The organism is Roseomonas sp. BN140053 (assembly GCF_047690175.1).
Taxonomy (GTDB): domain Bacteria; phylum Pseudomonadota; class Alphaproteobacteria; order Acetobacterales; family Acetobacteraceae; genus Roseomonas.
On sequence record NZ_JBLLEB010000003.1, the window covers coordinates 110,024 to 166,454 of the forward strand.

Sequence of the window (56,431 nt, forward strand, 5' to 3'; positions counted from 1 at the left end):
GCGGATGCGCTTGCCGGTGGCGTGGAACACGGCGTTGGCGATGGCCGCCGCGGTGCCGCAGATGCCGATCTCGCCCAGGCCCTTCACGCCGATCGGGCTGACGGTGGGGTCGTGCTCGTCCACGAAGATCACCTCGATGTCGCGCACGTCGGCATTCACCGGCACATGGTATTCCGCGAGGTTGTGGTTCATGAAGCGGCCCAGCGCATGGTCGAGCATGCTCTCTTCTTCCAGCGCCATGCCGATGCCGAACACCACGCCGCCGATGATCTGCGACCGCGCCGTCTTGGGGTTCAGGATGCGCCCCGCCGCCACCGCGTCCACGATGCGGGTGACGCGCACCACGCCCAGCTCCTCGTCCACCCGCACTTCCGCGAAGATGGCGGAGTGGGTGTAGGCGGAATAGCGCGCCTGGGTGATCGTGCTGGGGCTGACGGTTTCCTCGATCTCGATGCGCTTCACGCCGCCGGCGCGCATGGCGTCGGGGATGCTGACGAAGCGCGTCGGATCGGCGGTCAGGGCGATGCCGCCGCGCACGAAGATCACGTGGTCCAGGTCGGCATTGGCGAGCGGCGAGTTCTCCATCCACCGCGCGTAGCCGAACAGCTTCTCCCGCACCGCGTAGCAGGCCGCCTGCACCGCGGAACCCGCCGAGGCCGCCGTCCAGGATCCGCCCTGGATCGGCGAGAAGGGCAGGGTGCTGTCGCCGATCAGCGTCGTGACATCCTCCATCCGCAGGCCCAGCGAGTCCGCCGCGAGCTGCGTCAGGATGGTGTAGGTGCCGGTGCCGATATCGGCGGTGGCGGTGGCCACTTCCAGCTTGCCGTCGGCCGTCAGCACGGCGCGGGCGCTGGTCTTCTGCAGCATGGCTTCCCAGACACCGCTGGCCATGCCCCAGCCGATCAGCTCCCGCCCTTCGCGCATGGAGCGCGGCCGCGGGTCGCGCCGGCTCCAGCCGAAGCGCTCGGCACCCAGCTGGTAGGCGGCGCGCAGCTCCTTGCTGGTGTAGTGCTTGTTCTCGTTCTCGTCCTTCTCGGAATAATTGCGCAGCCGCAGCGCGACCGGGTCCATGTCCAGCGTATAGGCCAGCTCGTCCATCGCCGATTCCAGCGGGAACTGCCCCGTGGGCGCCCCGGGGGCGCGCATGTCGGCGGGGGTATAGGTGTCGATCTTGGCCAGTTCGTAGGTCAGGGCGACGTTGTCGCAGTGGTAGAGCAGCCCGGACCAGTTCACCACGACCTCCTGGTAGTCCTCGAAGGAAGAGGTGCCGGAGATCGCGTCGTGCCGGATCGCCTGCAGCGTGCCGTCCGGGTTGGCGCCCAGGGCGATGCTCTGCAGCACGTCCGGCCGGTAGCCGAAGGTGAACATCTGGTCGCGCGTCAGCACCACGCGCACGGAGCGTTCCAGTTCCAGCGCCGCCATCACCGCGAGGAAGAGCTGGTACTGCGGCCGCAGCCCGGAGCCGAAGCCGCCGCCCACATAGGGCGACACCACCCGCACGTCGTCCTTGGCCAAGCCGAAGACGCTGGTGATATAGCTGTGGGTGTTCAGCACGCCCTGGATCTTGTCGTGCACCAGCAGCTTGCCGCCGCCTTCCCACACCACGGTGGTGGCGTGCGGCTCCATCGGGTTGTGGTGTTCCGCCGCGACGTGGAACTCGCCCTGCGCCTTGAAGGGAGAGCGCGCCAGCGCGGCCGCGGCGTCGCCGCGCGGCGGCGGGGGCGGGGTGATGCCGGAGCGCTTCTTGGGCGGCACGTAGGCCTGCGCCTTGGCGCGGTGCAAGTCGGTCTCATGCGCTGTGGCGTCGTATTCCACCTTGATCAGGGAGGCCGCATGCCGGGCGATGCCGAAGTCCTCGGCCACCACCAGCGCCACGGGCTGGCCGCTGTACAGGATCTCGTCGCTGTAAAGCGCGCGGAAGGGCGTGCCGGGCGGCGCCACCTCATCCTGGTAGCTCGCGTCGCGCCAGGCCGTGCGCGGCCGGTTCTCATGCGTGAAGACCTGGATCACCCCCGGCACTGCCAGCGCACCGGAGGTGTCGATGGAGCGGATGCGGCCCCTGGCGATGCTGCCCGACACGACAAAGCCGTGTGCGAGGTCGTGGGCGGAAAACTCGCCAGCATACTTGGCCGCGCCGGTCACCTTGGCGACCCCGTCGACGCGGCGCTGCGGCGTGCCGACCAGGGGCTGATGGATGTTCATGGGATCGGCCCCCTACTGGATGCGCTTGTCGGTCTGCGACTGCGGCGTGCCGGCGGCCGCCTGCCCCAGCGCCCGGATCACCGCCCGTCGGGCGAGGTCGATCTTGAAGCCGTTGTGCTCGTAGCCGCGCGCGTCGCGCAGGATGTGGTCGGCCACCGCGGCGAAGTTCTCCGCCGTGGCCGGCTGCCCTTCCAGCAGCGCCTCGGCCGCCGTGTCGCGCCACGGCTTGTGCGCCACGCCGCCCAGCGCCACGCGGGCCCGCTTGACGCGATCCCCGTCCATTTCCAGCGCCGCGGCCACGGACACCAGGGCAAAGGCGTAGCTCAGCCGGTCGCGCAGCTTCAGGTAGGTGTAATGTTTCGCGAAGCCCTCGGGCGGCAGTTCCACCGCGGTGACGATCTCGTCGGCCCGCAGCTCCGTGTCGCGCTCTGGCGTGTCGCCGGGCAGGCGGTGGAATTCCGCCATCGGGATCGCCCGGTCGCCACCCGCCCCGGTGACGTGCACCGTGGCTTCCAGCGCCGCCAGCGCCACGCACATGTCGGAGGGATGCGTGGCGATGCAGTGTTCGCTGGTGCCGAGGATGGCGTGGATGCGGTTCAGGCCGCCGATCGCCGGGCAGCCCGTGCCGGGCTCGCGTTTGTTGCAGGGCGTGCCCGTGTCGTAGAAGTAGTAGCACCGCGTCCGCTGCAGCAGGTTGCCGCCGGTGGAAGCGGCGTTGCGCAGCTGCGGCGAGGCGCCGGCCAGAATCGTGGAGGACAGCAGCGGGTAGCGCTCCGCCACGCGCGGGTCGTAGGCCAGGGCGGAATTGCTCACCAGCGCGCCGATGCGCAAACCGCCCTCAGCGGTTTCCTCGATGCGGTCCAGGCCGGGCAGGCGCGACACGTCCACCAGCCGGGTCGGCCGCTCGACGTTGTATTTCATCAGGTCCACGAGGTTGGTGCCGCCGGCGATGAACTTCACCGCGCCGCCGCCCGAAGCCTCGCGCACCGCCTCCGCCACCTCGGTGGGGCGGGTCATGCTGAAGCGGTTCATCGCGCCGTCTCCGCGGCCTGGCCCATCACGTGCTCGATCGCCGCGACGATGTTGGGATAGGCACCGCAGCGGCAGATGTTGCCGCTCATGTGCTCGCGGATCTCCTCCGCCGTGTGCGCGTGTCCCTCGCGGATCAGCCCCACCGCCGAGCAGATCTGCCCGGGCGTGCAGTAGCCGCACTGGAAAGCGTCGTGCTCGATGAAGGCGTCCTGCACGGGGTGCAGCGCGCCGTCGGCGCCGGCTAGGCCTTCCACCGTGGTAATCTCCGCCCCGTCCTTGGTAGCAACCAGCACCAGGCAGGAATTGATCCGCTGCCCGTCCAGCAGCACGGTGCAGGACCCGCACTGGCCGTGGTCGCAGCCCTTCTTGGTGCCGGTGAGGTGCAGTTCCTCGCGCAGCAGGTCCAGCAGCGTGGTCCAGGGCTCCACCTGCAGCTCCCGCTTGCGGCCGTTCACCGTCAGCATCAGGGGCAACTTGTCGGGCAGCAGGGAAGCGGCGGCGCCGTGCGTGTCGGGCATGGGAAACTCTCGCTGAAAGGGCGGCCGCCGAGCCGCGTCGCAGCGATCGGCCACATCCCGGAATGGCGCGTTCTGAACGCTCCGCCCCGCGGTGCCGTTTCGCAACCTTCCCTGCGCAGCACGGCGAAACAATCCACCGGCCGCACCCTTTCGCGTGAACGCGGCGCTGTTGCGACGCAGTCGCACGGCGCTGGTTGCCTCCGCCGTGCGGGGGAGAAGTGCAGCAATCCGGGGGAAGTATCCCCCCGGACCCCCTTCTATTTTCGGGAGTTTTCGGGTGCGCCCGCGGCCACCCAGGCACTTTTACACCTGAAAGAAGGAGGGGGCCTGGGGGAGTTCACTCCCCCAGCCTTCCTTCCTTATCCGTGCTCGCCCGCGGCCAGCGGCACGATCTCGACCATCACCACGCCGCGCTGCCGCATGCCCAGCTGCGACGCCGTGCCCGGGCTGACATCCAGCACCCGGCCGCCCAGGTGCGGGCCGCGGTCCTCGATGGTGACCACGGCGCGGCGGCCATTCTCCAGGTTGGTCACCAGCGCCCGGGTGCCCAGCGGCAGGGTACGGCTGGCGGCGGAGGCGGATTGCCGGTCGAAGCGGCGGCCATTGGCCATGCGGCGCCCGTGGAAGCGGTTGGCGTAGAAGGACGCCTTGCCGCGCTGCGTCCGCAGCACCGGATGCGCCCCTGGCACGGTGCGCGCGACGACGTCCCGGCGCGGCGACCCGGCTTCGGCATGGGGAAGGGAAGCGAGGCCCATGGCCAGGCCGATCGCGGCGAGCGCGGCACGTCTCATGCGGTGGTGGTTCCCTGTGTTGTTGATGGGAAGCGGTTTCGGGCCGACGCAGGGGCCGGCCGGGCGCGGCCGGCAGCGCCCCGGGAAAGTTCCGCGGCGTTCCGGCCCGGGAAAGCCGTGCCGGTGGCACGGTTCCGCGGAAAGGCGCGTCACGGGCCCGTGACGCGGGCCGGTGATGCACCGCCCGGCATTGCCGGGGCAACTGTTCTCGCGCCCCGGTCACGCTAGAATGATCGGGATGCCCATCCCCGCCCGCGCCGGCGCCCCCCGTTCCGCATGACCAGCTTCCGTTTCCTCCATGCGGCCGACCTCCATCTCGACAGTCCCTTGCGCGGTCTGGAGGCCGATGCCGCCGCCCCGGCCCGGCGCATCCGGCAGGCCTCCCAGGTGGCGCTGGCGGCGCTGGTGGACCTCGCGATCCGCGAAGGCGTCGCCTTCGTGGTGCTGGCCGGCGACCTCTACGACGGCGACTGGCAGGACTGGCGCACCGGCCAGGCGCTGGTGGCGGCACTGGGCCGCCTGACGCGGGCCGGCATCCGCGTGGTGGCGATCCGCGGCAACCACGACGCCGAGAGCGTGCTGACCCGCTCCCTCGCCCTGCCGGAGGGCGCCCGGCTGCTGGCGGCCGACCAGCCGGAAAGCCTCGCCCTGCCCGAGCACGGGGTGGTGCTGCACGGGCAGAGCTTCGCCACCCGCGACGTGCGCGACAACCTGGCTCGCGGCTACCCCGCGCCGGTGGCAGGGATGCTCAACATCGGCCTGCTGCACACCGCCGCCACGGGGCGCGACGGCCATGCCGGCTACGCCCCCTGCTCGATCGAGCAGCTGGCCCGGCACGGCTACGGCTACTGGGCGCTGGGCCACGTGCACGAGCGCGAGGAGCTGCTGCGCGACCCCTGGATCGTGTTTCCCGGCAACCTCCAGGGCCGCCACGTGAATGAGGCCGGGGCCAAGGGCGCCACCTTGGTCACGGTGCGCGACGGCCGTGTGGTGGCGGCCGAACACCGCAGCCTGGACGCCGTGCGCTGGGCCCGGCTGGAGGTGGACTGTTCCGGCGCCGCCGACGAGGACGCCGCGCTGGACCGCGTGCGCGCCGCCCTCGGGGAGGCGGTGGACGCGGCCGAAGGGCGGCTGCTGGCCGCCCGGGTGACGCTGCGCGGCCCTTGCGCGGCGCATCTCGCCCTGGCGCGCGACCCCGCCGCCACGCGCGAGAAGGTGCGCGCCGCCGGCCTCGCCGTGGCCGATCCGGAAGCGCTCTGGGTGGAGGCGGTGCGCGTGGCCACCCAGCCCGCGGCCGACCTCGAAGCCCTGCGCGCCCGCACCGACGCGGTGGGCCGCCTGGCCCGCGCCATCGAGGCGCTGGGCGCCGCCCTGCCCGAAGCCCCGGCCGATCCCGCCGCCACCCCGGCCGGCCTCGCGGACGACGCGGCCGCGGCGGCCACGTCGCGCGTGGCGGCCCCCGTGGGCGCCTATGCCGCCGCCATGCTCAACCGCGCCGGCGGCCTGCGCGAAGCCCTGGGCGACGGGCACCCGGCCGTGCTGGCCGCGGGCGGGCAGCTGCCGCCGGAACTGCTGCGCCGCGCCCGCGACCTGCTGCTGGCCGAACTCGCGCGCGGCGACGGCTGAGCCGGCATGCGGCTTTCCGCCCTGTGTCTGCGCCGCTACGGCAATTTCGACGCCGCCGAGCTGGAACTGGACCCCGCCCCCGGCCGCATCAACCTGGTGGTGGCCCCCAACGGCGCCGGCAAGTCGGTGCTGCGGCAGGCCTTCGGCGACCTGCTCTTCGGCATCGGCGGGCAAACGCCGATGGGCTTCCGGCACGGCTACGAGGGGATGCAGCTCCTCGCGCGGGGGATCGGCCCGGACGGCGCGCCCTTCGGCTTCGGCCGGCGCAAGGGCCAGGGCAACACGCTGCTGGCGGCCGACGGCACCCCCGGCGACCCCGCCGCCCTGGCGCAGCTGCTGGGCCGCGCCGACCGCGCCCTGCTGGACCAGCTCTTTGCCCTGGATACGGAACGGCTGCGCCGCGGCGGCGCCGACCTGCTGGAATCCGGCGGCGCCCTGGCCGATGCGCTGCTGGCCGCGGCCGGGGGACTGCGCGAAGCCCAGGGGCTGCGGCGCCGGCTGGAAGAGGAGCGCGACAAGCTCGCCCCGCCGCGCAAGCTGGCGCAGCGGCCCTTCTACGCCGCGCTGGACCGCTGGACCGCGCATCGCCGCACCCTGCGCGACGCCATCCTGCGCCCCGACCGCTGGGCCGAGGGGGAGCGCGAGCTGGACGCCGCGCGGGAAACCCGCCGCACCGCCCAGGCCCTGTTCGAGGCCGCGGCGGAAGCGATCCGCGCCGGCGAGCGGCTGCGCCGCGTCCGCCCGCTGCTGCACCGGCTGGACGCGGCCGAGGGCTGGCTGCGCGACCACCCGGACGCCCCCCACCTGCCGCCCGAGCTGGCCGAAGAACTGCCCGCCGCCCGCGCCGCCCAGGCCGCCGCCGCCGCTGCCTGCGACGCCGCGGCGGCGCAGCACGCCGCCCTGGTAGCGCAGGCGGCGGCGATCCGCCCGGACGCGGCGATCCTGGCGCGGCTGGAGGAGATTGCCGCCCTGGCCGGCGCCGCCGGCGCCGCGGAACGCGCCCGCGAGGAGCTGCCGGAGGTGGAGCGCGCGCAGGCCGCCACCGGCGCGGCGGCCGAGCGGCTGCTGCGCGCCCTCGGCCTGGATCTTTCTCCCGAGCAGGCCCCCGGCGCTGTGCCGCCCCGCGCCACCCTGGCCCGGGCGCGCCGCCTGATCGCCGAGGCCGGCAGCCTGGCCGAGGCCGCCGCCCCGATCCCCGCCCGGCTGGCGGACGCGGAGCGCCGGCTCGCCGCCGCGGCCGCCGCGCTGGAGGCCCTGCCGGAAGCCGCCGACGGCGACGGGCTGGCGGCGCTGCTGCTGGAGATTTCCCGCGACGGCGAGCCCACCCGCCTCGCCGCCGCGGCCCGCCGCGCCCTGGAGGAGGCGGAAGCGGCCCGCCGCCTCGCCCTGGCCGCCCTGCCGCCGGCGCTGCGCGCGGAGGAGCCGCCGGCGCCGCTGCCGGACCCCGACGCGCTGGAACGCCGCGCCGCCGCCCTGGCCGCGGCGGGCGCCGCCGGGCGCGCCGCGGCCGCGGACGCCGCGCGCGAGGCCGAAGCCCTGGCCGCCGCCGCGGCGCAGCTGGACGCCCTGCGAGTCGCCGGGCCGCTGCCGGACGCCGCCGCGGTGGCCGCCGCCCGGGCGCATCGCGACCGCGGCTGGGCGCTGCTGGCGCAGCAGCTGGCCGGCGGTGCCCCGCCCGACCCGGCGGCGGCGGTGCGCTTCGCCGGCCCCGCCCCGCTACCCCTGGCCTTCGAGCGGGCGGTGGCCGCCGCCGACGCCGTGGCCGATCGCCGCGCCGCCGAAACCGAGCGGGTGGCGCAGGCCGCGGCGCTGGAGCACCGGATCGAGGGGCAGCGCGCCGCCCTGGCCCGGGCCGAGGCCGCCGCCGCCGCGGCCGAAGCGGCGCTGGCCGCGGCGCGAACCGGCTGGGCGGCGGCATTGGCGCCACTCGGGCTGGAAGGGGATGCGGAACTGCCGGAAGCCCGCCGGGTGCTGGCCGCGCGCGACGCCGCCCTCGGGGCGATCCGCGCCGAGGCTTCCGCCCGCGCCGCGGCGGCGGAACTGGCGCAGCGGCAGGCGGCCGAGGCCCGCCGGCTGCTGCCGCTGCTGCACCCTGCCCCCCCGGCCACGCACGACCTGCGGGCGCTGCTGGACGCCGCCGAAGCGCGGCAGCGCGCCGCCCAGGCCGCGACGCTGGAGCGCGGCCGCCAGCGCGCCGCGCGCGACGCCGCGGCGGAAGCCCTGGACGCCGCCCGGCGCGACCGCGACGCCCTGGCCGCGCGGCGCACCGCCTGGGCGGCGGAATGGGCGGCGCTGCTGCCGGAGCTGCACCGCCCCGCCGGCGAGCACCCCGAGGACACCGCCGCGGTGCTGGAGCTGCTGGAGGAGCTCACCCCGCCGGCGCGCCGCCTGGCCGAGGCGCGGGCCCGCGCGGCGGAGCTGCGCGCCGAGGGCGAAAGCTTCGCCGCCGCCTGCCGCGCCCTTTGCGCCGCGCTGGCCCCCGATCTCGACCCCGGGGCGCCCTTCGCCGCGGCGCGCGAACTGGACCGCCGCGGCCGCGAACAGGCCGGGCGGCAGCAGAGCCGCGCGCTGCTGCTGGAACAGGCCGCTGCGGCGGCGGCCGCCCTGGACGCGGCGCGCGACGCCCTGGGCCGCGCGGAAGCGGGCCTGCGCGACGTGCTGGCCCGCAGCGGCGCCGCCACCGCGGAGGAGGCCGAGCGCCGCATCGCCCTGGCGGTGGAGCGCGCCCGCCACGCCGCCGCCCGCGACGCCGCCCTGGCGGAACTGTTCGAGGCCGGCGACGGCCTGCCGCCCGAAGCGCTGCGCCGCGCCGCCGCCGAACAGCCGCCTGAGGCCGCCGACGCCGCCCTGGCCGAGGCGCGCGAGGCGCAGGCGCGGCACGGCTTGGCGGCGCAGGAGGCCGCGGCCGCCGCCACGCGGCTGGAAGAGGCCATGAAGCGCCTGGCCGGGGACGACGCCGCCCTGGTGGCTCGCGCCGGCGAGGAGAATGCCAGCGCCGCGATGGGGGCGGCGCTGGACGACGCGCTGCTGCTGCAAACCGCCGCCAGCCTGCTGGACGCCGCCCTGGCCACGGTGGGGGAGGCGGGGGACGACCGGCTGCTGCGCCGGGTCGGCGACAGCTTCGCCGCGCTGACGGAGGACGCCTTTTCCGGCGTCGCCTCGCACGAGGACGGCCGCGGGCAGGCGCGGCTGTTCCTGCGCGGCCCGCACGGCGAGGTGGCGGTGGACGGCCTGTCCGAGGGCACGCGCGACGCGCTGTTCCTGGCGCTGCGGCTGGTGGCGATCGAGGACCACCTGGAGGGCGGGGTGGCGCTGCCCTTCCTGGGCGACGACATCCTGCAAACCTTCGACGACCGCCGCGCCGCCGCCGCCTTCCGCGTGCTGCTGGGCTTCAGCGAGCGGGTGCAGGTGATCCTGCTGACCCACCACCCGCACCTCGCGGAACTCGCCCGCGCCACGCTGCCGCCGGGGACGCTGTTCCTGCGCGAGATCGCCCCGGGCTGAAGCCGCGTCGCGCGCTGGTTCCGGCCCGGTGAAGGCAGCAAGCCGGGGGGAAGTATCCCCCCGGACCCCCTTCTATTTTCGGGAGTTTTTGGGGTGCGCCCGTGGCCACCGGGGCACTTTCACTCCCGAAAAAAGGAGGGGGTCTGGGGGAGTTCACTCCCCCGGTCTTCTCCGTCCCATCGGCCTGACACCATGAACTGCCCGTGCGCTTCACTTGAACCCGGAAGCTTGGCCCCGCTTCTGGCAGGATGGCCCGGGTCGCCCCGGGAAGGGACGGGGAGAAGCGTCGCATGCAGCGGGTCGGGCGGGCGGAACGGGCGCTGGACGCGCTGAGCTTCTTCGTGTCCGACGCGCGCTACGGTCTGGGCGCCTTTCTGGGCGTTTATCTCATGACCGAGCACGGCTGGGACGCCGGCAGCATCGGCGCCGCGCTGTCCATCGGCGGGCTGACCGGGCTGGTGTCGCAGGCGCCGCTGGGCGCGCTGGTGGATGCCGTGCGCAACAAGCGCGCGCTGATCGCGGGGGCGACGCTGGTGGTCACGGCCACCTGCCTCGCGATCCCCTTCGCGCCGCGCTTCTGGCCGGTGGCGCTGGCCGGGCTGGTCGGCGCCCTGGCCGGCGTCACCATCGGGCCGACCCTGGCGGCCATCGGGCTGGGCGTGGTCGGGCCGGAGCGCTTCGCCCGCCGGGCCGGGCGCAACGAATCCCTGTTCCACCTCGGCGACGGCACGCTCAGCCTGATCATCCTGCTCACCGCGCCGTTCTTCGGCAGTTCGGTGCTGTTCGTGTCCATGGTGTTCACCGCCCTGGCCAGCGTGGCCGCCGCCGCGGCAATCCCGGCGGGGGCGATCAACCACGACCTCGCCCGCGGCTTGCTGCCCGACGATGTCAGGCACGCCGCACGGCCTTCCGCTTGGCGCGTGCTGCTGGAATCCCGCCCCCTGCTGATCTTCGCGGGCTGCGGCGCCCTGTTCCACCTGGCCAACGCCTCCATGCTCGGGCTGGTGTCGCAGAAGCTGGCGCTGGCGAATCTGGGGCAGGGCATCACCCTCACCGCGGCTTCCGCCATCGCGGCGCAGTCGGTGATGGTGCCGATGGCGGCGCTGGCCGGGGCGCGCACGGATCGCTGGGGGCGCAAGCCGCTGCTGCTGGCCGCCTTTCTGGCCCTGGCGCTGCGCGGGATGCTCTACACCCTGTCCGACAACACCGCCTGGCTGATCGCGGTGCAGCTGCTGGACGGGGTGGGGGCGGGGCTGATCGGCGCGCTGTTTCCGGTGGTGATCGCTGACCTGACGCGCGGCAGCGGGCATTTCGCGGCCGCCCAGGGCGTGGTGGGCACGGTGCATGGGATCGGCGGCGTGCTCAGCACCGCCATCTCCGGCCAGCTGGTGGTGCAGGCCGGCTACGACGCCACCTTCCTGACCCTGGCCGCAGTGGCGGCCCTGGGGGCGGCGCTGTTCTGGCTGTTCATGCCGGAAACCCGGGGGACGGGGCTGGCCACGGAGGGTCTGGCCGTGCCGCAGCCCGCGGCCTAGGAGTGGTTGCAGGCCGCGTCCGGGCCTTTCGGAAAGGCGGTTCGCCTTAATTTCTTACTTCCTTGCTGCGGGTCGCGCCAGTGAGGTCGTTTTTAGAATATAATCCTAAATTGTCTTTGACAAAGGCGGGCGTTCAGCTAGGTTCCTCCTATGGCGACCGACCTCTCCGATCCGATCTACAACGATGAGACTGCCGCCCGCATGCACCTTGAGGCGCAGCGCTGGCCGAACGGTCTCGTCTGCCCGCATTGCGGAGTGGAAGGCGAGGCGACGCGGCTTTCTGGCGAAGCGCACCGCGCCAGATGCTAGAATGCCGTGCTTGCCGCAAGCAGTTTTCTGTAACGGTCGGAACGGTATTTGAGCGCAGCAATGTTCCTTTACGTAAGTGGGTTTTGGCGGTTCACCTTCTGAGCGCGAGCAAGAAAGGTATTTCTTCGCGCCAGCTTTCCCGGATGCTGGGCGTCACCTACAAAACCGCTTGGTTTATGTCGCACCGTATCCGCAAAGCGATGGCGGGCAAAAACCCTGGCCCGATTGGCGGCAAGGGTAAGGTAATCGAGGCTGACGAGACCTATTAAGGCAAAGCTGAGAACGCCCGTGCCGTGGTTAAGCGCAAGTACCCGCCCACCAAGGGTGGTAAGTCCGGCCCCGGCGGAAAGCGTCCCATCGTGGCCCTGGTGGAACGCGGCGGCGATGTTTGCGCCGTCCATATGCCCAAAGTCTCGGCCAGAATGTCCGCGAAGTGCTGGTGAAAAACGCCGACCAAAAAAGCCGCTTGCACACAGACGAGAGCCGCCTTTGCATCAACGTAGGCGACGAATACTGGGAGCATGAGACGGTACATCACGCTTCCGGCGAATATGCGCGTGGCGACGTGAACACCAGTTCGGTTGAAGGCTTCTTCGGTGTTTAAGTGCGGTATGCGCGGCATCTACCAGCACTGCGGCGAGCAGCACATGCAGCGCTACCTCAACGAGTTCGCCTTCCGCCACAACACCCGCACGAAGCTTGGGTTCACGGACGGGGCGCGCCCTCATGACCCTGCGCGGTGTTGAGGGCAAGCGCCTGACTTATCGGCGGACTGCTTGGAGGAAGCGGCGAGCGAAGATTGGCTAGGGCGTGATTTTGGCTCGACAGGCAGTGCATCTCGCGTCGTATCCTTGGGTGTAGCGAGCATGCGCCGCAGAATTTCGTCACGCTTTTCGTCTTCAGAGCCCGGCATGGACAGCACCTTTGCGATCCCAAGAGATCCTAAACTAGCCTTTTCCGGCGCTCGGGCCAAAGTCGCTCGTGCTCAGAGACACATCTCTGAGCTTCAATGTGTTATCCGAGACTACTTGACGTCGAAATTCTATCGCTTTGTCTGTGAGCCGTACCAAGGAGGGGTGAATTATGTGCTCCGCTACGAGCCTCTCCAGAGGCCCCCCATTGAAATTCCCATGTGTGTGGGTGACGCGGTCCATAATCTGAGAGCCGCACTCGACTTCCTTATGAGTTATGTCATTGCCGGCGCTACAGGCGATGTTACCTACGTGCATTTCCCGCTCCACGACACCCGGAAAAACCTTGAGAATGCCGTCCAGGGCGTCCCGATAAACAAGGCCCCCGAAAAAATCAGAAATCTCATTCTCAACGAGCTGGACCCATGCAAAACTGGGAATTATGCCCTTTGGGCCCTCAACCGCTTGGACCGCATCGACAAACATAACTTTATCCTCCCCATGATCCCTATGGTCGGGATTACATTCTCCGGTCGCCCCCGCGATCCGGGTCGCACCGATGTTGGAGGAAGTTGGTACGCCGATTGCCACCTTAGCATTGTGGCTACAGAGCCGGGCGAGGACTTTGTTATGCCCCAGGCAATCGAATTCGAGGGCGATCCAAAGCCTTCCTTCGCGGTAAAATTTCCAAGAGGGGGGCCTTTTGAAGACGAGCCAGTTCTGGAAACGCTGATCCATCTTGCCCAGAGCGTTTCGAAAGTCATTGACGACTTCGAACGCATCCATGTGGCTAGCGGGACTTGAAGTGATGTCTGAGCCCGAACAAGCCATCTCCCCCTCCCTGCGAAACAAGGGACTTGTAGCCTAGCAGATACCTTCCTCAAAGGGATGATTAAGAAAATGTTCTTATAGCTTTAATGGGCCGGCGGTCAAGCTCGATCTGGGCCGTGGCAAATTCCGCGTTTTCTGACACTTTCGGCGCTTTGCGCCACATTCGGCCGGCGGCCGCTTCGCCCTCGCCTCCAGCACTGTTGCCCAGGCCGGTCGCTGCGGGCCCCCCCGGCTGTCCGGGCCGGTGCGGGAAGCACCTCCTGGCCGGGGGCGCCGGCGCCGGCCGCGCATGTTCACCGCACCGGCAGCTGCCGGTCACGCCGCGCCCGCCGACGGCCGAAGGGCGAGACCAGCGCCTGCGCCAGCAGCGACCCCGTGACCAGCCCTACCAGCCCGTAGATGGCCGCCGCGCTGCTCAGCACCACCTGCGGCGCGTGGGTTTCCACCGCCGTGCGCAGCACCGCGCGCTTGTCGCCCCGCCCGTCGGCCAGGATGTCCAGCACCGCCTCGATCGGCCGCAGCAGGGGCGGGGTGTCCAGCAGCCGCGCCTGGGTGTTGCGCAGCACGGCTTCCCGCTCCACCGATCCGACCAGGCCCTCGGCGTTGGAGGGTTCCACCGGGCGCAGGGCGGCGATCACCGCCTCGTCGGTGCTCTCACCCAGGCGGTAGTATTGCCGGGCGATCTCCTTGCGCCGCTCGATGTCGCGGCGGGCATCCTCGGCGATCTGCTGCAGCGCGGCGGCGTAGGCCGCCGTCACCGCCGGCACCTGCATGAACAGCAGCGCCAGGGCCAGCGCCAGCCCGAGCCGGACGGAATCCGCCAGCCAGCGCCCGATGAAACCTGCCATGCCTTTCCTGCCCCGCGTCGCGCCGCCCGCTGCGTTTCAGCCCACGCGGCGCAGCGTCGGCCGGCGGAACTTCACCACGCCGCTCGCCCCGCCGGGCATGCTGCTGACGAGGTTGATCTGCAGGCTGACGACCTGCCGCTGCGGCCCGGTTCCGGTGGGGGCGAGGAGCTGGTGCGGATCGGTCAGCAGCACGCCGCGCCGCGACCGTGCCGGCCCGACGATGTTGCCGTTGAAGGCGCAGAAGTCGCGGCTTTCGAAGCCCGGGGCGCCCGTGCCGGGCAGATCCCCCCAGCGCAGGCCGGGATCGGCGACGTTCACGGGGTCGAGCAGCTGGAACTCCACGGCCGCCCGCAGGCTCTCGCCCGGCGCGTAGCGCGCTTCGGCGAGCTCGACATGGCTGTTCAGGGAGATGGACTCGTTGGCCCCCTGCCGGCCGGTGATCGTGACCACCTGCCAGTCGCCCAGCCTGTCCGCCGCCGCTTCCTTGCTGCCCTCGACCAGGCCGATATTGCCGGGCTGGCTGGTCAGCAGCACCCAGCGATCCGCCACCTGCCCCGTCGCGCCGCCGATCGCGGCGCCGTCCGTGCCGCCCAGGCCGGGATTGTGCAGCTTGTTGCCGCCCGGCCGGGTGGCCGCGTCGAAACCGTCCTCCGGACCGGCATGCAGCGGCCAGCCCTCCGCCGGCAGCAGCGGGTCCAGCGCCGCGGCCAGGGCCAGGGCGGCGGCATCGGCGCCGGGGGTGGACTGGTGCACGCCGTCCTCGGTGAAGCCGGGGCGGGGACCGCCGGTGTCCGGGTCCAGCCAGGGCGTGAAGGTGTCCACGAACAGCACGCCCTCCCGCGCGGTGCAGTAGCCGCGCAGCCAGTGGTTCATGGCGCGCAGCTTCCGCTGCCCTTCTGCCGCGTCCTCCGGGGTGAAATAGGCGGGCCAGCTCGAGCGCGGCAGCACCGCCATCACCACCGTCAGGGCGAAGCGCGACCGGGCGCGGCCGAGGATGGCCTCGTAATTCGCGAAGGTGGTGTCCAGCGGCAGCCGCGCCGCGGCATCGTTGGTGCCGCCCAGAAAGGTGAGCGCCTGGGCCTCGGAAGCTTCCGCCGCGCCCATCCGCGCCAGCATCTGCCCGGTGGTATCGCCGCCCACGCCGAAATTCAGCGCCTGCCGGGAGTCCAGGCGCTGGCGCAGCTCGGCCCGCAGGCGGGTGAGGATGCCGTGGTTGTAAAGGCCGACGAAGCCGTCCTTGGCGCGGCCGTTCCGTGCCGTGATGCTGTCTCCCAGCGCGGCAAAGAGCAGATTCGGCGGCAGGAGTTCAGCAAATTGAGACATGCCGGACTGTTACCACCCCGCGTGTTTCCGCGCGACACCTTCCACAACCTTTGCCCGGGTCGGCCGGCAACATAAAGACATCCTTATGTCGCGTTCTCCCCTGGCCAAGCCGCCTCGCCGGTGATAGGCGCTCCCGCAACTCCGGAGCCATCAGAACCGCCATGCCCGATACCCACCTTTCCGCCCCGCAGAACCAGTCTCCCGGGGGCGACTTCAAGGTCCGCGACCTTTCCCTGGCCGATTGGGGCCGCAAGGAAATCGAGATGGCCCAGGACGAGATGCCGGGCCTGATGGCGATCCGCCGCGAGTTCGGCACCGACAAGCCCCTCACCGGCGCCCGCATCTCCGGCTGCCTGCACATGACCATCCAGACGGCGGTGCTGATCGAGACGCTCAAGGCGCTGGGCGCCGAGGTCCGCTGGTCGTCCTGCAACATCTTCTCGACCCAGGACCACGCCGCGGCCGCCATCGCCGCGGCCGGCGTGCCGGTCTTCGCCGAGAAGGGCGAGAGCCTGAAGGACTACTGGGACTACGTCCGCCGCACCATCGATTGGCCGGACGGCGAAACCCCGAACCTGCTGCTGGACGACGGCGGCGACATGACGCTGCTGGTCCACTACGGCCTGCGCGCCGAGCAGGGCGACACCGCCTTCCTCGACAAGCCCGGCAACGAGGAGGAGGAGGTCTTCTTCGCCCTGGTGAAGGACCTCGCCGCGACGCGTCCGGGCTGGTTCGCCAAGCTGGCCGCGTCCATCAAGGGCGTGTCGGAGGAAACCACCACCGGCGTGCACCGCCTCTACGTGATGGCGCGGGAAGGCAAGCTGCTGTTTCCCGCCATCAACGTGAACGACAGCGTCACCAAGTCGAAGTTCGACAACCTTTATGGCTGCCGTGAGTCGCTGGTGGACGGCATCCGCCGCGGCACCGACGTGATGATGGCCGGCAAGATCGCCTGCATCGCCGGCTACGGCGACGTGGGCAAGGGCTCCGCCGCCTCGCTGCGCAACGCCGGCTGCCGCGTCCTCGTCACCGAGATCGACCCGATCTGCGCCCTGCAGGCGGCGATGGAGGGCTACGAGGTGGTGACCATGGAGGATGCCGCGCCGCGCGCCGACATCTTCGTCACCGCCACCGGCAACGTCGACGTCATCACCGCCGACCACATGCGGGCGATGAAGCACCGCGCCATCGTGTGCAACATCGGCCACTTCGACAGCGAGATCCAGGTCGCGGCGCTGCGCAACTACAAGTGGACCAACGTGAAGCCGCAGGTGGACGAGATCGAGTTCCCCGACGGCAAGCGCCTGATCCTGCTGAGCGAGGGCCGCCTGGTGAACCTGGGCAACGCCACCGGCCACCCGAGCTTCGTGATGTCGGCGTCCTTCACCAACCAGGTGCTGGCGCAGATCGAGCTCTGGACCAACGCGGGCGCCTACAACAAGCAGGTCTACACCCTGCCCAAGCACCTCGACGAGAAGGTCGCCGCCCTGCACCTGGAAAAGGTGGGCGCCAAGCTCACCAAGCTGACCCCCGCCCAGGCCAGCTACATCGGCGTCGGCGAGAGCGGGCCCTTCAAGCCCGAGCCCTACCGCTACTGATGCCCGTCCGCGGCGGCTCATCCCCGATGGGCCGCCGCTGATGGCGGCGGCGATGGTGGCGGCGCTGTTTGCCACCGCCCTGATGCTGGGCGGCATGGTGTATTTCGCCGCCGGCGTCGCGCCACTGGTCTTCACCCGCCTGCCGCCCGAGCACGCCGGGCGCTTCATCCGGCAGGTCTTCCCGAACTACTACCTCTACGTGCTCGCCACGGCGGCCGCGTCCGGCGTGGCGCTGCTGCCCTCGCGCCCCGTGGATGCGTGGGCGATGTTGCTGGTGGCCGGTGCCACGGCCTGGCTGCGGCAGGGCTGATGCCCGCCATCAACGCCGCCTCCGACGCCGCGCAGGCGGGTGACGCGGCGGCAGCGCGCCGCTTCCAGCGCGGACACCGGCTGTCGGTCGCGGTGAACCTCGCGCAGATGATCGTGGGCGCCGTGGTGCTGGCGCGCTTCGTGGTCTGATCCGGGCGGGGCGAGGGGCTGCCCTCGGTCCGGGAGCTTGGGACCCTCGGGAGGGGAGAAGGAATTCTCCCCCTCCCGAACCCTCCCCCTCATCTTTTTTCGGGTTCGCTGCCGCGGTCGTGGTGACGACGCTGGGCGCGCCGGAGGGCTTGGCCCTCCGGCGAGGGCGACATCCGCCCGCGCTGACGGCGTGGCTGTTTTCTGGCCGCAGAGCGGCTGAGGCCTCCACCCGGACCCGGCAGCTCATGAAAAAAGATGAGGGAGGGTCTGGGAGGGAGAATTCCTTCTCCCTCCCAGGGCCACAGGCAACGAAGACCACACCCTGCGACCGGTCGTGTGGGGCCGGCCCCGCGCGCTATCCTGCCCGGGCCGCAACCCCCGCCACAGGACCACCATGCCGCCCAGCGACGACCCGCCCGCCTTTCCCGCCGGTTCCCCGGTGATCCGCACCGTGGCCATGCCGGCCGACACCAACCCGGCGGGCGACATCTTCGGCGGCTGGCTGATGGCGCAGATGGACCTCGCCGCCGGCAGTGCCGCCACCCGCCGTTCCCGCGGCCGCTGCGCCACCGTGGCGGTGGAAGCGATGAGCTTCCTGTCCCCGGTCAAGGTCGGCGACGAGGTCAGCCTCTTTGCCGAGGTGCTCGGCACCGGGCGCACCTCCCTGCGCATCCGCGTCGAGGCCTGGCGCCGCGAGCGCAACAGCGAGGCGACCAATCGCGTCACGGAGGCGGTCTTCACCTTCGTGGCGCTGGATGAGGCGGGGCGGCCGCGGCCGGTGCCCTGAAACAGGAAGGGAAGGTCGGGGGAAGGAATTCCCCCGAGCACCCATCTTTTTTCGGGGGTTGGGGTGGGCGTTCTGGCGCCGGCCGGTTCAGCCGACTTCCAGCAGTTCCACGTCGAACACCAGCGTCGCGTTGGGCGGGATCACCCCCCCGGCGCCGCGCGCGCCGTAGCCTAGCTCCGGCGGGATCACCAGCGTCCGCTGGCCGCCCACCCGCATGCCCGCCACGCCCTGGTCCCAGCCGGCGATCACCATGCCCTGGCCCAGCGTGAAGCGGAACGGGTCCCCGCGGTCGCGCGAGCTGTCGAACTTGCGGCCCTTGTTCTCGGGGGCGGAGGGGTCGAACAGCCAGCCCGTGTAGTGCACCGCCACGTCCTGGCCGCTGCGGGCTTCCTCGCCCGTGCCGATCTTGCTGTCCGTCATGCGCGCTGCTCGCTTTCCGATGGTGAGGAGAACCGATGCCGGCGCCGCGGCGCGAGGGCAAGGGCGGTCGGGGAAGGGAACTCCCGCCGCCACCCGAAGTTCCCGGGCTGCCCCGCACCGCGGCCGCCCCTCGGCGGGGCGAAGCCCGCCGCGGGGGGCGATCGCGTCAGGGCGTCGCGGCCACGGCGGCGGGGGTGTCCAGCGGCTGCGGCGTCAGCGCGCCCAGCAGCGCGTTGCGCAGGGTGGACAGCTTGCGCTCGTTCTCCACCTTCAGGCCGAACACGTCCTTGACGTAGAACACGTCCACCGCCCGCACGCCGTAGGTGGTGATATGGGCCGAGGCGATCTGCAGCCCCTGCTCGGAGATCGCGGCGGTGACGTCGTGCAGCAGGCCGGGCCGGTCGCGCGCGTTGACCTCGATCACCGTGTGGGTGGCGCTGGCGTGGTTGTCCAGCACCACCCGCGGCGGCACCGTCACGGCGCGCAGCCGCGACGGCTCGCGCCGAACCTTGCGGATCTCGGTGTTGAGCCGGATGGAGCCCGACAGCGCCTGCTCGATCAGCACTGACAGCCGCGCCAGGCGGTGCGGTGCGTCCAGCATGCCGCCCACCGCGTCCTGCACCCAGAAGGTGTCCAGCGCCATGCCGTTGGTCATGGTGTGGATGCGCGCGTCCACGATGGAGGCGCCGCCCAGCGCCAGCGCGCCGGCGATGCGCGAGAACAGCCCGGGATGGTCGGCGGCGTACACCGTCACCTCCGTCACCGCGCGCGCTTCCAGCACCCGCGTGCGCACCGTCAGCGGCGCACGGCCGTTCTCGGCCTCCCGCATCAGGCAGGCGTGGCGGGCATGGGTGGTGGCGTCGAAGCTCAGCCAGTAGCCGGGATAGCCGGCATGGAGGAAGCGATCCACGTCCTCCCGGGGCCAGCTGTCCAGCAGCGCCGCGGCGGCCTGCTTGGCGCGCGCCACGCGCACGTCGCGCTCGGGCACCGACAGGCCGCCGGCCAGCACTTCCGCCACGCGCCAGTACAGCTCGCGCAGCAGCGTGGCCTTCCAGCCGTTCCACACCTTGGGGCCCACGGCGCGCATGTCGGCCACGGTCAGCACCAGCAGCAGCCGCAGCCGCTCGGGCGACTGCACCACTTCCGCCAGGTCGAGGATGGTCTTGGGGTCGTCGATGTCGCGCTTGAAGGCGGTCTGGCTGACCAGCAGGTGGTTCAGCACCAGCCAGCTCACCGTCTCGGTTTCTTCCGGCGTCAGGCCCAGGCGCGGGCAGGTGTCCTGCGCGATGCGCGAGCCCAGCTCGGAATGGTCGCCGCCGCGGCCCTTGGCGATGTCGTGCAGCAGCGTCGCGGCATACAGTGCCCGGCGCGATTGCAACTGCCCGATCAGCTCGGCGGCCACCGGCGTCACGTCGCCCAGGCCCCCCTCGTCCAGCGAGTTCAGCACCGCGATCGCCTCGATCGTGTGCTCCTCGACGGTGTAGACGTGGTAGGTGTCGAACTGCATCAGCCCGACGATGCGCGCCCAGTCCGGCAGGTAGCGGCTGAGGAAGCCGACCTCGTTCAGCACCCGCAGCCAGCGCGCGGAATGCTTGCCCGTCAGGATGTCCAGGAACAGCGCCCCCGCCACCGGGTCGTCGCGCAGGCGCGCGGCGTGGCGGGCGTTGCGGATCAGCGCCCGGTGCGCCAGCGGGTGCAGCGTCAAACCGCCGTCGCGCACGCCGCGGATCAGCCGCAGCATGATGGCGGGGTCGGCGGCGATGTCGCGGTCGGGGGCGAAGAGCGCGCGGCCATCGGCCAGGGCGATGCCGGCCGCGGCCAGGGCCGGGCTTTCCACCGGCTGCAGCGCGGGGTTGCCCAGCACCGCGCGCTCGATCGCGGGTTCCAGCAGGCGGCTCAGGCGCACCACGTCGCGCGCGGTCAGGAAGAGGTGCTTCATGAAGCGCTCCACCCCGTCCTGCTTGCCGTGCCGGGTGTAGCCCATGCGGGCGCCCACCACGGGCTGCAGGTCGAAGGTCAGGCGCTCCTCGGCGCGGCCGGTGACGTAGTGCAGGTGGAAGCGCACCGTCCACAGGAAGTTCCAGGCGCGGCGGAAGGCGCGCGCCTCGTGCTCGGTCAGCAGGCCGCCGCCGGGGCTCTGCGGCCCCACCAGCTCGCCCATCTTCTGGATGCCGAAGCCGTAGCGCGCCAGCCAGTACATGGTCTGCATGTCGCGCAGGCCGCCGCGCCCTTCCTTCAGGTGCGGCTCCACCAGGTAGGGGCTGTCGCCGTAGCGGGCGTGGCGGGCGCGCCGTTCCTCCCGCTTGGCTTCCAGGAACTGCCCGATCCCCCAGGCCGCCCGCGCTTCCGCGAGGCGCGCCGAGAAGCGGTCGAACAGCGCGCGGTCGCCGATCAGGAAGCGGGCATCCAGCAGCGCGGTCTGCACCGTGGCATCGGCCCGCGCATCCTCGATGCACTCGTCGGCCGTGCGGGTGGCGTGGCCGACCTTCAGCCCGAGGTCCCACAGCAGGTAGAGCATGAACTCCACCGCCCGCCGCCCCGGCGCGTCCAGCGGCGCCTCGCTCAGGAACAGCAGGTCGATGTCGCTGAAGGGGGCCAGCACGCCGCGGCCGTAGCCGCCGGTGGCGGCCAGGGCGAAGGGCTGCGCCTCGGCCGCATGGCCCGACACCGCCAGGCTGTATTGCTGGATGGCGGCGATCACCCCGTCCATCAGCGTGCCCAGGCGGCGGCCGGCCACCAAGCCGGGCAGTTCGCCGGATTCGAAGCTTTCCTGCACCCCGGCCTGCACCCGGGCCAGGCGGCGCCGGATCAGCGACAGGGCCATGTCCCGCGACACCGGCCCGCCGGGCGGCAGCAGGGTTCCGGCCAGGAGCCGGAGGTCTTCGGGGGAAGCGGGCGGAAGCGTGTCGAGGAGGTCGCCGAGGCGTTTCATTGAGGAGAAGATAGGGCTTCACGTTCGCGCAAGACAGCGGGACTCTGGGCTTCGGCCAGGGATTTGAGCCGATAAAGCGCCTCCAGCGCCTCGCGCGGGGTCAGGGCGTCGGGGTCGATGGCCGCCACCGCCTCCCGCAGGGCCGAGTCGCTCCGGAACGTTTCGGATAGGTTATCGTCGGATTCCGCAATGGCCGGCTCGGCCGTTTCCGGCCCACCGCCGCCGCGGGAGGCCGCCAGCAGCGGCAGCTCCTCCGCCAGCGGGTCCAGCCCGCGGGCGCGCTCCTCCAGTGCGGCCAGCACTGCCTCGGCGCGGAGCAGCACCCCGCGCGGCACCCCGGCGAGGCGCGCCACGTGCAGCCCCCAGGAGCGTTCGGAGGCGCCGGGGGCGACGGTGTGCAGGAACACCACCTTGCCGCGGTGCTCGCGCACCTGCATCGCCGCGGGGGCCAGTTCCGGCAGCTTGCCGGCCAGCGCCGTGAGTTCGTGGAAGTGGGTGGCGAAGACGGCGCGGCAGCGCAGGCGGTCGTGCAGCGCTTCCAGCACCGCCCAGGCGATGGCCAAACCGTCCCAGGTGGCGGTGCCGCGCCCGACCTCGTCCAGGATCACCAGGGAGCGCGGCCCGGCCTGGTTCAGGATCACCGCCGTTTCGCTCATCTCCACCATGAAGGTGGAGCGGCCGCCGGCGATGTCGTCCGCCGCGCCGACGCGCGAGAAGAGCCGGTCCACCAGCCCGAAGCGGGCGCTTTCCGCCGGCACGAAGAGCCCGGCCTGGGCGAGCACCACCAGCAGCGCGTTCTGCCGCAGAAAGGTGGACTTGCCGGCCATGTTGGGCCCGGTCAGCAGGCACAGGCGCCGCCCAGCCGACAGGTCGCAGTCATTGGGCACGAAGGCCGGGCCGCGCGCCCGGCGCAGCGCCGCGTCCACCACCGGGTGGCGGCCGCCGCGCACGCGGAAGCCGGTGCCCTCCTCGATTTCCGGGCGGCACCAGCCGCCGCCGGCCGCCAGCTCGGCGGCGGCGGCCTGCACGTCCAGCTCCGCGACTGCCTCGGCGCTGCCGGCGATGGCCGGCGCGGCTTCCAGGCACAGGTTGCGCAGGTGCGCCACCACCCGGGCTTCCCGCCGCGCGGCTTCTTCCCGGGCGGAGGACAGCTTGCGATCCAGCTCCGCCAGGGCGGCGCAGGTGAAGCGGTGGGCGCTGGCCATGGTTTGCCGGTGGATCGGCGCCAGCGGGCCTTCCGCCGCCTTGGCCCGCAGCAGCGCTTCGCCCGCCGAGGCCGGCACTTCCGCGAGGTGGCCGAACTGCTGGTGGTGCCGCACCTTCAGGCTGGCCACGCCCCAGGCCTGGGCGAGTTCGCGCTGCAGTTCCAGGATCGCCTCGCGCGCGCCGTCGCGCAGGCGGCGCAGGGCGTCGAGCTGGCCGTCGAAGCCTGCCCCGATCACCCCGCCATCCTCCAGCCGCGCCGGCAGCTCGGCCGCCAAGGCGCGGGCCAGTTCGGCGCGGGGGGAAGCGTCCGGCAGCAGGGCGCGCGCGGCCCCGGCCAGCAACGGCGGCGGGGCCGGGTCGCGCAGCGCCTCGCGCATCGCTTCCGCCCGTTCCAGCCCGTCGCGCAGGGCGGCGAGGTCGCGCGGGTTGAAGCGGCCCACCGACAGCCGTGCCAGGGCGCGCAGCATGTCCGGCGCGCCGCGCAGGGCGGTGCGCAGCGCCGCGCGGGTGCGGGGCTGGTCCAGCAGGAAGCTCACGGCGTCGTGCCGCGCCGCGATCGGCCCGGCTTCCGCCCGCGGCGTCGCCAGGCGGGACGCGAGTTCCCGTCCGCCCGCCCCGGTCAGCGTGCGGTCCACCGCGGCGAAGAGGCAGTTGCCCACCTCGCCGCGCTCGGAGCGCAGGATTTCCAGCGAGCGCCGGGTGGCCGCGTCCATGCGCAGCGCGTGCGACTGGCCGCAGCTCTCGGGCGGGGAAAGGCGGGGCAGGGTGCCGCCATTGGCGGCGCGGGCGTAGTCCAGCGCGGTGGCCAGGGCCGCGACCTCGGCGGCGGCGAAGCTGCCGAAGCCGTCCAGGCTGTTGACGCCCCAGGCCTCGGCGGCACGGCGGGCGGCGTCGCGCGGCGGCGTGGCCTCGCGCAGGCGGTCCGCCATGACGGCCAGGGCGCCGCTGCCGATCAGCGCGGGGGGCGCCAGCACCTCGGCCGGTTCCAGCCGCGACAGCAGCGCCGCAGCCTCGGCGGGCGGCAGGGCCTCGGTGCAGACGCTGCCGGTGGAGACATCGATCCAGGCAGCGCCCAGCGTGTCCTCCGCCTCGGCCAGGGCCAGCAGCCAGGAGGGGCGGCCGCCTTCCAGCAGCGCTTCCTCCGTCACCGTGCCGGGGGACACCACCCGCACCACCTCCCTCCGGATGGTGGGGGCCTTGCGGGCCTTGGCTTCCTCCGGCGTTTCCATCTGGTCGCAGACCGCGACGCGGAAGCCGCGGCGCAGCAGCCGGGCCAGGTAGCTCTCGTGCGCGTGCGCCGGCACCCCCGCCATCGGCACGGGCTGGCCGTTGTGCTCGCCGCGCTGCGACACCGCGAGGTCCAGCACCGCGCCGGCGGTGACGGCATCCTCGAAGAACATCTCGAAGAAGTCGCCCAGGCGGAAGAACACCAGCGCGTCCGGGTGCGCGGCCTTGGCGGCGAACCATTGCGCCAGGGCCGGGGTGGCGCCGCGCGGGTCGCGGGCCGGGCTGCCGCCGGGGGCCGGATCGGGCTGCCGGCCGCCCGCGGCGGAACGGTCCGGGGCAGGCTCCCCGAGGACGGCTCCGGGGGTGGCGATGGAGGTGTCGGGCATGCCGGCGCAGCCTAGCCGCGCTTGCCGCAGTCGCGAAGCGTCCGGCTTTCCCGGAGGGCCCTCACCGGCCCATAAAGGGCCAACACGAGAGCAGCGGAACGGGAACGACCACCATGGACAATGCCACCAAGGGCGCCCCCCAGGATTCGCGCACCGCGCGCGTCACCGCCGAGGAAGCCCTGGCCCTGCATTCCGAGGGGCGGCCAGGCAAGCTGGAAATCCGCCTGACCAAGCCGCTGCTGACCGCGCGCGACCTCAGCCTGGCCTATTCGCCGGGGGTGGCGGAGCCCTGCCTCCACATCCACCGTGACCCCGCTTTGGCCTACGACTACACGGCCAAGGGCAACTTCGTCGCCGTGATCTCCAACGGCACTGCCGTGCTGGGCCTGGGCAACCTGGGCGCCCTGGCCTCCAAGCCGGTGATGGAGGGCAAGGCGGCGCTGTTCAAGCGCTTCGCCGACGTGGATTCCATCGACCTGTGCGTCAGCACGGAGGACGTGGACGAGTTCATCAACTGCGTCCGCTATCTCGGCCCCTCCTTCGGCGGCATCAACCTGGAGGACATCAAGGCCCCCGAGTGCTTCGTGATCGAGCAGCGGCTGCGCGAGCTGCTCGACATCCCCGTGTTCCACGACGACCAGCACGGCACCGCCATCGTGGCCGCGGCCGGGCTGATCAACGCCTGCCACCTGACGGGCCGCGACCTGCGTTCCACCAAGCTGGTGATCAACGGTGCCGGCTCGGCCGCCATCGCCTGCGCCGAGCTGGTGCGGGCCATGGGCATCCGGCCCGAGAACATCATCATGTGCGACACCAAGGGCGTGCTGTATCGCGGCCGCACCGAGGGCATGAACCAGTGGAAATCCGCCTACGCGGTGAACACGGAGGCCCGCACCCTGTCGCAGGCGCTGGACGGCGCCGACGCCTTCTTCGGCCTTTCCGTGAAGGGCGCGGTCACCCCCGACATGGTGCGCGCCATGGCCGACCAGCCGATCATCTTCGCCATGGCCAACCCCGACCCGGAGATCACCCCGGACGAGGCCCGCGCCGTGCGCCCGGACTGCATCGTCGCCACCGGCCGGTCCGACTATCCCAACCAGGTCAACAACGTGTTGGGCTTCCCCTTCATCTTCCGCGGCGCGCTGGACGTGCGCGCGTCCACCATCAACGACGCCATGAAGGTCGCGGCGGCCGAGGCGCTGGCCATGCTGGCGCGCGAGGACGTGCCCGAGGAGGTGGCCGGCGCCGGCGGCGGCTTCGCCCTGCGCTTCGGGCCGGAATACATCATCCCCAACGCCTTCGACCCGCGGCTGATCTCGCGCGTGTCGCCCGCGGTGGCCCGCGCGGCGATGGAATCCGGCGTGGCGCGCAAGCCGCTGGCCGACCCCGCGCGCTATGCCCGCGAGCTGGCCGGGCGCCTGGACGCTGCCGCCGGCGCGCTGGAGATGATCACCGAGCGCGTCAAGGCGAACCCGAAGCGCGTGGTCTTCGCCGAGGGCGAGGAGGAGAAGGTGATCCGCGCCGCCATCGCCTTCCGCAACGCCGGCTACGGCACCCCCGTGCTGGTGGGGCGCGAGGACCGCATCCACGCTTCCGTCGCGGGGCTGGGCATCCCGCTGCCGGAGGGCATCGAGATCCACAACGCCGCCCTGTCCGACCAGAACCGGCGCTACGCGGACTACCTGTACGGCCGCAAGCAGCGCGAGGGCTTCCTGTTCCGCGACTGCCAGCGCGCGGTGAACCTGGACCGCAACGTCTTCGCCTCCTGCATGGTGGCGCTGGGCGACGCGGACGCCATGGTCACCGGCACCACGCGCTCCTACTCGGCGACGCTGAAGGGCATCACCATCGCCATCGACCCGGCGAAAGCCGAAGGCGGCACGCCCGGCGTGCTGTTCGGCCTGACGCTGCTGCTGGCCCGGCGTTCCGGCACCGTGCTGATCGCCGACACCGCCATCCATGAGCGCCCGGATGCCGCCACCCTGGCCGCCATCGCCGTGGAATCCGCCGCCCAGGCCCGCCGCCTCGGGCTGGAGCCGCGGGTGGCCTTCCTGAGCTTCTCCAACTTCGGCGACCCGCGCGGCACCATTCCCGGTTCCGTGCGCGACGCGGTGAAGCTGCTGGACGAGCGCGGCGTGGATTTCGAGTACGACGGCGAGATGGCGGCGGACGTGGCGCTCGACCCCACGCTGCGCGTCCACTACCCCTTCTGCCGCCTGACCGGCCCGGCCAACGTGCTGGTGATGCCCGGCCTGCACGCCGCCCACATCCTGTCCAAGGCGGTGCCGCGCCTGACCAGCGCCACCACCATCGGCCCCCTGCTGATCGGCCTGAGCAAGCCCGCCCAGATCGTGCCCATGGAAGCCAGCGTGAACGCCATCCTGGACATGGCCTGCCTCGCCGCCCACGCCGCCGCGGGGCGCTGACGTCCTTCGCCCATCCCTGCGGGTTCGCCGGCGGGTGGGCGCTTTCCGGCCCGGCGGTCGGTTCGGGGCGGGCCAGGGTGGTCGGCGGGGGCGTTGGTTGACCCCTTCGCACGGGGCGCTGCCCTCTGCACCCCAGGCAAAGGCTTCTCCTTTGCCTGCGCCGGGGACCTCGTAGGTCCCCGGACCCCGCCGTGAGTTGGCGCTCGTGGAACCGGGGTCACTTCGCAGGCGTAGCCGCCGCGAAGTGACCCCGGTTCCACGAGCGCCACACTTTTACGAACGGGAGGTCCAGGAACATCAGGTTCCTGGCGGGGGAGCGCGAGGGGGCAGAGCCCCCTCGTGGGTCCCCCAGCACCACGCCGGACACCGCGTTCCGCCCCGAACCGCCGGCTAGGGCCGGAAAGCGCCCACCCCCACCGGCCCTGGGGTGGGCGGGGCGCGGGCGGCGGGGCAGTATGGAGGGAGGCTTGACGCAGGGCTGCAGGCGCGGCGCTTGTGCAAGCGGGGAGGGGGCGCTTAACCCTGCCTGGGCGATGAAGAGCGGACGTGGCCGGGTTGGATCCTGCCGACCAAGGGTTCAGGGGAACGGGGCGAGTGTCTTCACCGGTGAATGCCTACGAACTGCTGATCCGAAGCGTGGTGGACTACGCCATCTACATGCTCGATCCGACCGGCCGGGTGGTCAGCTGGAATCCCGGGGCGGAGCGCATCAAGGGCTACGCGGCCGAGGAAGTGATCGGCGAGCATTTCTCTCGCTTCTACACGGCGGAGGACCGGGCGGCCGGGATTCCCTGGGACGCGCTGCGGATCGCCGCCGAGACCGGCCGCTTCACCGCGGAAGCCTGGCGCATCCGCAAGGACGGCAGCCGCTTCTGGGCGATGGTGGTGATCGACCCCGTGCGCCAGGACGGCGAGCTGATCGGCTTCGCCAAGATCACCCGCGACATGACCGAGCAGCGGGCCGCGCAGCTCGCGATGCTGGAAAGCGAGCGCCGCTTCCGCCTGCTGGTGGAGGGCGTCACCGACTACGCCATCTACATGCTCGACCCCCAGGGCCACGTCACCAACTGGAACGCGGGCGCCGAGCGGATCAAGGGCTACCTCCAGGCCGAGATCGTGGGCGAGCATTTCTCGCGCTTCTACACGCCCGAGGAGCACGAGGCCGGCGTGCCCGCGCGGGCGCTGGAAACCGCCCGCCGCGAAGGGCGCTACGAGGCCGAGGGCTGGCGCCGGCGCAAGGACGGCAGCCGCTTCTGGGCCAGCGTGGTGATCGACGCCATCTACGACGCGGGCGAGCTGATCGGCTTCGCCAAGATCACCCGCGACCTGTCGGAGCGGCGCGAAGCGCAGCTGCAGCTGGAGCAATCACGCGAGCAGCTGTTCCAGGCGCAGAAGATGGAGGCCGTGGGCCACCTCACCGGCGGGCTGGCGCATGACTTCAACAACCTGCTCACCGGCATCACCGGCAGCCTGGACCTGCTCAAGGCGCGGGTGGCGCAGGGCCGCATCGGCGACCTGGACCGCTACATCACCGCGGCGCAGGGGGCGGCCAGCCGGGCCGCGGCGCTGACGCACCGGCTGCTGGCCTTCGCGCGGCGGCAAACGCTGGACCCCAAGCCCACCGACCCGAACCGGCTGGTGGCCGATATGGTGGAGCTGATCCAGCGCACGGTGGGGCCGGAGATCCAGGTGGAAACGGTGCTCGCCACCGGGGTGTGGCCGACGCTGTGCGACCCGAACCAGCTGGAGAACGCGATCCTCAACCTCAGCATCAACGCGCGCGACGCCATGCCCGATGGCGGGCGGCTGAGCATCGAGACCAGCAACACCTGGCTGGACGACCGCGCCGCCCGCGCGCGCGACATGCCGCCGGGCCAGTACGTCGCGGTCAGCGTGTCCGACACGGGAAGCGGCATGCCGCCCGAGGTGGTGGCGCGGGCCTTCGACCCCTTCTTCACCACCAAGCCGATCGGCCAGGGCACCGGGCTGGGCCTGAGCATGATCTACGGCTTCGCCAAGCAGTCGGGCGGGCAGGTGCGGATCCACTCGGCGCCGGGGATGGGCACCACCGTGCGCATCCTGCTGCCCCGGCACCGCGGCGCGGCGGAAGCCGAGGAGGCGCCCGCCGAACTGGCCGCCGCACCCCGCGCCGAGCAGGGCGAAACGGTGCTGGTGGTGGATGACGAGCCCACCGTGCGGATGCTGGTGACGGAGGTGCTGGAGGAGTTGGGCTATGCCGCGATCGAGGCGGCCGACGGCGCCGGGGGGCTGCGGGTGCTGCAGTCGGACGTGCGGCTGGATCTGCTGATCACCGATGTCGGCCTGCCCGGCGGCATGAACGGCCGCCAGATGGCCGATGCGGCGCGACAGACGCGGCCCGGACTGCGCGTGCTGTTCATCACCGGCTATGCGGAGAACGCCGTGGTGGGCAGCGGCCGGATGGAGCCGGGCATGCACGTGCTGACCAAGCCCTTCGCGCTGGACATGCTGGCCAGCCGGATCAAGGCGATCATCACCGGCGGCTGAGGCGGGGCGCGGCGCTGCCGTGCCGTGGGAAGGTGGCCCCGCCTGTCCGGGCGATGCCGCCCTGCACCGATCCGGTCCGGGGCGAAAACCTCGATCGGTGAGGGCTGCTACCGACCCAAACCGGACTGTTGCGACGGTAATTCGGACGGCCGGGTCTGGCCGTAAACGGCAGTTCCGCTTCGGGCGGAACACTCGGGAAAGCGGCCGCCGAACCCTCGGGTGGAGGCGTTCCTATTCACCAAGTGCCGCTATATCTGAACGACGGGCGGTTCGCTCGATCGCATCGGCGATGGTCCGGTACAGGGGCGGGGGCAGATCGTGCCCCATCCCTTGGATCGGTAGCCATTCCGCGCCGGGGATGGACGCTGCGGTATCCTCCCCGCATGCGAGCGGAAACAGGGCATCATCCGTTCCGTGCACGACAAGGGTCGGCACCCGGATCACCGATAGCCTGGTTCGCCGATCACCGGAAAGTGCGATCGCGGCGAGTTGCCGCCCGAAGCCGCCTCGGACGTAACCGCGGCGCAGTTCCGCGCCGATGAGCGTCCGGTGCGCCTCTTCGTCCAGAGGGTAGGAACTTCCGGCGATCCGCTGCGCGAAGGTGACGGTACGTTCGATGAAGCCTGCCTCGTCCAAAGCCGGATCGGGTGTTGGGCGCACCATCAATGCCATTGCATCGGGTGCGGCCGATGGCAGGCCCGGATTGCCCGAACTCGACATGATCGAGGTGAGGGATCGCACGCGCGAGGAGTGCTCGCTCGCCATGATCTGCGCGATCATGCCTCCCATCGAGCGGCCGACGACGTGGGCTCGGCGGATGGAAAGGGCGTCGAGCAGGCTGACCGCGTCCAAGGCCATGTCGTCGAGCGTGTAGGCGAGATCCGGTCGTCGCCCTTCGGCGAGCGCCGCGGCCAAGGTCCCGAAATCCATCGCGCCGTGCTCGGTGAAGTGCGTCGACTGTCCCGTGTCGCGGTTGTCGAACCGCACGACGCGATAGCCGCGCGCGGCCAACTCGGCGCAGAAAGGGTCAGTCCAGCGGATCATCTGCGTGCCGAGCCCGGCGATCAGAAGGATCGTCTCGGACGCCTCGTCGCCGAAGCTGTCATAGGCCAGGGTGTTGCCGTTGGCCGCAACGCTGGCCGACATGCGCTCCGGGTTCAAATCCGGACAGCCCGGAGTTGCTCCACCCAATGGGCCAGGCGCGCTCTCATCACCCGGTCCCGAACGTGGCCGATCGCCTCCTCATCCAGCCGCTCGACGACCTCGAAGCTGAAAGCCTCGGCTCCATGAGCGTTCCAGGTGCTCTGGAGCGAACGGTGCGGGTGTGTGCCCTGCCGAAGCGTGAACCAGAGGCGATTCCGGATCGTGGACAGGTCGGGCGCACTGCCGACCCAGACGTCTCCGGACGTCGCGCAGCGGACGGCGTAGATCCCGCCCTCGACCTTCCGCTCCTTGTAAGCGCTCACGGCCGCCCTTCGGTCCTCGTGTCTCATCGGGTGCCCTCAACGTTCAGAGCAACGCTATCCAGGCGAGCGGCGGTCCACAATATCACCCGGGTAAAATTGACGGTCGAGGCAGCACCGGGTAGGGAGGGCGGAGCGGAGGGGCCATGTCGGACGTTTCGGAGAGGACTTGCACGGCGTTCGTGGGCATGCGGCAGCTCGCCAGCGGTGCACTGATCGACGTGGCTCTCGCGGTGAAGGCGAAGCAGGCGGAAGGAGGAGGCGAGCCGATCCTGGCCTTCGATGACGGATCGGGCGCTGTCATCGACTTCGACCTGCGTGGAACCACAGCGGACATCGCGGAGAGGCTTGCGGAACGTGAAGGGGCGGGAAGCCTCGCGACCGGTATTCAGGGTGGGCCGGGCATCGAGCCTCCTGCAAGGACGCGCGGTCGCCCAAAGCTGGGCGTTACTGCACGTGAGGTGACGCTACTCCCTCGGCAGTGGGAATGGCTGGCGTCCCAGCCGGGGGGCGCATCACAGGCATTGCGGCGCCTCGTCGATGAAGCGCGGCGGGCGGATGGCGGTAAGACACGGGCAAGGGCAGCCCGAGAGGCCGCCTACCGCTTCCTTTCGGCCTTGGCTGGCGATCTGCCCGGGTTCGAGGAGGCAATCCGGGCACTCTTCGCCGGAGATGCCCAAGGCTTTGCCGACCACATGAAAGCCTGGCCTTCGGACGTCCGAAACCACGCGCTGAAGCTTGCGGCGCTCATCTGAGTAGACCGGCGGCGAACGGCCCGGATATGCTTCTGAAACAACGTCGCCGCTTCAGGGCTACCGCGCGGGAAGCCGAACGACCGCCTGCCATCTAACCGGGACCACGTCCGCTTTCCGGAAGGCGACAACGCCACGCGAACCGCCGAGATGGGCGCGAAGTAGCCGCTGGCGCCGTAGGATGGCAATGTTCGCTCCCCACCCACCCCAGTCGTGCTTGGCTAGGTTTTCACCCTAGCGTTCCAGCCGGATGTTCACGGTGCGCGCCACCGCGCCCCATTTCTCGAACAGCGCTTCCACCTCGGCCCGCAGCGCTTCCGGCCCGCCCGGCGAGGGGATCAGGTAGAGCGCCGCGAGGCGCTGCTGCACGTCGGGCATGGCAGTGATCCGCAGCAGCGCGTCGGCCAGCTTGTTCACCACCGGCTGCGGCGTGCCGCGCGGGGCGAAGAGCGCCGACCAGGCGTCGATGGTGATCTCGGGGAAGCCCAGCTCCGTCATGGTGGGGACGTCCGGCAGGTTGGGCAGCCGCCGGGCGGAGGTCACGGCCAGGGCGCGCAGCCGCCCGCCCTCGATCCCCGGCATCTGCGACCCGCCTTCCGACAGGGTCATGGTGACCTCGTTGTTGGCCACCGCGTTGGCGGAATCGCCCGAGCCGCGATAGGCCACGTAGGTGAAGCTGGTGCCGGCGCGCAGGTTCAGCAGTTCCGTGGCGAACTGGAAGGCGGCGGTGGAAGCGCCATAGGTCATCCGGCCGGGCTGCGCCTTGGCCGCGGCGATCAGCTCCGCGAAGGTGCGGTAGGGGCTGGAAGCCGAAACGCTGAGCAGCAGCGGCAGGCCGAGCAGCTTGGCCACCGGCACCAGGTCGCGCCGGGAATCGTAGGGCAGGCGGTCATAGGTGAGGGCGTTGAACACGATCGGCCCCAGCGAGCCCATCAGCAGCGTGTAGCCGTCCGGGGCGGCGTGCACCACGGCCTCCGTGCCCACGATGCCCTGGGCGCCGGAGCGGTTCTCCACCACCACGGGCTGGCCCAGCAGCTCCGTCAGCTTGCTGCCGTACAGGCGGGCGAGGACGTCGTTGGTGCCGCCGGGGGCATAGGGCATCACGATGCGGATCGGCCGGTCGGGGAAATTCGCCGCGGCATCCGGCCCGGCGGCGCCCGGGGCAGGGCCCGGGACCGTGCCGGCACCCTGCGCCGCCGCGCGGCGCGGCGCGGCCAGCATCGCGGCGCCCAGCGCGCCGAGCAGGTGGCGTTTGTTCATCATGCGCGTATTCCCCCCGTGGATTTTGGCCCAGCAGGCCAGCCGCACCGGGCCGGTGCAAGGGGAAAGCGCGCATGTCCCGCGCCGCCACCCCTGGCGCCGGCGGGCGGGCGGCGGCACATAGCGCCCATGGCCATGGACCCCGACGCCCTGCTCGACCGCCGCCGGCTCAAGCGCTCCCGCGCCCTGTGGCGCGGCGGCGCGGTGCTGGCCGCCCTGCTGGCGGTGGCGGCCTGGGCCGGCACGGTCGGCCCGGCCGGCAAGGCGACCGGCTTCGGGCGCTCCCCCGTGGTGCGGCTCACCGTGGCCGGCACCATCACGGAGGACCGCGAGGTGATCGAGGCGGTGGACGCCGCCGCGCGCGACAGCTCCGTGCGCGCCCTGATCCTGGCGGTGAACAGCCCCGGCGGCACGGTGGGCGGCGGCGAGGCGATCCACGCGGCGCTGAGCCGCTTCCGCGATGCGGGCAAGCCGGTGGTGGCCACCATGGGCGGCACCGCGGCCTCGGCCGGCTACATGATCGCCATGCCGGCGGAGCGCATCTTCGCCCGGGACTCGACGCTGACCGGCTCCATCGGCGTGCTGCTGCAGTCCTTCAACATCGAAGGGCTGCTGGCCACCGTGGGGGTGCGGGCGGAGACGCTGACCTCCGGCCCGCTCAAGGCGCAGCCCAGCCCCTTCGCGCCGCTGAGCGAGGAAGGGCGGCGGGTGCTGCAGGGCGTGATCGCCGACCTGCACGGCCGCTTCGTCCACATGGTGGCCGAAGGGCGCCGCCTGCCGGAGGAGCGGGTGCGCGAGTTGGCGGACGGGCGGGTCTATTCCGGCCACCAGGCGCTGGGCCTGGGGCTGGTGGACGCCATCGGCGGCGAGCGCGAGGCGCGCGCCTGGCTGCGGGAGAAGCACGACATCCCCGAAAGCCCCACGGCGCGCGAACTGGACACCACCGGCGGCCCCGGCCTGTCGCGCCTCCTCACCGGCATGGTGCAAACCGTTGTTTCCGAAGGGCTTGCCCGGCTGGGCCTCGTTGACGGGGCGGTTGCTCTTTGGCAGCCTTCGCTTCGGTGAGCAGGGTGGGCGGGATACGGGATGACCAGGTCGGAGCTGATCGCCTCGTTGGCCCAGGCCAATCCGCACCTGCGCCAGCCCGATATCGAGCTGATCGTGGCCACGATCTTCGAGGAAATCTCCGCCGCCCTGTCGCGCGGCGACCGGGTGGAGCTGCGCGGCTTCGGCGCCTTCACCGCCAAGCAGCGCGACCCCCGCACCGGCCGCAACCCCCGCACCGGCGAATCGGTGGCGGTGTCGGGCAAGGCCGTGCCGTATTTCAAGCCGGGCAAGGAACTGCGCGAGCGGGTCAATGGCGGCCCGCTGCAGCTGCGGGGCAAGCCCGCCGCCGCCGACTGAGCATCGACCGGGTCCCGGCTTGCGCCGCGGCCCGCGTATTTCAAGGCCCATTTCGAGGATCGTGGTGATGTGGCGTTGGGTGCTGATCGCGCCGCTGCTGGTGGTGCTGGTGATCTTCGCGCTGTCCAACACGCAGCCGGTGGATGTGGGCTTCTGGCCGTTCGACCTGACCTGGCAGACGCCGCTCTCGGTGGCGGTGCTGTCGGTGTCGGCGCTGGCCTTCCTGGTCGGCGCCGTCGTGGCCTGGGCCAGCGGCATGCCGCAGCGCCGCCGGGCGCGCGACCTGTCCAACGCGTCCCGCCTGCTGCAGGCGGAGGTGGAGCAGCTGCGCGCGGAGGCCGCCAAGCCGGTGCCGGGCAGCGCGGCCACCGCCGCGCCCGCCACCACGCGGCGCCCCGCCACGGCGCTGCCGGCGCCCTGAGGCGCCCCGGGCCGTGCCGCGCGCATCCTGTTCTGCCCGGCCCGCGAGGCGCCGGCGGCAGGCGCCTGAACGCCTTGTGCCGAATCCGGGTGCCTGACCCATGCCGCTGATCCGGCGCCCGCAATCCGGGCGGCAGCAGATCATCGCCGCGATCGACACGGCCGACCCGGCGCGGGCCGCGGCGCTGTGCCGGGCGCTGGCGCCGGAGGTCGGGCTGCTCAAGATCGGGCTGGAGCTGTTCGTCGCCGCCGGGCCGGCGGCGGTGCGGGACGCCGCGGCGCGGGCCCCGGTGTTCCTAGACCTGAAGTTCCACGACATCCCCAACACCGTGGCCGGGGCGGTGCGCTCGGCGGCCGCCCTCGGCCCGGCCATGCTGACGATCCACGCCGCCGGCGGCGCGCCCATGGTGCAGGCGGCCCGCCGCGCCGCGGAGGAAGCGGGCGGCGCGGACCGCCCCGCCATCCTGGCGGTCACCGTGCTGACCAGCCTGGACGCCGCCACCCTGGCCGCCACCGGCGTGGCCGGCGGCCCGGCGCAACAGGTGCTGCGCCTCGCGCGCGTGGCGCTGGAGAACGGGGCGGACGGGCTGGTGTGCTCGCCGCAGGAAGTGTCCCGGCTGCGCGACGCCTTCGGCGACGAGCCGATGCTGGTGGTGCCGGGCATCCGCCCCGCCGGCTCCCCCGCCGGCGACCAGGCCCGCACCGCCACCCCCGCCGAGGCGCTGGCCGCCGGCGCCGACTGGCTGGTGCTCGGCCGGCCGCTGACCGGTGCGGCCGACCCCGCCGCCGCCGCCCGCGCGGTGGCGGCGGAACTGCCGCGCTGAGCCCGGTGCCGTGACCGAGGTCAAGATCTGCGGCCTCAACGACGCCGCCGGGCTGGAGGCCGCCTGGCGCGCCGGGGCGGATTACGTGGGGTTCGTGTTTATTCCCGCCTCGCCCCGCGCCGTGACGCCCGCGGCGGCGGCCGCCCTGTCCGCCGCCCTGCCGTCCCGCGCGGCGGGGGGGCCGTCCCGCGTCGGCCTGTTCCTGGACCCCGCCGATGCCGAGGTGGCGGCCGTGCTCGCCGCGCTGCCGCTGGATTTCCTGCAGCTGCACGGCGAGGAGACGCCCGAACGCTGCGCCGCCCTGCGCGCCCGCTTCGGCATCCCCGTGATGAAGGCGCTCGGGGTCGCCACCGCCGCCGACCTGCTGCTGCTGGAAGCCTATGCCCCCGCGGTGGACCGCTTCCTGCTGGACGCCAAGCCGCCGCCCGGCGCCGCCCTGCCCGGCGGCAATGCCCTGCGCTTCGACTGGGCGCTGCTCGCCGGCCACGCCGTGCCGCGCCCCTGGCTGCTGGCCGGCGGGCTGACCCCCGACAACGTGGCGGAGGCGCTGGGCCGGTCCGGCGCGCCGGGGGTGGACGTGTCCTCGGGCGTCGAGCGCGCGCGGGGGGTCAAGGACCCCGGCCGCATCGCCGCCTTCGTGGCGGCGGCGCGGCGCCCGGCCTGAGCGTGCCCCGCCCCGGCGGCCCGGGCAGGCCGTGCTCCCGCCACCCGGGCAGGCCGTGTCTCCGCCATCCGGGCGGGCCGCGTCCCAGCGGCGCGGCGGCGCGCCGGTGATGCGGCCCGCGCATATCGGCCTCGCCCTGCTGGTGGCGGCGATCTGGGGCTTCAACTTCGTGGTGATCCATCTCGGGCTGGGCAGCATGCCGGCGCTGCTGCTGGCCGCGCTGCGCTTCGTGGTGGCCGCCCTGCCGGTGGTGCTGCTGCCCCGCCCGGCCGTGTCCTGGCCGCGGCTGGTCGCGATCGGGCTGTTCCTGTTCGTGGGGCAGTTCGCGCTGCTGTTCACCGGCATGGCGCAGGGCATGCCGCCGGGTCTGGCTTCCGTGACGCTGCAGGCCCAGGGCTTCCTGACCGCGCTGCTGGCGGCCGCGGTGCTGCGCGAGAGGCCCGGCCCGCGCCAGATCGCCGGCATCGCGGTGGCCTTTGCCGGGCTGGGGGTGATCGCGCTTTCGGTCGGGGAGGGCGGCGTGACCCCGTTGGGCTTCGGCCTCAGCCTGGGGGCGGCGGCGAGCTGGGCGGTGGGCAACGTCCTGCTGCGCGGCGCCGGTCGGGTGGACATGCTGGCGCTGATGGTCTGGCTCAGCCTGGTGCCGCCGCTGCCGCTGCTGTGTCTGTCCCTCTGGCTCGACGGTCCGGCCGCCCTGGGCGCGGCCCTGGCGGGGATCAGCTGGGTCGGGGCGGGCGCCGTGCTCTACCTCGCGGTGCTGGCGACGCTGGTGGGCTTCGGCCTCTGGGGGCAGCTGCTGAAGCTCTACCCCGCTTCCACCGTGGCGCCGTTTTCCCTGCTGGTGCCGATCTTCGGCACCCTGTCCGCCGCCCTGGTGCTGGGCGAGCGCTTCGGCCCCCTGCGCCTGCTGGGCATGGCGCTGATCCTGCTCGGCCTCGCGGTCACCGTGCTGCCCTGGCCGCGCAGGCTGCGCCCCCGCCCGGCCGCGCCGCGGCCCTGACCACTGGCCCCGGCCCGAACACCCGGGCGCAACCGATCAACGCGGCACCCGAAGCCATGCCCCAGCCGCCGGGCGCCACCGGAGCCCAGCGGGGCGCGGATGGCGGGCGGCAGGGTATGTGGGGCGCGGGCGTTGCGCGGCCCTACCCGTAGGGCGCGACAGGGCTTATCTGCGGGGACGACTGGGGAATGCCGCACCGTGAACGAGATCCTGCCCAACAGCCTGCGCAGCGGCCCTGACGGCCGCGGCCGTTTCGGCGACTTCGGCGGCCGCTTCGTGGCCGAAACGCTGATGCCCAACATCCTGGAGGTCGAGCAGGCCTACGAGGCGGCGCGGCAGGACCCGGCCTTCGAGCAGGAATGGCGGCTGCTGCTGAAGGACTACGTGGGCCGGCCCTCGCCGCTGTGGTTCGCCGAGCGGCTGACGAAGCACCTCGGCGGCGCCCGCGTCTACTTCAAGCGCGAGGAGCTGAACCACACCGGAGCGCACAAGATCAACGCGGTGCTGGGGCAGATCCTGCTGGCCCGCCGGATGGGCAAGACCCGCATCATCGCGGAAACCGGCGCCGGGCAGCACGGCGTGGCCACCGCCACCGCCTGCGCGCTGTTCGACCTGCCCTGCACCGTGTTCATGGGCGCCACCGACGTGGAGCGGCAGCGGCCCAACGTGTTCCGCATGAAGCTGCTCGGCGCCGAGGTGAACGCCGTGACCTCCGGCGCGGCGACGCTGAAGGACGCGATGAACGAGGCCCTGCGCTACTGGGTCGCCAATGTCGAGGACACCTACTACTGCATCGGCACGGTGGCCGGGCCGCACCCCTATCCGGCCATGGTGCGCGACTTCCAGAGCGTGATCGGCGACGAGACGCGCGAGCAGATCATGGCCGCCGAAGGGCGCCTGCCGGATGCCGTGGTCTGCGCGGTGGGCGGCGGTTCCTCCGCCATGGGCATCTTCCACCCCTTCCTGGACGACCCGGAGGTGGCGCTGATCGGCGTCGAGGCCGCGGGGCGGGGGATCGAGAGCGGCGAGCACGCGGCGGCGATCAACGGCGGCCGCCCCGGCGTGCTGCACGGCAACAAGACCTACCTGCTGCAGGACAACCACGGCCAGATCACCGAGGCGCACTCGATCTCCGCCGGGCTGGACTATCCCGGCATCGGCCCGGAACATTCCTGGCTGCACGAGATCGGCCGCGTCCAGTATGTCGGCGCCACCGATGACGAGGCGCTGTCCGCCTTTCAGCTGTGCTGCAAGCTGGAAGGCATTATCCCCGCGTTGGAGTCCGCCCACGGCCTGGCCGAGATCATCAAGCGCGCGCCCACCATGGGCGCGGACAAGATCATCGTGCTGAACCTGTCGGGGCGCGGCGACAAGGACATCTTCACCGTGGCCCACCACCTCGGGGCCGAGCTGTGAGTGGCCGTATCGCCGCCCGCTTCGCGGCCCTGCGCGCCGAAGGGCGCGGCGGGCTGATCCCCTTCATGACGGCCTACGACCCCGACCCCGCCACCTCCATGGCGATGCTGCGCGGCATGCCGGGGGCGGGGGCGGACCTGATCGAGATCGGCGTGCCCTTCACCGACCCCGCCGCCGACGGGCCCACCGTGCAGCGCGCCGGGCAGCGGGCGCTCAAGGCCGGGGGCAGCCTGGCCGGGGCGCTCGCCATGGTGCGCGACTTCCGCCGCGACGACGACGAAACGCCGGTGGTGCTGATGGGCTACCTGAACCCCATCCTGGCCTACGGCACGGAGCGCTTCTGCGCCGACGCGTCCGCGTCCGGCGTGGACGGGCTGATCGTGGTGGACATGCCGCCGGAGGAATCCGACGAACTGACGCCCTACAGCACCCCCTGCGGGCTGGACCTGATCCGGCTGGTGGCCCCCACCACCGACGACGCGCGGCTGCCGCTGGTGCTGGATGGGGCGGGGGGCTTCGTTTACCACGTCGCCATCACCGGCATCACCGGCACCCGCTCGGGCGCCGCGGAGGACCTGGCGCAGGCCATCCCGCGCGTGCGGGCGCATACCGGGTTGCCGATCGCCATCGGCTTCGGCATCCGCACCCCCGAGCAGGCGGCGCAGGCCGTGCGGGTGGCCGATGCCGCCGTGGTGGGCTCCGCCCTGATCGACACGCTGGCGCAGTCGCTGGACGCCGAGGGCCGCGCCCGCCCCGACACCGTCCGCCGCGTGCTGGACGAGGTGCGCGCCCTGTCCGAAGCGGTGCGCGAGGCCCGCATGGCGGGCTGAGCCCCGCGCCCCCGGCCTGGGCGCCAGCCGCGGCGTCGGGCGGCTGTTGCCCACGCACCGGCGCGCCGGCCTCGAGGATGGGGAGCCGCCAGCCAGAACCGGCGGCCGGCTCGGGGCGCGGTGTCGCCGGGAAGGGGGCTGTGGCCCCGCGGCAACCCGTGCGGGACGGATCATCCGGGGGCTGCAACCTTCGACGGCCAGCGAACGTCTCGGTTACAGGACCGATACACGGCCTGCCGCCCACGCCGCTCGGGGTGGGAGACCGGCGCGCCGCGGAGCGGTCCGTCAGGCATTGCCGTGAGGAGACGCTGAGATGACCCTGATCCTGATCATCATCGTCCTGTTCCTGCTGTTTGGCGGCGGCGGCTATTACGGCTACCGCTCCGGCTATTACGGCGGCGGCGGCTTCGGCGGGCTGCTCGGCCTGCTGGTGATCATCCTGGTGCTGTTTCTGCTCTTCGGCGGCTCCTACCGGGGCTTCTAGCGCCCGGCCCCGCCGGCCCGCGCGCGTCCCGGCGTGCGCGGGCTTCCCCCGCGGCCAGCCACCCCGCGCAGGCCGTTCCGCAGCCTCAGCCCGCGCGGCCGGCCAGCCGTTCCAGCAGCCCGCGCGCCGTGTCCTCCGGCCCCGCCTGTTCCAGCAGCTCGCGCATCCGGCGCATCTGCCGCCGCGTTTCGTGCAGCTGGTCCAGCAACGACAGCACCACCGGCACGGCGCTCTCGCCCACCTCCAGCTCGTCGCGCAGCTCCACGATCAGCTGCACGCGCGCCACGTCGATCTCGCGGAACACGGGCTGCCCGTTCTGCCGCTCCGGGCGCACCCAGTCCTCGGCGATCCAGCGCTGCAGCGCCGCCTCGTCCAGCCCGCGGACGCGGCCCAGGACAGCCCCGACCGTGATCATCCCTCGCCTCCGTTCTTCCACAGGTCGCGCCGCGGGTCCGCCGGGTGTTTCGGCACCCAGTCGCGCAGGAACTCCTCCAGCGCCGGGTCCACCGGGCCCCGCACCAGCGTCAGCGTCACGAACAGGTCGCCCGCCGGCTGGCCGCCGCCTTCCGCCACGCCGCGGCCGCGCAGCCGCAGCTGCGTGCCGGCGTCGGCGCCCCTGGGCACGTTCAGCGCCACCTCGCCGCGCGGGGTCGGCACCGTCACCTTGGCGCCCAGCACCGCCTCGGCCAGCGTCACCGGCACGTCCAGCAGCAGGTTGCGGCCGTCCCGCCGGAAGAAGGGGTGCGGGGCCACCGCGACCTCGATCAGCGCGTCGCCCTCCGGGCCGCCATTCGCCCCCGGCCCGCCCTTGCCGCGCAGGCGCAGCACCTGGCCGTCCTCCAGCCCCGGCGGGATGCGGACGTCCAGCGACTGCCCGCCCGGCAAGGTCAGGCGCTGCGTGGCGCCGTTCACCGCGTCCAGAAAGGGCACTTCCAGCCGGTACTGCGCGTCGCGCCCCCGCCGCGGCCGGGTGCCACCGCCGGCCCCGCCGCCGCCCTGGCGGAAGAAGCCGCCGAACAACTCGTCCAGCTCTTCCGGGTCCAGGTCGCCCATCGGTCCGCCCGCCGTGCCGCCGGCCCAGCCGCCGCCGCGCCGGTAGGCACGGCCCTGCGAGCCTTCCGCGAAATCCCGGTAGAAATTGCGCTCCGGCCGTTCCTGGCCGGAAGCGTCGATCTCGCCGCGGTCGAAGCGGGCGCGCTTCTCGGGGTCGGAGAGCAGGTCATGCGCCGTGCTGGCCGCCTTGAAGCGCTCCTCCGCCGCCGCATCGCCGGGGTTCAGGTCGGGGTGGTTCTTCTTGGCGAGGGCCCGGTACGCCTTGCGGATCTCCTCCGCGCTGGCGGTACGGCTCACGCCCAGGGTCTGATAGGGATCGTCGTTCGCCATGCCGTGCGCATCAACGCGCGAGCCGGGCGAAAGGTCCAGGGGTGACGCGCGTCGCTCGCGGCAAAGCGCGCTCGGGGGCGTGGTGCCCGGTGGCCCGTGGGAGGCTCTGCCTCCCACACCCTCCGCCGGGGAGGTACGACCTCCCCGGACCCCGCGATGAGTTATGCCCTGGCTGGACACGGTGTCTCTGCGCGCGCGTAGCCGCCGCGCAGAGACACCGTGTCCAGCCAGGGCACCAAAAACACCTCGTAGGTCCAGGAGGCCGTTGCTTCCTGGCGGGGGTGCAGGGGGCAGGGCCCCCTGCGGGCCTCCCGGCACCACGCCCGCCGAAGCCCCTTGCGCCGCGGTGGGGGACGCGCCTACCTCCCGCCCTCCGGCGCGGCGGGGCGGTTCCCGTTCGGGCGGCCGTGTGGTGGGGCGTGATGAACTGGATTTCCGACTGGGCGCTGCCGAAGATTCAGACGCTGTTCGGCGCCAAGCGGGACGTGCCGGAGAACCTCTGGACGAAGTGCCCGGCCTGCGAGCAGATGATCTTCCACCGTGACCTGGAACGCGGGCTGCACGTTTGCCCGCATTGCGGCCACCACCTGCGGATCGGCGCCATCAAGCGGCTGGACTACACGCTGGATGCCGGCTGGCAGCGCATCGAGCTGCCCCGCGCCCCCGCCGACCCGCTGCGCTTCCGCGACCAGCGCCGCTACGCCGACCGGCTGAGGGACGCGCAGACCAAGATCGGCATGGACGACGCGGTGGCCGTGGCACACGGCGCCATCGAGGGCCGCCGCGCCGTGGTGGCCGCCTTCGAATTCGCCTTCATGGCCGGCTCCATGGGCGCCGGGGTGGGCGAGGCGCTGGTCACCGCCGCCCGGCTGGCGGTGCTGCAGGACGCGCCGCTGATCGTCTTCACCGCCTCCGGCGGGGCGCGGATGCAGGAAGGCGCCGTCAGCCTGATGCAGATGCCGCGCACGGTGATCGCGACGCGCATGGTGAAGGAGGCCGGGCTGCCCTTCTTCGTGGTGCTCTGCGACCCCACCACCGGCGGCGTCACGGCGTCCTTCGCCATGCTGGGCGACGTGCAGATCGCCGAGCCCGGGGCGCTGATCGGCTTCGCCGGCGCCCGCGTGATCGAGCAGACCGTGCGCGAAACCCTGCCCGAGGGCTTCCAGCGTGCGGAATACCTGCTGGAACACGGCATCCTCGACATGGTGGTGCCGCGCGGCGAGATGAAGGCGACCCTGGCGCGGCTGATCTCCCTGCTGCGCGAGCCCAGCCTGGCGCCGGCGGAGGGGGACCTGGCACCGGCCCTGGCGGAGGTCGCCATCCTGCCGCCCACGGAGCCCGCGCAGCCCGGCGCCTGAGAGCGCGCGCGGAGCGCCGCCGCGTGGCCCTGTCCCCGCCCGCACCGCCCGGCACCGCGGCCGCGCCCAACCTGGCTGCGCCCGACCCGGCGGCGGCCATGCCCTTCGCCCTCGGCTCCGGCCGGTCGGAGGCGATCATCGACCGGCTGCACGGCCTGCACCCCAAGCTGATCGACCTCAGCCTGGGGCGGCTGCAGCGCTGCCTCGCCGCCCTGGGCCACCCCGAGCAGCGGCTGCCGCCGGTGGTCCACGTTGCCGGCACCAACGGCAAGGGCAGCACCTGCGCCTTCCTGCGCGCTGCCGGCGAGGCGGCGGGGCTGCGCGTGCACGTTTATACCTCCCCCCACCTGGTCCGCTTCCACGAGCGCATCCGCCTCGCCGGCCGGCTGGTGGATGAGCCGGTGCTGGCCGCGACGCTGGAGGAGGTGGAGGCCGCCAATGCCGGCCTGCCCATCACCGTGTTCGAGATCACCACCGCCGCCGCGATCCTGCTGTTTTCCCGCGTTCCGGCGGAGCTGCTGGTGCTGGAGGTCGGGCTGGGCGGGGCCTTCGACGCCACCAACGTGGTGGACCGCCCGGCCGCCTGCGCCATCGCCTCCGTCTCCATGGACCACATGGATTTCCTGGGCGACACGCTGGGGGCCATCGCGACGGAGAAGGCCGGCATCGCCAAGCCCGGCGTCCCCCTGGTGACCGGCTTCCAGCCGCCCGAGGCCCTGGCGGCGATCGAGCGCGTGGCGGCGGCCCGGGGTGCCCCCCTGCTGCGGCGCGGCCGCGACTGGAGCCTGGACGCCCGCCCCGAAGGGTTGCGCTACGCCGATGCGCGCGGGGCGCTGGACCTGCCGTTGCCGGCGCTGCCCGGCCCGCACCAGGCGGAGAATGCGGCGCTGGCGGTGGCGGCGCTGCGGGCCTGGAACCCGCCCTGGCTGGACGCCGCCGTCCTGTCGGAGGGCCTGCGCACCGCCACCTGGCCGGCGCGGCTGCAGCGGCTGGGCGGCCCCTTGGCGGCGACCCTGCCGCCGGGCTGGGAGCTCTGGCTGGATGGTGGCCACAATGCCGGGGCCGGGGAGGCGATCGCCGCCCAGCTCGACCGCTGGCGGGCGGAGGACCCCGCGCGGCCCGTGCACCTCGCGGTGGGGATGAAGGCGTCCAAGGCGGCCGCCGACTTCCTGCGGCCGATCCTGCCGCGCGCCGCCTCGCTCTGGGCGGTGGCGGAGCCGGGGCAGCACCTGGCGATGACCCCGGAGCAGATCGTGGCGGCGTCGGGTGGGACGGCGCGGATCGGCCCGCGGGTGGCGGATGCGCTGGGCGTTCTGGCTGCGGCCGGCGGCCCGCCGGCGCGGGTGCTGGTGTGCGGCAGCCTTTATCTGGCGGGGGAGGTGCTCAAGCTCACGGGGGCGGCGCCGGACTGAGGCGGAGGCGCTGCGGCAGCGGGGCACCGGGACTGTTGCGAATTTTTAACAAATATCAACCCTTGCGGCGTTGTCCCGGTTCAGCATCGATGCTGCAGTCGGTGTTAAACCGTAACGGTGGGGCCTTCGCATGGCGGTATTCAACGGCTTGCCCTCGGGCGACAGCTTCAACGGCCGCGGCGGCTTCAACGACCAGTACAACGGCAATGGCGGCTTCGACACCCTGTCCTATGCCGGCCTCGCCGGCACGATCAGCCTGACCTATGCCAGCTACGACAGCCCCGGCGCCGGCAACACGGTGGTGAAGAGCGGCGGGCTGGGCACCGACACGATCGCTTCCATCGAGCGGGTGATCGGCAGCGCCGGCAGCGACACCTTGGCCGTGACCTTCGCCAGCAGTTCGGCCAGCGTCTACCTCGATGGCGGCGGCGGGGCCGACACCATCCGGGGCAACAGCCTGTCCAACGTCTACGCCGACTACTTCAGCAGCAGCACGGGCGTGGCCGCGGACCTCGCGGCCGGCACCGCGACCGTGGGCGGCGTCACCGACACCCTGAACAACATCCGCGCGGTGCGGGGCGGGTCGGGCAACGACACGCTGCTGGGCGACAACAACAACAACCGTTTCCAGCCTGTCACCGGCACCGACACGGTGGATGGGCGGGGCGGCTTCGACACCCTGGTCACCGGCAACAACGCTGCCATCACCGTTGTGCTCAGCGCGGTGGGCCAGGGCACGGTGACCACCGCGGGCCTCAACGCGACGACGAATTTCGTCAACCTGGAGGAGGTGGTCGGCAACCTCGCCAATGACAGCTTCACGGGATCGGCCGGCGACGACTGGTTCGCCCCCGGGGGCGGCAGCAACCTGGCCAATGGCGGGGCCGGGTTCGACTTCCTCGACTACAGCTGGTTCTTCACCAACGGGGTGCAGGTGCGATCGGGCGTGGTCGGCAGCCTGGCCACCGGCAGCGTGAGCAACCTTTACGGCGGCACCGACAGCTTCACCGGCTTCGAGGGATTGCAGGGCAGCGACGGGGCCGACGACCTCGCCGGCGCCGATCTCGGGCCGAACCAGCGCGCCATGCTGCGCGGCGGCGAGGGCAACGACGTGCTGCGCGGCGCCCCCACGGGCTGGACCGCGGCCGACTACAGCGCCAGCGCCCTTTCCGCCGCCGTCACCGTCAACCTCGCCGCCGGCACCGCCGCGGACGGGCAGGGCGGCACCGACACGCTGGTGGGGATCAACGCCGCCCGCGGGTCCCGCTTCAACGACAGCCTGACCGGCAACGATGTGGCGAACTGGCTCACCGGCGGCGCGGGCAACGACACCCTGCGCGGGGCCGGCGGCAATGACCGCCTGGCGGGCGACGAGGGCAACGACCTGCTGGACGGCGGCGCGGGCACGGACTGGGTGGACGTGCAGTCGGCCGGCCGCCGCGGCAGCAGCTTCGCGCTGCAGGGCAATGGCGACGTGACGCAGACCCGCGGTGCCCAGGTGGACACCTTCCGGGGCGTGGAAACCGCCGTGTTCGCTGATGGCCGGATGGTGTTCGACGCCGCCGACCCGGCGGCGCAGGTGGTGCGGCTGTACAACGCCGCCCTGGCGCGCGGCCCGGAACAGGCCGGGCTGAACTTCTACATCGACGCCCTGCAGCACGGCCGCCCGCTGGCGGAGATCGCCGCCGGCTTCAACGGCAGCCCGGAGTTCCAGGCCCGCTACGGAGCCAACCTGTCGCTGGATGCCTATCTCGGCCAACTCTACCAGAACGTCCTCGGCCGCGGGGCCAGCGAGGCCGAGCTGCAATACTACCGCGACCGCGCTGCGGCCGGCGACAGCCGGGAAACCTTTCTGGCCAATTTCTCGGAAAGCCCGGAAAACCAGGCGCGCACCGCCGGGCTGGTGCAGAACGGCATCTGGGACGTGTCGGAAAGCGCGGCCCAGGTGGCGCGCCTCTACGACACCATGTTCGGCCGGCTGCCCGACCTGGCCGGGCTGCGCTTCTACAAGGACCAGCTCGACGCCGGCACGGCGACCCTCCAGGGCGTCGTGCAGAGCTTCACCGGCAGCCCGGAATTCCAGGCCCTCTACGGCACCAACCCAGGCAGCACCGAGTTCGTGCAGCTGCTTTACCGCAACAGCCTGGACCGCGGCGCCAGCCAGGACGAGATCAACTACTACGTCCCCAAGCTCGACAGCGGCGTGCTGAGCCGGGCCGACGTGGTGGTCGGCTTTTCCGAGAGCCCGGAACACCAGACCATCACCGCCCCCGACATCACCAGCGAGACCACCTTCGGCATCGCCTTCGTCTGAAGCCGCCCCGGCCGGGGCGGGCATCGCCGCCCGGGCCGGGAGGCGGGGGAGGGCGCCTCCGGCGCCGTCCCCCTTGGCCGGGGGATCAGGCGCCCAGGGCGCCGTTCAGCCAGTCCCGCAGCTGCCCCTTGGGCATGGCGCCGACGCGGGTGTCCACCGGCTTGCCGTCCTTGAACAGGATCATGGTGGGGATGCCGCGCACCGCGTAGTCGTTGGGCACGGTGGGGTTCTCGTCGATGTTCACCTTGGCGACGGTCAGCTTGCCGGCATAGTCGCGGGCCACCTCGTCGAGCAGGGGGGCCACCATGCGGCAGGGGCCGCACCATTCCGCCCAGAAGTCCACCAGCACGGGGCCGGAGGCTTCCAGCACGTCCGAGCGGAAGCTGTCGTCGCTCACCGCCTTGGTCAGTTCGCTCATGACAGGTTGTGTCTCCATGAAAGTCGCTGCCGGAAGAGGTCGTGATGCGCCCGGTCCGGATCAAGGCGACCCCGCCCCGGCCGCTTCCCGCGCCCGGCGCGTGCCTGCCGCGCGGCCGCTATTCTAGGGCGTGGGCTCGCGGCCACCTCTCCGGAGGGTGGCTGCTCCCCGGCGGGCGGTGTCCCCCGCCCGCCGCCACTCCCCCCCCAGCGATTCGCCCCCGCCACGCCGCTTCCCACCCCGCGCGGCACCCCGCCGCTTGCGCCCCGGCGCGGGGCGGCGGAAGCTGGCCCCCATGCGCAGCACTCGCGGCCGGATCGCCGAGGACCAGGTGGTGGAACTCGCCGAAACCTTCCGGCTGATGAGCGACCCGACGCGGCTGCGCATCATCCTGGCCTGCCTGGACGCCCCCGCCGCGGTGGGGGAGATGGCGGACCGGCTGGGCATCTCCGCCAGCCTGGTGTCGCACCACCTGCGCCTGCTGCGCGCCGCCCGGCTGCTGCAGCCCGACCGCCGCGGCCGGCAGGTCTTCTACGGGGTGGGCGACCCGCATGTGCGCTCCATGCTGACGGACATGACCGACCACGTGGCCGAGGCGGATCCCGAGGCCGAGCCGGACGCCGCGGAGCTCGCCGCGCCGGTGCGGGCGTGACGGGCCCGGGCCGGCGCCGCGGGGAGTATTCACGGGGTGGTGGCGGACCAGACTTCTTCGCCGCGCGGCTTGTGCGGCGCGGCACCGCGTGATTAATCCCCGCTTCGGGCCCGGGCGGGCCGGTTCGGCGCGTGCCGGCCGGTTGCGGCGGCGCGGGCCGGGCGCGGGGCCGGCGGCTCTTGAAGAGCGGCCGGCAGTGATACATCCGATGACGAGAGATTCGGGGCGGGGCATGCGGCGGATATTCGCGACGGCACTGGCGCTGGCAGGGGGGCTGCTGATGGCCCCCATGGCGCTTCTTGGCACGGCCCTGGCGCAGGATCCGGCGGCGGCGGGCAACGGGCAGACCTTTGCGCCCATCCCCTGGGGCACCGGGCTGCAGCCCGCGGGCGGCGTGGTCAAGGAACGCATCCACGACTTCAACGACCTCGTGCTCTGGATCATCGTGGTCATCACCATCTTCGTGGGCCTGCTGCTGGCCTACGTGGTGTGGCGCTACCGCGCCTCGGTGAGCCAGAACCCGTCGCGCACCAGCCACCACACCTACCTGGAAATCGCCTGGACGGTGCTGCCGGTGCTGATCCTGCTGGTGATCGCCATCCCCTCCTTCCGGCTAATCTACTACGAGGACCGGGCGCGCGACGCCGACATCACCGTGGGCGTGCAGGGCCGGCAGTGGTACTGGCACTACGCCTATCCCGACAACGGCAACTTCGAGTTCGACAGCTACCCCGTCGCCGAGGCCGACCTGAAGCCGGGCCAGCTGCGCAACCTGGCAGTGGACAACCCCCTGGTGGTGCCGGTGGGCGCGACCGTGCGGGTGCTGACCACCGGCCACGACGTGATCCATTCCTTCTTCGTGCCCTCGCTGGGCGTGCAGAAGTACACGATCCCCGGCCGTGCCCAGGAAACCTGGTTCCGCGCCGACCACGAAGGCACCTTCTACGGCCAGTGCAACCAGATCTGCGGCACCAACCACTGGTTCATGCCCATCGCGGTGCAGGCCGTGCCGCGCGCCCAGTTCGACGCCTGGGTGGCGCAGGCCCGCACCCGCTTCGCTGAAGGCCAGGGCCCCGGCTGGGCCGGCCCGACCAACACGACCGTCGCGGAGAACCGCCCAGCCGGGCGGTGAGGAACGAGAGCACCATGGCGACCCTCGACCACGCCCATGACCACCACGACCACAAGCCCGGCTTCGTGGCGCGGTGGCTGTTCAGCACCAATCACAAGGATATCGGCACCCTCTACATCATCTTCGCGCTGGCGGCCGCCATCGTCGGCGTCGGCCTGTCGCTGGTGATGCGGATGGAGCTGATGTCGCCCGGCCTGCAGTATTTCGCGGACGGGCAGATGTGGAACGTGGCCGTCACCGCCCACGGCGTGGTGATGGTGTTCTACGTCATCATGCCCGCGCTGATCGGCGGCTTCGGCAACTGGTTCGTGCCGATCATGATCGGCGCGCCCGACATGGCCTTTCCGCGGCTGAACAACATCTCCTTCTGGCTGCTGGTGCCGGCGCTGATCCTGACCATCGCCTCGCTCTTCGTGGGCGGCGCGGGCACGGGCTGGACGCTGTACCCGCCGCTGTCGGACAGCCAGTACCAAGCCAGCCCCGGCGTCGACATGGCGCTGTTCGGCCTGCACCTCGCCGGCGCCTCCTCCATCCTCGGCGCGGCCAACTTCATCACCACCATCTTCAACATGCGCGCCCCCGGCATGACGCTGCACAAGATGCCGCTGTTTGTCTGGGGGATGCTGGTCACCGCCTTCCTGCTGCTGCTGAGCGTGCCCGTGCTGGGCGGCGCGATCACCATGCTGATCACCGACCGCAACTTCGGCACGGCCTTCTTCAAGCCCGAGGGCGGCGGCGACCCGGTGCTGTTCCAGCACCTGTTCTGGTTCTTCGGCCACCCCGAAGTCTACATCATGATCCTGCCGGGCTTCGGCATCATCTCCCACGTGCTGTCCACCTTCTCCCGCAAGCCGATCTTCGGCTATCTCGGGATGGCCTACGCCATGGTGGCCATCGGCGTGGTGGGCTTCGTGGTCTGGGCGCACCACATGTTCACCTCCGGCATCTCGGTGGACACGCGGGCCTACTTCATGGCGGCGACCATGGTCATCGCCGTGCCCACGGGCATCAAGGTCTTCTCCTGGATCGCCACCATGTGGGGCGGCTCGGTGCAGCTGAAGACGCCGATGCTCTTCGCGATCGGCTTCGTGTTCCTGTTCACCGTGGGCGGCGTCACCGGCGTGAAGCTGGCCAATGCCGGCGTCGACGTGATTCTGCACAACACCTACTACGTGGTGGCGCACTTCCACTACGTGCTGTCGCTCGGCGCCGTCTTCTCGATCTTCGCCGGCTTCTACTACTGGATCGGCAAGATGAGCGGCCGGCAGTACCCGGAAAAGTGGGGCCAGATCCACTTCTGGATGACCTTCGTCGGCGTGAACCTGACCTTCTTCCCCATGCACTTCCTGGGCGCCCAGGGCATGCCGCGCCGCTACCCCGACTACCCCGACGCCTTCGCGGGGTGGAACATGGTGGCCTCGCTCGGCGCCTATATCTCGGTCGCCTCCTTCGTGGTGTTCTTCTGGGTGCTGTTCCTGACCTTCCGCCGGGGCGAGGTGGCTGCCGCCAACCCCTGGGGCGAGGGCGCGACGACGCTGGAATGGCAGGTGAGCAGCCCGCCGCCCTTCCACACCTTCGAAGAGCTGCCGCGCATCAGCTGATGAGGCTTCGATGAGCCAGAGTGCCATCGGCGAGGGGGGGGCTTCGGCCCCCCTCGACGCTTCCGCCACCGACCTGAGCGAGGTCCGCGACTGGCTCGCCCTGCTCAAGCCGCGAGTGATGACCCTGGTGGTCTTCACCGGGCTGATCGGGATGATCCTGGCTCCCGGCCACCTGCACCCCGTGCTGGGCGCCACCGCGGTGCTGTGCATCGCCGTGGCGGCCGGCGCCGCGGGCGCCATCAACATGTGGTACGACCGCGACATCGACGCGGTGATGAAGCGCACTGCCCGCCGCCCGATCCCGGCCGGGCGCATCCGCGCCGGCTCCGCCCTGGCCTTCGGCGTGGTGCTCTCGGTCGCCTCGGTCGGCGTGATGGGGCTGGCCACCAACTGGCACGCCGCCGGCTGGCTGGCGGCCTCCATCGGCTTCTACGTCTTCGTCTACACCATGTGGCTGAAGCGCCGGACGCCGCAGAACATCGTGATCGGCGGCGCGGCGGGGGCCTTTCCGCCGGTGATCGGCTGGGCCGCGGTGACCGGCGGGGTGGAGGTGCTGCCCCTGCTGCTCTTCGCCATCGTCTTCGCCTGGACGCCGCCGCATTTCTGGTCGCTCTCGCTCTGGGCGCATGCCGACTACCAGCGCGCCGGCGTGCCGATGCTGCCGGTGGTGGCGGGCGCGCGGGAAACCCGGCGGCAGATCCTGATCTACACGGTGCTGCTGTTCCCGCTGGCCCTGGCGCCCTGGTTCCTCGGTCTCGCCGGCCCGATCTACGGCGCTGCCGCTGCGGTGATGGGCGCGGGCTTCCTGTGGCACGCCGTCCGCGTGCTGCGGGAGCCGCAGGATGCCGCCGGCCGCAGCCTCGGCAACGACGCCGCCGCCCGCGCCGCCTTCCGCTTCTCGCTGCTGCACCTGGCCGTGCTCTTCGCCGCCCTGGCGGTGGATCACCTGGTGCTGGGCTGAGCGGGAGAGCACACGCGATGGACGTCCTGTCCCCCGACGAGCAGGCCGCGCTGGAACGGCGCCGGCGGGCCCGCAACTGGGCCCTGCTGCTGGCGCTTCTGGCCCTGGTGGGGCTGTTCTACCTCGTGGCCATCACCCGCATGGGGCAGACCGCGTGACGGATGGCGCCGCGATTCCCGCCGGCGGGATCCCCAACCTTTCAGGGCGCCCCCGCGGCGCCGTGAGGTGACGCGCATGGACAAGACCACGCTCGCGCGGCGCAACCGCCGACTCGGCCTCATCTCCCTGGGTGTGGTGGGCACCATGCTCGGCGTGTCCTTTGCCGCCGTGCCGCTCTACGCCGTGTTCTGCCAGGTCACCGGCTACAACGGCACGCCGCAGATCGGCGGCGCCGCGGCGCCCGGCGCCACCTCCGATCGCAGCATCACCATCCGCTTCGACGCCCAGACCCATCCCGGCCTGCCCTGGCGCTTCCAGGCCGACCAGCCCAACGTCCGCATCAGGCTGGGCGACGAGGGACTCGCCTTCTACCGGGCCGAGAACCTGGCGGGCACGGCCGTGCAGGGCATTGCCACCTACAACGTGACCCCCGACGTGGTGGGGCCGTATTTTCACAAGACCCACTGCTTCTGCTTCGACGCCCAGACGCTGGAGCCCGGGCAGACCGCCGACATGCCCGTGACCTTCTGGGTGGACCCGGCCATCGCCACCAACCCCGAAACCCGCGACATCCGCACCATCACGCTGAGCTACACCTTTTTCCGCACCCTGGCGGATGCCGAGCGCGCGGGCGCCCTGGCCAGTGCCGGGCCGCATGTCGGCCGGCTCGGCACGGTGCCGCCGGGCACGCCGTGAGGCGTGACGCCACTGGGCATGCCATGAGGCATGACGCCGCCGGGTGCGCCGTGACGCGGGAGGCCCCGGTGACGCCCTGCGCGAAAGGGCGGCGCGCGGCGGGCGGGTGAAACGCCCCCGTGACTTGAAACGCCCCGCGCTTTGCGGGATGGATGAACCACCAAGGGCTGCGGCGCCACGCCGCGGCCACGCCTGATCAGGACGCGCGATGGCCAGCCTCAACACCACGGCCGGGAACGTGGGGACGGATATCCCCGACGCCCCCGCCCCGCACCAGCATCCCTACCACCTCGTGGATCCGTCGCCCTGGCCGTTGCTGATGGCCTTCGCGGCGGGGACGATGCTGCTGGGCATCATCCTCTACGCCCATTACGGCAACCACTGGGTCGGCCCGCTCGGGCTGGTCTGCGTGCTGGGACTGATGTTCCTGTGGTGGCGCGACGTGGTGCGCGAATCCCGCACCCCCGGCGTCCACACCCCCATCGTGCGCATCGGCCTGCGCTACGGCATGGCGCTGTTCATCGCCTCCGAGGTGATGTTCTTCGTGGCCTTCTTCTGGGCCTATTTCCATTTCGCCCTGTATCCCGACCACGTGTCGGGCGAGGCGCTGCCCAAGGTCTGGCCGCCGCACGGCGTGCTGACCTTCGACCCGTTCAACCTGCCCTTCCTGAACACCATGATCCTGCTGCTGTCGGGCTGCACGGTGACCTGGGCGCACCACGCGCTGCTGGAGAATGACCGCCGCGGCCTGCTGACGGGCCTGGGGCTGACGGTGCTGCTGGGGATCTGCTTCTCCTTCTTCCAGTTCTACGAATATTCGGAAGCGCCCTTCGCCTTCACCGGCGGCATCTATCCCTCGACCTTCTTCCTGGCGACGGGGTTCCACGGCTTCCACGTCATCGTCGGCACCATCTTCCTGGCGGTGTGCTGGTTCCGCGCCCGCGCCGGCCAGTTCACCCCGACCCGCCATTTCGGCTTCGAGGCGGCGGCCTGGTACTGGCACTTCGTGGACGTGGTGTGGCTGTTCCTCTTCGTGTGCATCTACCTCTTCGGTGCCGGAGAGATTGCGCATCACTGAGCGCGCCCCGGCGGTGCGGCACCCGTCCCTTCCGGGACAGCGCCGCACCGTTTGCCCCGGACCGACCGGCGGAGCTCCCATCCCCCGCCGGCCGCCCGGCCCCCACTGCCCCGCGTGACCGACGCCACCGTGCCAGCCGCCCGCTGGCGCCGCCTCCTGCTGCCGCTGCTCGCGGCCCTGCCCGTGCTGGCGATCCTGTGCTGGCTGGGCAACTGGCAGGTCCAGCGCATGCACTGGAAGCACGCGCTGCTGGCCCAGATCGCCGCCGCCGAGGCCAACCCCCCGATCCCCCTGCGCGACCCCGCGACGCCCTTCACCAAGGTCCGCGTGTCCGGCCGCTTCCTGCATGACCGCGAGGTGCTGCTGGGTGCCGAGGTGCGCGGCCCCGCCCTGGGCGCACGCCTCGTCACCCCCTTGCAGCGGGAAGACGGGCGCATCCTGCTGGTGGACCGCGGCTGGGTGCCGATCCAGCGCGACCGCCCGGTGTCCCGCCCCGAAGGCGTGGTGGAGGTGACGGGCTGGGTCCGCCCGGCCGACGAGCGCAGCAGCGTCAGCGCCGCGGACGACCCGGCCGGCCGCCGCTTCTTCACCTTCGACCCGCCCGCCATCGCCGCCGCGCTGCAACTGCCGGCGCCCGAACCCTACGCGCTGGTGGCCCTGGCCCCCGCCGCGACGCCCGCGGCCGCCACCCCGCCGCGCCCGGCCGTCGCGGGCACCACCGGTGCCGGGGCGCCGGCCCCGGTGGTTGCCGGGAGCACGGGTCCGGCCCCCGGCACGGCGGCCCCCGCCGGTACCCCGGCCCCTGGCGCGGCGACCTCGGCCCCCAACGCGGCTGCGCCCGATGCCGCCGCTGGGCCCCCGGCCGCGCCCGGCAGCGTGACCACGGCGCCCCTGGCCCCCGGCGGCCTCGGCGCCCCCCGCCGCGCCCCGGCCGCCGTGCCGGCCGAACTGCCCGAACCCGCCACCGAATTGCCGCGGCCCACCGATCCGCATCTCGGCTACGCCATCACCTGGTACGGGCTGGCCCTGTCGCTGGTGGGCGTCTTCGCCGCCTTTGCCCGGCGCCGGCTCAAGGACCCCGCATGAACCACGCCCCCGCCGCCTACCGCCGCCTCAAGGCGCGCTTCCACCGCATCGCCGCCCTGGGCGAGGCCGCCGCCATCCTGCACTGGGACGCCGCCGCGGTGATGCCGGAAGGCGGCGCGGCGTCGCGCGGCGAGCAGTTGGCGGTGCTGGCCGGCCTGTCGCACGGCCTGATGACCGAGCCCGGCATGGCCGAGGACCTGGCGACGGCGGGCGCCGAGGGGCCCTGGGATGAGGCCAACCTCCAGCTGATGCGCCGCACCCACCGGCGCTCCGCCGCCCTGCCGGCCGACCTGGTGGAAGCCACTTCCCGCGCCAATTCCGCCTGCGAGGCGATGTGGCGCAAGGCCCGCCCGGCCAGCGATTTCGACCTGGTGCGCCCGCTGCTGGAGGAGGTGGTCCGGCTGCAGCGCGAAACCGCCGCCGCCCTGGCCGACGCCACCGGCCTTTCCCCCTACGACGCGCTGATGGACGGCTTCCAGCGCGGCATCGGCGCCGCCGACGTGGAGCCGATCTTCGCCGCCTACGAGGGCTTCCTGCGCGACGCCCTGCCGCGGGCCGAGGAGATCCAGGCGCGCCGCCCCGCCCCGCAGGAACCCGAGGGTCCCTTTCCGGTGGAGATCCAGCGCGCCCTGTGCCGCCGCATGAGCGAGCGGGTCGGGCTGGATTATTCCCACGCCCGGCTGGACGAGAGCGCGCATCCCTTCAGCGGCGGCACCCCCGCCGACACCCGCATCACCACCCGCTACGAGCCCGACAGCTTCGCCCCCGCCCTGCTGGGCGTGCTGCACGAGACCGGCCACGCCCTGTACGAGCGCGGCCTGCCCGAGAGCTGGGCCCGCCAGCCCGTGGGCGAGGCCGCCGGCATGGCCGCCCACGAGTCGCAGTCCCTGATCATCGAGATGCAGGCCAGCCGTTCCGACCCCTTCCTGCGCTGGCTGGGCCCGGAGCTGCACGCCAGCTTCGGTGGCGACGCGGCCGCCTACGCGCCGGCCAATCTCGGCCGGTTGTGGCGCCGGGTGCGGCGCGGCTTCATTCGCGTGGACGCGGACGAGCTGACCTATCCCGCCCACATCATCCTGCGCTTCCGGCTGGAACGCGCCCTGATCGCCGGCGAGCTGCGCGTGGCCGACCTGCCCGGCGCTTGGAACGAGGGCTTCGCCGCGCTGCTGGGCATCACGCCCCCCGACGACGCGCGCGGCTGCCTGCAGGACATCCACTGGCACGACGGCGCCTTCGGCTATTTCCCGTCCTATACGCTCGGCGCCATGGCGGCCGCGCAGCTGATGCAGGCCGCCCGCGCCGCCCTGCCGGGGCTGGACGAAGCGCTGGGCCAGGGCGACTTCTCGCCCCTGGTGAACTGGCTGCGGGTATCCGTGCACGCCCATGGCGCGCGGCTCGGCTTTCAGGAGCTGATGGTGCAGGCCACCGGCCATCCCCTGGACCCCGACGCCTTCACCCGCCATCTGCAAGGACGCTACCTGCAGGACTGAGGCGTCACTGACCGCCGGTGCGGGCCTCCTCCGGCGCGCGCGGTACCCCCGGGACAGCTGCGAAGCATTTGCAAGTCCCGGGCCAGAATGGCCGTTTGTTGCCGGTCCGACCATCAGTAATACGCATGATACCGATCAGTATCTTCGGTGTTTTCCTGATGCGGGTCAGGGTCCATCTGTTTCCCCGACGCCAGGCTCCTCTGACGCCTGATCCTGAGAGACACGACCATGACCACCTCCCGCACCCTTCGCGCCCTGATGCTCGCCGCCGCCGTGGTGGCCGTGCCCGGGCTGGCGATGGCCGAGGGCGTGAACCCCGGCTTTTCCGCGCGCCCCAACCTCAATGCCTTTTCCGGTGTGACCCAGGGCCGCATGACGCCCATGGACCACAGCAACTCGGTGACCGACAGCGGCAACCCCTTCGCCTTCTCGACCACCCTGGCCACCACCCGCGGCTATGGCAGCCCGATGGACCACAACAACTCGGTGGCCGACAGCGGCTCGCTGAACCTGCGGATGGGGCGTGGCGCCCCGGCGACCACCACGGCGATGGTGGGCCCTTCCTACGGCAGCGCCCACTGAACACCGGTCGCCCCCTCCGGGGGGCATGACCCGCGGTTGAACCGCAGAAAAGGGGGCGAAAGCCCCCTTTTTCACGTCCAGCGCTCCGGCTCGTCGTCACGGGCCGACCCGGTCGCTCAGCCTGGCCGGGTCAGTTGGTCCTGGATAGCTTGGGCGTCGGCCAGGGGGCGCTGCCCCTGGACCCCAGGGCAAAGG

At 72.2% G+C, this 56,431-nt stretch carries 48 protein-coding genes and 1 pseudogene (1 of these 49 only partly in view); 34 read left to right on the forward strand and 15 right to left on the reverse strand.

All coding sequences use genetic code 11. The features are described from left to right. The 4 genes from ACLIBK_RS04500 to ACLIBK_RS04515 form a co-directional block, all read right to left on the reverse strand. A protein-coding gene (locus ACLIBK_RS04500; RefSeq protein WP_415386029.1) for a xanthine dehydrogenase family protein molybdopterin-binding subunit crosses the window boundary here: on the reverse strand, positions 1–2,202 show its 5' portion. It extends 36 nt beyond the left edge of the window; only the first 2,202 of its 2,238 coding nucleotides appear in the window; its start codon is at positions 2,200–2,202; the stop codon falls past the left edge of the window. Between the two features lie 12 nt (positions 2,203–2,214). Continuing rightward, entirely contained in the window at positions 2,215–3,234 is a 1,020-nt protein-coding gene (locus ACLIBK_RS04505; RefSeq protein ID WP_415386030.1) for an FAD binding domain-containing protein, read from the reverse strand. Then, entirely contained in the window at positions 3,231–3,752 is a 522-nt protein-coding gene (locus tag ACLIBK_RS04510) for a (2Fe-2S)-binding protein (protein WP_415386031.1), read from the reverse strand. Before ACLIBK_RS04510 ends, ACLIBK_RS04505 begins: the two co-directional genes overlap by 4 nt. Before the next feature lie 359 nt (positions 3,753–4,111). Next, positions 4,112–4,543 carry a septal ring lytic transglycosylase RlpA family protein gene (locus ACLIBK_RS04515; RefSeq protein ID WP_415386032.1) on the reverse strand — a complete coding sequence of 144 codons (432 nt, stop codon included), beginning with the start codon at positions 4,541–4,543 and terminating at the stop codon, positions 4,112–4,114. A 276-nt stretch (positions 4,544–4,819) separates the two neighbouring features. On the opposite strand from ACLIBK_RS04515, the gene ACLIBK_RS04520 reads away from it, so the two are divergent. The 5 genes and pseudogenes from ACLIBK_RS04520 to ACLIBK_RS04540 all read left to right on the forward strand — a co-directional run bounded on the left by ACLIBK_RS04520 (position 4,820) and on the right by ACLIBK_RS04540 (position 13,232). Continuing rightward, positions 4,820–6,169, forward strand: a complete 1,350-nt coding sequence (locus ACLIBK_RS04520) for a metallophosphoesterase family protein (protein WP_415386033.1) — start codon at positions 4,820–4,822, stop codon at positions 6,167–6,169. A gap of 6 nt (positions 6,170–6,175) precedes the next feature. Then, positions 6,176–9,673 (forward strand): AAA family ATPase, encoded by a 3,498-nt coding sequence (locus ACLIBK_RS04525; RefSeq protein WP_415386034.1) that lies wholly within the window; start codon positions 6,176–6,178, stop codon positions 9,671–9,673. Positions 9,674–9,963: 290 nt separating this feature from the next. Beyond that, a complete protein-coding gene (locus tag ACLIBK_RS04530) occupies positions 9,964–11,208 on the forward strand; it encodes an MFS transporter (protein ID WP_415386035.1) in 1,245 nt (414 codons plus the stop codon). A gap of 150 nt (positions 11,209–11,358) precedes the next feature. Next, positions 11,359–12,324: pseudogene (locus tag ACLIBK_RS04535) on the forward strand (IS1595 family transposase). A gap of 278 nt (positions 12,325–12,602) precedes the next feature. Then, positions 12,603–13,232, forward strand: a complete 630-nt coding sequence (locus tag ACLIBK_RS04540; RefSeq protein ID WP_415386036.1) for a hypothetical protein — start codon at positions 12,603–12,605, stop codon at positions 13,230–13,232. A gap of 320 nt (positions 13,233–13,552) precedes the next feature. On the opposite strand, the gene ACLIBK_RS04545 is transcribed toward ACLIBK_RS04540, so the two are convergent. Then, the gene (locus tag ACLIBK_RS04545; protein WP_415386037.1) at positions 13,553–14,107 is read right to left on the reverse strand and encodes a DUF2937 family protein; all 555 of its coding nucleotides are present in this window, start codon (positions 14,105–14,107) and stop codon (positions 13,553–13,555) included. A 36-nt stretch (positions 14,108–14,143) separates the two neighbouring features. Further along, complete coding sequence (locus ACLIBK_RS04550) at positions 14,144–15,430, reverse strand: SGNH/GDSL hydrolase family protein (RefSeq protein WP_415386038.1); 1,287 nt, start codon at positions 15,428–15,430, stop codon at positions 14,144–14,146. Positions 15,431–15,591: 161 nt separating this feature from the next. Between ACLIBK_RS04550 and ahcY the strand changes: the two genes are divergently transcribed. From ahcY to ACLIBK_RS04570, 4 genes are all read left to right on the forward strand, one after another. After that, positions 15,592–17,028, forward strand: a complete 1,437-nt coding sequence (ahcY, locus tag ACLIBK_RS04555) for an adenosylhomocysteinase (protein WP_415386039.1) — start codon at positions 15,592–15,594, stop codon at positions 17,026–17,028. Between the two features lie 40 nt (positions 17,029–17,068). Further along, positions 17,069–17,338: a DUF4149 domain-containing protein gene (locus ACLIBK_RS04560; protein ID WP_415386040.1), complete on the forward strand. Its 270-nt coding sequence runs from the start codon at positions 17,069–17,071 to the stop codon at positions 17,336–17,338. After that, entirely contained in the window at positions 17,338–17,487 is a 150-nt protein-coding gene (locus ACLIBK_RS04565; RefSeq protein ID WP_415386041.1) for a hypothetical protein, read from the forward strand. The genes ACLIBK_RS04560 and ACLIBK_RS04565 overlap by 1 nt, the downstream gene beginning before the upstream one ends. Positions 17,488–17,881: 394 nt before the next feature. After that, complete coding sequence (locus tag ACLIBK_RS04570; protein ID WP_415386042.1) at positions 17,882–18,274, forward strand: acyl-CoA thioesterase; 393 nt, start codon at positions 17,882–17,884, stop codon at positions 18,272–18,274. A gap of 87 nt (positions 18,275–18,361) precedes the next feature. Here ACLIBK_RS04570 and ACLIBK_RS04575 read toward each other — a convergent pair whose 3' ends face one another. The 3 genes from ACLIBK_RS04575 to mutS all read right to left on the reverse strand — a co-directional run bounded on the left by ACLIBK_RS04575 (position 18,362) and on the right by mutS (position 24,445). Further along, a complete protein-coding gene (locus ACLIBK_RS04575; RefSeq protein ID WP_415386043.1) occupies positions 18,362–18,694 on the reverse strand; it encodes an FKBP-type peptidyl-prolyl cis-trans isomerase in 333 nt (110 codons plus the stop codon). Positions 18,695–18,860: 166 nt separating this feature from the next. Continuing rightward, the gene (locus ACLIBK_RS04580; protein WP_415386044.1) at positions 18,861–21,626 is read right to left on the reverse strand and encodes a [protein-PII] uridylyltransferase; all 2,766 of its coding nucleotides are present in this window, start codon (positions 21,624–21,626) and stop codon (positions 18,861–18,863) included. Further along, positions 21,623–24,445 (reverse strand): DNA mismatch repair protein MutS, encoded by a 2,823-nt coding sequence (gene mutS / locus ACLIBK_RS04585; RefSeq protein ID WP_415386045.1) that lies wholly within the window; start codon positions 24,443–24,445, stop codon positions 21,623–21,625. Before mutS ends, ACLIBK_RS04580 begins: the two co-directional genes overlap by 4 nt. A gap of 113 nt (positions 24,446–24,558) precedes the next feature. Here mutS and ACLIBK_RS04590 point away from each other — a divergent pair, with 113 nt between their 5' ends. Together ACLIBK_RS04590 and ACLIBK_RS04595 are read left to right on the forward strand one after the other, a co-directional pair. After that, a complete protein-coding gene (locus ACLIBK_RS04590) occupies positions 24,559–26,871 on the forward strand; it encodes an NADP-dependent malic enzyme (protein ID WP_415386046.1) in 2,313 nt (770 codons plus the stop codon). Positions 26,872–27,465: 594 nt separating this feature from the next. Continuing rightward, positions 27,466–29,397, forward strand: a complete 1,932-nt coding sequence (locus ACLIBK_RS04595) for a PAS domain S-box protein (RefSeq protein ID WP_415386047.1) — start codon at positions 27,466–27,468, stop codon at positions 29,395–29,397. A gap of 231 nt (positions 29,398–29,628) precedes the next feature. Here ACLIBK_RS04595 and ACLIBK_RS04600 read toward each other — a convergent pair whose 3' ends face one another. Both ACLIBK_RS04600 and ACLIBK_RS04605 read right to left on the reverse strand, forming a co-directional pair. Then, the gene (locus ACLIBK_RS04600) at positions 29,629–30,543 is read right to left on the reverse strand and encodes an alpha/beta fold hydrolase (protein WP_415386048.1); all 915 of its coding nucleotides are present in this window, start codon (positions 30,541–30,543) and stop codon (positions 29,629–29,631) included. 11 nt (positions 30,544–30,554) lie between these two features. Further along, positions 30,555–30,863 carry a GIY-YIG nuclease family protein gene (locus ACLIBK_RS04605; RefSeq protein WP_415386049.1) on the reverse strand — a complete coding sequence of 103 codons (309 nt, stop codon included), beginning with the start codon at positions 30,861–30,863 and terminating at the stop codon, positions 30,555–30,557. Between the two features lie 143 nt (positions 30,864–31,006). Here ACLIBK_RS04605 and ACLIBK_RS04610 point away from each other — a divergent pair, with 143 nt between their 5' ends. Further along, complete coding sequence (locus tag ACLIBK_RS04610) at positions 31,007–31,615, forward strand: DUF2239 family protein (protein WP_415386050.1); 609 nt, start codon at positions 31,007–31,009, stop codon at positions 31,613–31,615. Positions 31,616–31,846: 231 nt separating this feature from the next. On the opposite strand, the gene ACLIBK_RS04615 is transcribed toward ACLIBK_RS04610, so the two are convergent. Further along, positions 31,847–32,875: a Bug family tripartite tricarboxylate transporter substrate binding protein gene (locus ACLIBK_RS04615; RefSeq protein ID WP_415386051.1), complete on the reverse strand. Its 1,029-nt coding sequence runs from the start codon at positions 32,873–32,875 to the stop codon at positions 31,847–31,849. A 126-nt stretch (positions 32,876–33,001) separates the two neighbouring features. On the opposite strand from ACLIBK_RS04615, the gene sppA reads away from it, so the two are divergent. The 9 genes from sppA (at position 33,002) to ACLIBK_RS04660 (ending at position 39,914) form a co-directional block, all read left to right on the forward strand. After that, on the forward strand, positions 33,002–33,937 hold the full coding sequence (gene sppA, locus ACLIBK_RS04620) for a signal peptide peptidase SppA (protein WP_415386052.1): 936 nt from the start codon (positions 33,002–33,004) through the stop codon (positions 33,935–33,937). Between the two features lie 21 nt (positions 33,938–33,958). Further along, complete coding sequence (gene ihfB, locus ACLIBK_RS04625; protein WP_415386053.1) at positions 33,959–34,276, forward strand: integration host factor subunit beta; 318 nt, start codon at positions 33,959–33,961, stop codon at positions 34,274–34,276. 67 nt (positions 34,277–34,343) lie between these two features. Further along, on the forward strand, positions 34,344–34,697 hold the full coding sequence (locus ACLIBK_RS04630) for a LapA family protein (protein WP_415386054.1): 354 nt from the start codon (positions 34,344–34,346) through the stop codon (positions 34,695–34,697). Positions 34,698–34,797: 100 nt separating this feature from the next. Beyond that, positions 34,798–35,520, forward strand: coding sequence for an orotidine-5'-phosphate decarboxylase (pyrF, locus tag ACLIBK_RS04635; protein WP_415386055.1), 723 nt, complete (start codon positions 34,798–34,800; stop codon positions 35,518–35,520). A gap of 10 nt (positions 35,521–35,530) precedes the next feature. Next, positions 35,531–36,184, forward strand: a complete 654-nt coding sequence (locus ACLIBK_RS04640) for a phosphoribosylanthranilate isomerase (RefSeq protein ID WP_415386056.1) — start codon at positions 35,531–35,533, stop codon at positions 36,182–36,184. Positions 36,185–36,293: 109 nt separating this feature from the next. Next, on the forward strand, positions 36,294–37,184 hold the full coding sequence (locus ACLIBK_RS04645) for an EamA family transporter (protein ID WP_415386057.1): 891 nt from the start codon (positions 36,294–36,296) through the stop codon (positions 37,182–37,184). Between the two features lie 198 nt (positions 37,185–37,382). Then, on the forward strand, positions 37,383–38,600 hold the full coding sequence (gene trpB, locus ACLIBK_RS04650; RefSeq protein ID WP_415386058.1) for a tryptophan synthase subunit beta: 1,218 nt from the start codon (positions 37,383–37,385) through the stop codon (positions 38,598–38,600). Next, positions 38,597–39,430 carry a tryptophan synthase subunit alpha gene (trpA, locus tag ACLIBK_RS04655; RefSeq protein ID WP_415386059.1) on the forward strand — a complete coding sequence of 278 codons (834 nt, stop codon included), beginning with the start codon at positions 38,597–38,599 and terminating at the stop codon, positions 39,428–39,430. The genes trpB and trpA overlap by 4 nt, the downstream gene beginning before the upstream one ends. Before the next feature lie 313 nt (positions 39,431–39,743). After that, entirely contained in the window at positions 39,744–39,914 is a 171-nt protein-coding gene (locus ACLIBK_RS04660) for a hypothetical protein (RefSeq protein WP_415386060.1), read from the forward strand. A gap of 85 nt (positions 39,915–39,999) precedes the next feature. Here ACLIBK_RS04660 and ACLIBK_RS04665 read toward each other — a convergent pair whose 3' ends face one another. Both ACLIBK_RS04665 and ACLIBK_RS04670 read right to left on the reverse strand, forming a co-directional pair. Further along, the gene (locus ACLIBK_RS04665; protein ID WP_415386061.1) at positions 40,000–40,329 is read right to left on the reverse strand and encodes a chaperone modulator CbpM; all 330 of its coding nucleotides are present in this window, start codon (positions 40,327–40,329) and stop codon (positions 40,000–40,002) included. After that, positions 40,326–41,297 carry a DnaJ C-terminal domain-containing protein gene (locus tag ACLIBK_RS04670; protein WP_415386062.1) on the reverse strand — a complete coding sequence of 324 codons (972 nt, stop codon included), beginning with the start codon at positions 41,295–41,297 and terminating at the stop codon, positions 40,326–40,328. Before ACLIBK_RS04670 ends, ACLIBK_RS04665 begins: the two co-directional genes overlap by 4 nt. Before the next feature lie 422 nt (positions 41,298–41,719). Here ACLIBK_RS04670 and accD point away from each other — a divergent pair, with 422 nt between their 5' ends. The 3 genes from accD (at position 41,720) to ACLIBK_RS04685 (ending at position 46,381) form a co-directional block, all read left to right on the forward strand. Continuing rightward, entirely contained in the window at positions 41,720–42,655 is a 936-nt protein-coding gene (accD, locus tag ACLIBK_RS04675) for an acetyl-CoA carboxylase, carboxyltransferase subunit beta (protein WP_415386063.1), read from the forward strand. Between the two features lie 98 nt (positions 42,656–42,753). Continuing rightward, positions 42,754–44,067, forward strand: a complete 1,314-nt coding sequence (locus tag ACLIBK_RS04680) for a bifunctional folylpolyglutamate synthase/dihydrofolate synthase (protein ID WP_415386247.1) — start codon at positions 42,754–42,756, stop codon at positions 44,065–44,067. Between the two features lie 130 nt (positions 44,068–44,197). Further along, positions 44,198–46,381: a DUF4214 domain-containing protein gene (locus ACLIBK_RS04685; RefSeq protein ID WP_415386064.1), complete on the forward strand. Its 2,184-nt coding sequence runs from the start codon at positions 44,198–44,200 to the stop codon at positions 46,379–46,381. A gap of 85 nt (positions 46,382–46,466) precedes the next feature. Here the strand turns inward: ACLIBK_RS04685 and trxA are convergent, their stop codons facing one another. Continuing rightward, entirely contained in the window at positions 46,467–46,799 is a 333-nt protein-coding gene (gene trxA, locus ACLIBK_RS04690; RefSeq protein ID WP_415386065.1) for a thioredoxin TrxA, read from the reverse strand. A gap of 295 nt (positions 46,800–47,094) precedes the next feature. Between trxA and ACLIBK_RS04695 the strand changes: the two genes are divergently transcribed. The 10 genes from ACLIBK_RS04695 (at position 47,095) to ACLIBK_RS04740 (ending at position 56,236) form a co-directional block, all read left to right on the forward strand. Next, positions 47,095–47,451: an ArsR/SmtB family transcription factor gene (locus ACLIBK_RS04695; RefSeq protein WP_415386066.1), complete on the forward strand. Its 357-nt coding sequence runs from the start codon at positions 47,095–47,097 to the stop codon at positions 47,449–47,451. 208 nt (positions 47,452–47,659) lie between these two features. Further along, positions 47,660–48,583, forward strand: a complete 924-nt coding sequence (coxB, locus tag ACLIBK_RS04700) for a cytochrome c oxidase subunit II (protein WP_415386067.1) — start codon at positions 47,660–47,662, stop codon at positions 48,581–48,583. 14 nt (positions 48,584–48,597) lie between these two features. Next, positions 48,598–50,184 (forward strand): cytochrome c oxidase subunit I, encoded by a 1,587-nt coding sequence (ctaD, locus tag ACLIBK_RS04705; protein WP_415386068.1) that lies wholly within the window; start codon positions 48,598–48,600, stop codon positions 50,182–50,184. 10 nt (positions 50,185–50,194) lie between these two features. Continuing rightward, positions 50,195–51,145 (forward strand): heme o synthase, encoded by a 951-nt coding sequence (locus ACLIBK_RS04710; protein WP_415386069.1) that lies wholly within the window; start codon positions 50,195–50,197, stop codon positions 51,143–51,145. 17 nt (positions 51,146–51,162) lie between these two features. Next, entirely contained in the window at positions 51,163–51,303 is a 141-nt protein-coding gene (locus ACLIBK_RS04715; protein ID WP_415386070.1) for a hypothetical protein, read from the forward strand. Between the two features lie 76 nt (positions 51,304–51,379). Beyond that, positions 51,380–52,000, forward strand: coding sequence for a cytochrome c oxidase assembly protein (locus ACLIBK_RS04720; RefSeq protein ID WP_415386071.1), 621 nt, complete (start codon positions 51,380–51,382; stop codon positions 51,998–52,000). A gap of 208 nt (positions 52,001–52,208) precedes the next feature. After that, positions 52,209–53,078, forward strand: coding sequence for a cytochrome c oxidase subunit 3 (locus tag ACLIBK_RS04725; RefSeq protein WP_415386072.1), 870 nt, complete (start codon positions 52,209–52,211; stop codon positions 53,076–53,078). 114 nt (positions 53,079–53,192) lie between these two features. Continuing rightward, complete coding sequence (locus ACLIBK_RS04730) at positions 53,193–54,164, forward strand: SURF1 family protein (protein ID WP_415386073.1); 972 nt, start codon at positions 53,193–53,195, stop codon at positions 54,162–54,164. Then, on the forward strand, positions 54,161–55,654 hold the full coding sequence (locus ACLIBK_RS04735) for a carboxypeptidase M32 (protein WP_415386074.1): 1,494 nt from the start codon (positions 54,161–54,163) through the stop codon (positions 55,652–55,654). Before ACLIBK_RS04730 ends, ACLIBK_RS04735 begins: the two co-directional genes overlap by 4 nt. A 228-nt stretch (positions 55,655–55,882) precedes the next feature. Next, on the forward strand, positions 55,883–56,236 hold the full coding sequence (locus tag ACLIBK_RS04740; RefSeq protein ID WP_415386075.1) for a hypothetical protein: 354 nt from the start codon (positions 55,883–55,885) through the stop codon (positions 56,234–56,236). Positions 56,237–56,431 lie beyond the last annotated feature (195 nt).

Coding starts and splice junctions, on each gene's coding strand:
- ACLIBK_RS04505 (WP_415386030.1), bottom strand. CDS start 3,234: ATGAACCGCTTCAGCATGACCCGCCCCACCGAGGTGGCGGAGGCGGTG.
- ACLIBK_RS04510 (WP_415386031.1), bottom strand. CDS start 3,752: ATGCCCGACACGCACGGCGCCGCCGCTTCCCTGCTGCCCGACAAGTTG.
- ACLIBK_RS04515 (WP_415386032.1), bottom strand. CDS start 4,543: ATGAGACGTGCCGCGCTCGCCGCGATCGGCCTGGCCATGGGCCTCGCT.
- ACLIBK_RS04520 (WP_415386033.1), top strand. CDS start 4,820: ATGACCAGCTTCCGTTTCCTCCATGCGGCCGACCTCCATCTCGACAGT.
- ACLIBK_RS04525 (WP_415386034.1), top strand. CDS start 6,176: ATGCGGCTTTCCGCCCTGTGTCTGCGCCGCTACGGCAATTTCGACGCC.
- ACLIBK_RS04530 (WP_415386035.1), top strand. CDS start 9,964: ATGCAGCGGGTCGGGCGGGCGGAACGGGCGCTGGACGCGCTGAGCTTC.
- ACLIBK_RS04545 (WP_415386037.1), bottom strand. CDS start 14,107: ATGGCAGGTTTCATCGGGCGCTGGCTGGCGGATTCCGTCCGGCTCGGG.
- ACLIBK_RS04550 (WP_415386038.1), bottom strand. CDS start 15,430: ATGTCTCAATTTGCTGAACTCCTGCCGCCGAATCTGCTCTTTGCCGCG.
- ahcY (WP_415386039.1), top strand. CDS start 15,592: ATGCCCGATACCCACCTTTCCGCCCCGCAGAACCAGTCTCCCGGGGGC.
- ACLIBK_RS04560 (WP_415386040.1), top strand. CDS start 17,069: ATGGCGGCGGCGATGGTGGCGGCGCTGTTTGCCACCGCCCTGATGCTG.
- ACLIBK_RS04565 (WP_415386041.1), top strand. CDS start 17,338: ATGCCCGCCATCAACGCCGCCTCCGACGCCGCGCAGGCGGGTGACGCG.
- ACLIBK_RS04570 (WP_415386042.1), top strand. CDS start 17,882: ATGCCGCCCAGCGACGACCCGCCCGCCTTTCCCGCCGGTTCCCCGGTG.
- ACLIBK_RS04575 (WP_415386043.1), bottom strand. CDS start 18,694: ATGACGGACAGCAAGATCGGCACGGGCGAGGAAGCCCGCAGCGGCCAG.
- ACLIBK_RS04580 (WP_415386044.1), bottom strand. CDS start 21,626: ATGAAACGCCTCGGCGACCTCCTCGACACGCTTCCGCCCGCTTCCCCC.
- mutS (WP_415386045.1), bottom strand. CDS start 24,445: ATGCCCGACACCTCCATCGCCACCCCCGGAGCCGTCCTCGGGGAGCCT.
- ACLIBK_RS04590 (WP_415386046.1), top strand. CDS start 24,559: ATGGACAATGCCACCAAGGGCGCCCCCCAGGATTCGCGCACCGCGCGC.
- ACLIBK_RS04600 (WP_415386048.1), bottom strand. CDS start 30,543: ATGTCGGCCAGCGTTGCGGCCAACGGCAACACCCTGGCCTATGACAGC.
- ACLIBK_RS04610 (WP_415386050.1), top strand. CDS start 31,007: ATGTCGGACGTTTCGGAGAGGACTTGCACGGCGTTCGTGGGCATGCGG.
- ACLIBK_RS04615 (WP_415386051.1), bottom strand. CDS start 32,875: ATGATGAACAAACGCCACCTGCTCGGCGCGCTGGGCGCCGCGATGCTG.
- sppA (WP_415386052.1), top strand. CDS start 33,002: ATGGCCATGGACCCCGACGCCCTGCTCGACCGCCGCCGGCTCAAGCGC.
- ihfB (WP_415386053.1), top strand. CDS start 33,959: ATGACCAGGTCGGAGCTGATCGCCTCGTTGGCCCAGGCCAATCCGCAC.
- ACLIBK_RS04630 (WP_415386054.1), top strand. CDS start 34,344: ATGTGGCGTTGGGTGCTGATCGCGCCGCTGCTGGTGGTGCTGGTGATC.
- pyrF (WP_415386055.1), top strand. CDS start 34,798: ATGCCGCTGATCCGGCGCCCGCAATCCGGGCGGCAGCAGATCATCGCC.
- ACLIBK_RS04645 (WP_415386057.1), top strand. CDS start 36,294: ATGCGGCCCGCGCATATCGGCCTCGCCCTGCTGGTGGCGGCGATCTGG.
- ACLIBK_RS04660 (WP_415386060.1), top strand. CDS start 39,744: ATGACCCTGATCCTGATCATCATCGTCCTGTTCCTGCTGTTTGGCGGC.
- ACLIBK_RS04665 (WP_415386061.1), bottom strand. CDS start 40,329: ATGATCACGGTCGGGGCTGTCCTGGGCCGCGTCCGCGGGCTGGACGAG.
- ACLIBK_RS04670 (WP_415386062.1), bottom strand. CDS start 41,297: ATGGCGAACGACGATCCCTATCAGACCCTGGGCGTGAGCCGTACCGCC.
- accD (WP_415386063.1), top strand. CDS start 41,720: ATGAACTGGATTTCCGACTGGGCGCTGCCGAAGATTCAGACGCTGTTC.
- ACLIBK_RS04680 (WP_415386247.1), top strand. CDS start 42,754: ATGCCCTTCGCCCTCGGCTCCGGCCGGTCGGAGGCGATCATCGACCGG.
- ACLIBK_RS04685 (WP_415386064.1), top strand. CDS start 44,198: ATGGCGGTATTCAACGGCTTGCCCTCGGGCGACAGCTTCAACGGCCGC.
- trxA (WP_415386065.1), bottom strand. CDS start 46,799: ATGAGCGAACTGACCAAGGCGGTGAGCGACGACAGCTTCCGCTCGGAC.
- ACLIBK_RS04695 (WP_415386066.1), top strand. CDS start 47,095: ATGCGCAGCACTCGCGGCCGGATCGCCGAGGACCAGGTGGTGGAACTC.
- coxB (WP_415386067.1), top strand. CDS start 47,660: ATGACGAGAGATTCGGGGCGGGGCATGCGGCGGATATTCGCGACGGCA.
- ctaD (WP_415386068.1), top strand. CDS start 48,598: ATGGCGACCCTCGACCACGCCCATGACCACCACGACCACAAGCCCGGC.
- ACLIBK_RS04710 (WP_415386069.1), top strand. CDS start 50,195: ATGAGCCAGAGTGCCATCGGCGAGGGGGGGGCTTCGGCCCCCCTCGAC.
- ACLIBK_RS04715 (WP_415386070.1), top strand. CDS start 51,163: ATGGACGTCCTGTCCCCCGACGAGCAGGCCGCGCTGGAACGGCGCCGG.
- ACLIBK_RS04720 (WP_415386071.1), top strand. CDS start 51,380: ATGGACAAGACCACGCTCGCGCGGCGCAACCGCCGACTCGGCCTCATC.
- ACLIBK_RS04725 (WP_415386072.1), top strand. CDS start 52,209: ATGGCCAGCCTCAACACCACGGCCGGGAACGTGGGGACGGATATCCCC.
- ACLIBK_RS04735 (WP_415386074.1), top strand. CDS start 54,161: ATGAACCACGCCCCCGCCGCCTACCGCCGCCTCAAGGCGCGCTTCCAC.
- ACLIBK_RS04740 (WP_415386075.1), top strand. CDS start 55,883: ATGACCACCTCCCGCACCCTTCGCGCCCTGATGCTCGCCGCCGCCGTG.